Raw genomic sequence first — 57671 nt, 5'->3', positions numbered from 1 at the left:
GTCGTAGGCCGCATCTGGGCCACCGCCACCCACCTCGTGCCGCTCTGGTCGGGGACCCACAGTATGAGGTCGGCGAACGACAGATCGGCGAGCAACTGCCAGTCCGAGACCAGCGAGTGGATCCAGTCGACGCCGGCGGAATCGAGTGCGGTGTGGCGCGACACCAGGTCGCTGAGAGTCGGCACGAGTGCATGATGCGCCGCCGTCCGGGTCGAAAGCGAATCGACCATCGCCACCTGGCAAGATGCACCTCATGACAGGGCCGCTGGACAGACTGCGCGCGGCCGCCGCCGAACGGGAGGCGGCGGGCCTGCGCCGCACCCTCCGCCCGCGCACGCCCGACCACGACGGCCTGCTCGACCTGGCCTCCAACGACTACCTGGGGCTCTCGCGGGACGGGAGGCTCGTCGAGGCGGCCGTACGGGCCACCCGGGAGTGGGGGGCGGGCTCGACGGGCTCACGTCTGGTCACCGGCTCCACCCGGCTCCACGCCGAGCTGGAGAACCGGCTCGCGGCGTTCGCCGGAGCGGCCGGGGCCCTGGTGTTCTCCTCGGGCTACCTCGCCAACCTCGCCGCGGTCGCCGCCCTCGGCCGGGGCGGCCTGATCGTCTCGGACGCGGGCAACCACGCCTCGATCGTGGACGCCTGCCGGCTGTCGCGGTCGCGGGTCGTGGTCACGCCGCACGGGGACGCGGAGGCGGTGGACAAGGCCCTCGCCGAGCGTGCCGAGGAGCACGCCCTCGTCGTCACCGACGCCGTCTTCTCCGTCGACGGCGACCTGGCGCCGCTGCGCGCCCTGCACGAGGCGGCCGTACGGCACGGCGCGCTGCTGGTGGTGGACGAGGCCCACGCGCTCGGCGTGGTGGGCGACCACGGCAGGGGCGCGGTGCACGCGGCGGGCCTCGCCGGATCTGCGGACATTGTGAGAACCGTCACGTTGTCGAAGTCCCTGGGCTCCCAGGGCGGCGCCGTCCTGGGTGCCCCCGAGGTGATCGGCACGCTCGTGGACACCGGCCGGTCCTTCATCTTCGACACCGGCCTCGCACCGGCCTGTGCCGGTGCCGCCCTGGCCGCTCTCGATATCCTGGAAAGCACCGCTGACCTGCCCGGACATGCTCGACTGAGAGCCAGGGAGCTGGCCGCGCTGGCCCGCGGGCTCGGCCTGGAGACGGCCGATCCGGCGGCCGCCGTCGTGCCGGTCGTGCTCGGCTCGCCCAGGCTCGCCCTGTCAGCGGGAGCCCTGTGTGCGGAACTCGGGGTCCGCGTGGGATGCTTCCGCCCACCATCGGTGCCTCGGGGCCGGTCCTGTCTGCGGTTGACCGCGAGGGCCGATCTGAGGTCCGATGATCTCGCGGTGGTCCGGGGTGCGCTCACCGCTGTGGCCGAGTTGACGATGTTGCCTGAGTTGGGCGAGTTGAGGGTGGACAGGTGACGGAGCACAGCGAGGACTCTCCCCGGGTTCCGAAGTACTACGACGTGAAGCGCAGTCTTCTGGAGCTCACCAAGAGCCTGCCCGCGGGCAGCGCGCTCCCGCCCGAGCGCACTTTGGCGGTGCGCTTCGAGACCTCCAGGACGACGGTCCGGCAGGCGCTGTCGGAGCTCGTGGTCGAGGGGAGGCTGCTGCGCATCCAGGGCAAGGGCACGTTCGTCGCCCAGCCCAAGGTCGCCCAGGTCCTCCAGCTCACCTCCTACACGGGTGATCTGCGCACGGTCGGCCTGGAGCCGGACACCAAGATCCTCGACATCAGCTACATCACGGCCGACGAGGCGCTCGGACGGCGGCTGGCCATCAACCCCGGCGGCCGGGTCCTGCGGATCCACCGCCTGCGCCTGGCCAACGGCGAGCCGATGTCCATCGACACCACGCACCTGTCCGCCCGCCGGTTCCCCCGCCTGCGGCGCGAGCTGGAGGTGCACTCCTCGCTGTACGAGACCCTGCACAACGCCTACAACGTGCGGCTGACCGACGCCGAGGAGGTCATCGAGACCGTGCTCGCCACGCCGTACGACGCGCAGGTGCTGGGAGTAGACGTCGGCCTGCCCATGCTGCTGCTGACCCGGCACGCCTTCGACGCCGACGGCAACCCCGTCGAGTACGCCCAGTCGCTCTACCGCGGCGACCGCTACAAGTTCGTCACCCGCCTCCGCCGCCCCTGACGGCCCAAGGCCCCGAGAGCGAAGCGGGAAAACACCGAGCGAGCCGAGGGGCGCGCCGCCAATCTGGACTGAGGAGCGCGCGGGAGCGAAGCGACCAGAGCGCGACGAGGGAAGATGGCGGATATAAGCGCCCCGACAGCGAAGCGGGAAAACACCGAGCGAGCCGAGGGGCGCGCCGCCAATCTGGACTGAGGAGCGCGCGGGAGCGAAGCGACCAAGCGCGACGAGGGAAGACACGGCCTGAAGGCGCCCTGAGCAGCCGAGCGGAGCGAGGCGAAGGAACACAGCGACCAGAGCGCGACGAGGGAAGTGCCCATGGCGCGCCTCCGGCACGACATGGCGGATATAAGCGCCCCGACAGCGAAGCGGGAAACACAGTGAGCATTCTCGTTGTGACCGGGACGGACACCGGGGTCGGCAAGACGGTGGTGACGGCCGCACTCGCCGTTCTGGCCAGGGAGCGGGACGCGACGGTCGCGGTGGTGAAGCCGGCGCAGACCGGGGTGGCGGCGGGGGAGCCCGGAGACCTCGACGAGGTGATCCGCCTGTCGGGGGTGACGACGACCTTCGAGATGACGCGGTATCCCGACCCGCTCTCCCCCGCCGCGGCGGCCCGCGTCTCGGGCATGCCGCCGCTGTCGCTCGCATCGGCGGCGGCGCGGATCGCGGAGCTGGCAGAGTCGCACCGGCTGGTGCTCGTCGAGGGTGCAGGGGGCCTGCTGGTCCGCTACGACGAGGAGGGCGGCACGCTCGCGGACCTGGCGCGGCGGCTGCACGCCCCCGTCCTCGTGGTGGCGCGCGCCGCGCTGGGCACGCTCAACCACACGGCGCTGACGCTCGAGGCCGTGGCGGGCCGGGGCCTCGACCTGGCGGGCGTGGTGATCGGGTCCTGGCCGGCCGATCCGGGGCTCGCCGAGCGGTCGAACGTCGCCGATCTGGAGATGCTCGCCGCCCGGCCGCTGTCGGGCGCGCTGCCGGAGGGCGCGGGCGCGCTCGATCGGGAGGCGTTCGCCCGCGCCGCCCGCGCCGGACTCGCTCCCACCCTCGGCGGCATGTTCGACCCGGCCAGATTCCGCTCGACCCTTAAGCTGCCCCTGTGACAGGAGTGCCGCCGAGGACCGACGGGAGTGCCGCGTGAGGACCGACATCCTGGAGATCGCCCGCGTTCAGGTTCTGGACGAGGGCAGGGGCCTCGACGCGGCCCAGGCGCTCGAGTGCCTGACGCTGCCGGACGAGCGCCTGCCCGACCTGCTCGCGCTGGCGCACGAGGTGCGGATGAAGTGGTGCGGTCCCGAGGTCGAGGTGGAGGGGATCGTCTCGCTCAAGACCGGCGGCTGCCCTGAGGACTGCCACTTCTGCTCGCAGTCCGGCCAGTTCTCCTCTCCGGTGCGCGCGGCCTGGCTCGACATCGCCTCGCTCGTCCGGGCGGCCGTCGAGACGGCCGCGACCGGGGCGACGGAGTTCTGCATCGTCGCGGCCGTACGCGGACCCGACCGGCGGCTGATGGACCAGGTCCGCGAGGGCGTGAAGGCGATCCGCGAGGCGGTCGACATCAACGTGGCCTGCTCGCTCGGCATGCTCACCCAGACACAGGTGGACGAACTGGCCGAGATGGGGGTCCACCGCTACAACCACAACCTGGAGACCGCCCGGTCGCACTTCCCCCACGTGGTCACCACGCACACCTGGGAGGAGCGCTGGGACACCTGCCTCATGATCCGGGAGGCGGGGATGGAGCTGTGCTGCGGCGGCATCGTCGGCATGGGAGAGACCCTGGAGCAGCGGGCCGAGTTCGCCGCCCAGCTGGGCGAGCTGGAGCCCGACGAGGTGCCGCTCAACTTCCTCAACCCCCGCCCGGGCACGCCGTTCGCCGACCAGCCCCTCGTCGAGGGCACCGAGGCGCTGAAGACGATCGGCACGTTCCGCCTCGCCCTGCCGCGCACGATCCTGCGGTACGCCGGGGGCCGCGAGCTGACCCTGGGCGACCTCGGCACGAGGGACGGCATGCTGGGCGGCGTCAACGCCATCATCGTCGGCAACTACCTGACCACCCTGGGCCGCGCGCCCGAGCGCGACCTGGAGCTGCTCGCCGACCTCAAGATGCCCGTCAAGGCGCTCTCCCAGACCCTCTGACGCGGTCGGCGGGCGATCGGATGGAATCCCAGTCCGCGAGGGCGGAGTAGCCGCGGCGACACCGGGCATCAGCGGGAGTGACCGAGGTTCTCCTGTGGCTGGAGGGCATTGGCCGCCCATCTGTTCCGGTTACTGACCGACTGGTAGGTTTCACCCTATGGAGTCCCCCAAACACGCAGGCGACATCGCCGTCGCCGTCTCCCAGGCCTACGGCGTGGACACGATGTTCACGCTGTCCGGTGGGCACGTCTTCCCCTTGTACGACGGGGCCGTCCATCAGAACATGCGCATCCTGGACGTGCGCCACGAGCAGAGCGCGGTGTTCGCGGCCGAGGCGACGGCCCGGCTGACCCGGCAGCCCGGCCTCGCCGTGCTCACGGCCGGCCCCGGCGTCACCAACGGCGTCTCGGGGGTCGCCACCGCCCACTTCAACGGCTCCCCGGTCGTCGTGCTCGGCGGGCGCGCCCCGCGCTCACGGTGGGGCTCCGGGGCCCTGCAGGAGATGGACCATCCGCCGCTGTTCGAGCCCATCACCAAGCTCGCCTTCACCGGGTCGGGCGCGGACTCCATCGGGCAGGACGTCGAGATGGCCTTCCGCACCGCCCTGGCCCCGCATCGCGGCCCGGTGTTCCTGGACTTCCACATGGACGACCTGTTCTCCCCGTCGCCCGAGTACGTCTCCGAGACGCTGACCCCGTCGCCGCTGGAGCCCGACCCCGAGGCCCTCGCCGGCATCGCGAGGCTGCTCGCCGAGGCCGAGCGCCCGGTGCTGGTGCTCGGTTCGGACGTCTGGATGGAGCGCGCCGAGGAGGCCGCGCGGGACTTCGCCGAGGAGTGGCGCCTGCCCGTCGTCCCCAACGGCCAGGGCCGGGGCATCCTGCCCGCCGGGCACGAGCTGCTGGTCACCCGCGCCCGTGGCGCCGCCTTCGGCCAGGCCGACCTCGTCATCGTGGTCGGCACTCCGCTCGACTTCCGCCTCGCGTACGGCTGGTTCGGCGGCAAGGAGGGCGCGCCGCTCGCCAGGGTCGTCCACATCGCCGACGCGCCCTCCCAGCTCGCGACGCACACCGGTCTGTCCGGGTCGGCCGCCGGCGACCTGTCGGTCATCTTCTGGGGGCTGTCCGCGGCCTGCGGGACCGCCGGAGTGAGCCCCAAGGCGTACGAGCCGTGGGTGAGCAGGCTGAGCGAGGCCGCGGCGGCGGCGACCGCCGGGGACGCGGCCCTGCTGGAGTCCGACGCCGACCCGATCCATCCGATGCGCATCTACGGCGAGCTGAACAAGGTGCTCGCCGACGACGCGGTCGTCATCGGCGACGGCGGCGACTTCGTCTCCTACGCCGGCAAGTACGTCGAGCCGCGCCGGCCCGGCAACTGGCTCGACCCCGGCCCGTACGGCTGCCTCGGCACCGGGCTCGGCTACTCCATCGCGGCGCGTCTGGCGAGGCCGTCGTCACAGGTCGTGCTGCTGCTCGGCGACGGCGCGGCGGGCTTTTCGCTGATGGACGTCGACACGCTGGTCCGCCACCGCCTGCCGGTCGTCATGATCTGCGGCAACAACGGCATGTGGGGCCTGGAGAAGCACCCCATGCAGATGCTGTACGGCTACGACGTGGCGGCCGAGCTCCAGCCGCAGTGCCGCTACGACCAGGTCGTCACCGCACTCGGCGGCGGCGGGGAGCTCGTCACGTCGCCGGCGGAGATCGGCCCGGCGCTGCGCCGCGCCTTCGACTCCGGCGTGCCCTATCTGGTGAACATCGCCACCGACCCGGCCATCGCCTACCCGCGCAACACGACCGGCGTGTGACCGCGCGTACGGCTCCGCCCGTGACACCCGGGCGGAGCCCGGCGGTCATCCCGCCGATCCCGTACAACCTGTAGACGGCTTGACGACCGCATCGTGATCACCCTGTCCGCCGACTGTGCTAGGACGGATGAGTGCGATACGTCCGCCTGGGATCTTCAGGCCTGAAGGTGTCGAGAGTCGCGCTGGGCATGATGAGCTACGGCGCCCCCTCGGCACTCTCGTGGAGCCTCGACCGGGACCGCGCCGAGCCGATCGTCCGGCGCGCGGTCGAGGCCGGCGTCACCTTCTTCGACACGGCCGACATGTACGGCGACGGCGCCAGCGAGAAGGTGACCGGCCGCCTGCTGCGCGCACTGTTCGCCAGGCGCGACGACTACGTGCTGGCCACCAAGGTCTACTACCCCATGGGGCCGGGCCCCAACGACGGCGGGCTGTCGCGCAAGCACATCATGTCGGCCGTCGACGCCTCGCTCACCCGTCTCGGCACCGATCATATCGACCTCTACCAGGTCCACCGGTGGGACGCGGAAACCCCGATCGAGGAGACGATGGCGGCCCTCGACGACCTGGTCCGAGCAGGCAAGGTGCGCTATGCCGGCGCCTCCCTGATGTACGCCTGGCAGTTCGCCAAGGCCCAGCACGCCGCCGAACGTCACGGTCTCACCCGGTTCGTGTCCATGCAGACTCGCTTCAACCTCCTGTATCGAGAGGAGGAACGCGAGATGCTGCCGCTGTGCGCGGATCAGCGGGTGGGTGTCCTGCCCTACAGCCCGCTGGCCCGGGGCGTCCTGGCCGCCACCGGCCCCCGCGACACCGACCGGGCGGCGGCGGAGCGCGGCAGGTCCCGCTTGACCGACGGCGACGACGCCGTCATCGGCGCGCTGCGCGCGATCGCCGCCGAGCGTGGCCTGCCACCCGCCCAGATCGCGATGGCGTGGACGCTCGCCCACCCGGCGGTTTCCGCGTCGATGGTGGGAGCCACCAGAATCGGTCATGTGGACGACGCCGTCGCCGCCGTCGACGTGGCGCTCACTCCGGAGGAGAAATCCAGGCTGGAGGAGCACTACCGCCCCCGCGCCCCGTACGGCCACACATGACGAGCCGCCGGACAGCCCGGTGACGTCAACCCGCGAAGGCCCGCCTCGCCTGCCTCAGGACGTCGCGGGAGTGCGGGTCAAGGCCGGGCTGGGCGACGGACTGGGCGAGGGGGACGGGCACGTCTTCTTCACCGTGAACGTGACCGTCGTGCCCTCCTTCACGAGCGTGTTCGCCGCCGGTTTCTGGCTGACGACCACTCCCTTGCACTCCTCCGGGCCCTCGTAGGCGGGTTTCGGGGTGAGACCCAGCATGTTGAGCCGCGCCAGCGCGGAGCTCTCGGGCAGGCCCTTGAGCTGGGGCACCTTGATCATGCCCTCGGTCGAGGTCGGCGAGGGCGTCGGCGATGCGGTGCGGCTCGGCGACGGGCTGGGAGTCGGGCTCGGCGTGGGGCTCGGCTTCCTCTTGGTCGGGCTCGGCCGCGACACCGGCACATCCTGGGAGGGCTTCGTGGAGGGCCGCGAGACGGCCCGCGTCGGCGACGGTGTCGCCGACGGGGTGATCAACGTCAGGGACGGAGCGGGCGACTCTTGGGTTGTGGACCCGGCCGAGGCCATGTTGATGCCGAGGACGGCCAGACCGCCGACGACGGCGAAGCCCGCCACCCCGGCCGCGACCGGCATCCCCCGGCCCCGCTTGGACCGCTGCGCCGCGCGCCGCGCCGTACGGGAGCCCTGCTGCGGGGAGGCGACGGTCGCCGGCGGCACGGCCGGGGCGTCGTTCCAGGACTCTCGCGTGACACGGTAGGTGGCACCGGTGGCCGGGAGGGCCTCCGGCCCGCCCTGGTAGGGGCCTGCCTGGGTGGTCGCGCCCGTGGGCGCGGGCGGGACCCCCATGCCCGTGGCGGCCGGGACCCCGGTGACGCCCTGCGGACCGTACCCCCCTCCGGCGAGGCCCTGCGGGCCGTAGGCGGGCGCGGCGTCCGGGACCACGGTGCCGGGCATCCCGGCAGCGGGAGACAGCACCGACTGCCGGGCAGCCTGGCTCATCGCGGCGGCGGACGGCCAGCGGCGGGCCGGGTCCTTCGACATCGCCCGTTCGACGATGGCCCGGATGGCGGGCGGCACGTCCGGCGGCAGCGGCGGCGGCTCCTCGCGGATGTGCTTGAGCGCGATCGTCACCGGCGAGTCGCCGTCGAAGGGACGCTGCCCGGCCAGGCACTCGTACGCCACCACGCCCAGCGCGTAGATGTCGACGGCGGGCGTGACCGGAGCGCCCTCGGCCTGCTCCGGCGCGCAGTAGGCCGCGGTGCCGAGCACCATGCCGGCGTCGGTGAGGCGGCTGCCCTGGTCGGCGCGGGCGATCCCGAAGTCGGTCAGCACCAGCGTGCCGTCGGACCGCACCAGCAGGTTGCCCGGTTTGACGTCCCGGTGCACGATCCCCCGCTCGTGCACGGCCTGGAGGGCGGAGGCCGCCTGTGCGATGAGTTCCATCGCAGGCTCGGCGCCGATGCGGCCGAGGCGGGTCAGCAGCCGGTCGAGAGGCTCGCCGTCGACGAACCGCATGACCAGGTACGCGGTGGAGCCGTCGCCGGGGACCTCGGTGACCCCGTAGTCGTAGACGTCGACGACGCCGGGGTGGTTGACGGTCGCCATCGCCCGGGCCTCGCCCTGGAAGCGCACGGCGAACCCGGGGTCGTCGAGACGACCGGGGAGAAGCACCTTGACGGCGACGGTGCGCGCGAGGACGGTGTCCTCGCCGCGCCATACCTCGCCCATGCCCCCGGCGCCGAGCCGGGCGTCCAACCGGTAACGCCCAGCCAGGGTCATGCCTTGGGCCACCATTTGCGCCCCGTACCCCCTAAGTGAATCGACCCCCGAAGGTGTCCAACAAAGCAGGTTCGTGTCGCGGGTAGATAACGACAAGTTAACGGAACCCTGTACGCGAAAGGGATCCAGGCTCGGGGATCGAAGGTCGAGCCTACCTGTTATCCGCCCGTACTACCGTGCACCGAGCACCGTGCCGTCCAGTTCCTGGGCGTGACCTGAACGACCATGCGGCGGCGGCAGTGCGGGCAGTAACGCGGTGGCTCCATCGCCCTGGCGGCCAGGCAGGCCGCGTGATCACCGTTTCCGGCCGAACGGCCGCAGTGATCGCAGTAGAGGTCCACAGTGCACCACCCTAACCGCTGCCCGCCTCCGCCGCCTGGAAAGCATCATGGAGTCCCCGCTGCCAATTAAGACGCTTCCCGGCCCCTTTTAGTTGCCTGGCAATCTCCACGGGCGTCGGGGAATGACGACCCAATAGGCTGACCCGCATGAGTGTTGCTCCAGGTCTGCGCGCCGAGGTCCTCATCATGGTGGAGCGCGAGGACACGGCGATCCGGGTCGGCAGCGGCGACGTGCCGGTGCTGGGCACGCCGCGGCTGCTGTCGTTCGCCGAGGGAGCAACGGTCAAGGCCGTCCAGCATCACCTGGAGCCGGGGCAGACCACGGTGGGGACCAGGGTGCTGATCGAGCACCGTCTGCCCAGCCCGGTCGGGATGCACGTCGAGATCGGCGTCGAGCTCACGGAGGTGGACGGCAGGCGGCTCGTCTTCTCCGTCAGGGCCGTCGACAAGACCGGAGCCCTGGTCGCCACGGGCACGATCGAGCGGGTCGTCGTCGACCGGGAACGGTTCCTCTCCCGTCTTTGAACGTCCGGCCCGCTCTACTCGATGACGGCGATGACGTCTCCCTCCTGGACGACGTCGCCCTCCTGCACGTGAAGCTTCGAGATGGTCCCGGCGTCCTCGGCGAGGACGGGGATCTCCATCTTCATCGACTCCAGGATCACAAGGGTGTCGCCCTCCTCGACGACCTCGCCCTCGCTCACGACGATCTTCCAGACGTTCGCCACCATCTCGGCGCGCACCTCGGCCACCCGGGAACTCCCCTCAAATAATCCAGCAGATCAGGCTTTTCTCATCCGGGAGACCAGCCCGGTGTCATAGTTCCCGCTCACGAACTCGGGATGGTCGAGCAACTCGGCGCAGAACGGCAGGTTGTGCTTCGGGCCCTCGATGCGGAACCCGGCGACGGCCTCCCGGCCCCGCTCCAGCGCCTCCTCGCGGGTGGCACCGGTGACGCAGAGCTTGGCCATCAGCGGATCATAGAACGGCGTGACGGTGTTGCCCGCCGCGTACCCCGAATCGATGCGCACCCCCTCGCCCCCCGGCTCCTCCCATACACCGATCTTGCCAGGGCCGGGCAGGAACCTGCGGGGGTCCTCGGCGTAAACGCGGAACTCGATCGCGTGGCCGCTCACCCGCGGCTCGACGGAGTAGACCTCGCCGGCCGCGACACGGATCTGGTGCTCCACGAGGTCGAGGCCGGTGACCAGTTCGGTGACGGGGTGCTCCACCTGGAGCCGGGTGTTCATCTCCAGGAAGACGAAGTCCTGGGCGTCCGCGTCCACCAGGCACTCCACCGTGCCCGCACCGCGATAGGACACGGCCTCCCCCGCCCGTACGGCCGCCGCGAGCATCCGCTCGCGCAGCTCCGGGGTCACGCCGGGGGACGGGCTCTCCTCCACGACCTTCTGGTGGCGCCGCTGGACCGAGCAGTCGCGCTCGCCCAGGGCGACCACGGTGCCGTCGGCGAGGCCGAGGATCTGCACCTCGACGTGCCTGGCCCGCTCGATGTAGCGCTCGAGCAGGATGGCCGGCTCGCCGCCGAAGCGGGCGGCCGCGCGGCAGGCCTGCTCGAACGCCTTGGCCAGCGACTCGTCGTCGCGCGCCACGCCCATGCCGATGCCGCCGCCCCCGCCGGCCGCCTTCACCATCACGGGGAACCCGATCTCCTCGGCGGCCCGCCGGGCCTGCGCGAGGTCGGAGACCGGCTCCCTGGTCCCGGCGGCGACCGGCACGCCCGCGGCCTCCATCAGGTTGCGGGCGTTGATCTTGTCGCCCATCTGCTCGATGGCCTTGCGGTTCGGGCCGATCCAGACGAGCCCGGCCTCGATCACCGCACGGGCGAACCCGGCGTTCTCCGCGAGGAACCCGTATCCGGGGTGGACCGCCCGCGCTCCCGTCGCACGGGCGGCCTGGAGGACCTTGTCGACGTCGAGGTAGCTCTGAGCGGGGTTCGCGGGGCCGAGGAGCACGGCGTCGTCGGCCTCACGTACGAACGGCAGATCGGCGTCCGCCTCGGAGTGGACCGCGACGGCGCGCAGCCCCATGCCCCGCACCGTACGGATGATCCGGCGGGCGATTTCGCCGCGGTTGGCCACGAGAACTGAGTCGAACACGCACCCAACTCTAGGGTGATCCCCCGCTCCGTCCCCCCGCCCGTTCCGACTGAACGCGGGGGCCGAATCTGTAGGGTCGCCACAACACCGACGGACCCGGCGTGCCGTTGAAGGCGTTTCGATGCTACGTCTGCTACAAGCGCGTGACGAGCACGAGCCGGTCGACGACGCGCGCCATCGCCTCCACCACTCCGGGGTCGTAGGCCGACCCGCCGTCGAGGCGCAGCCGCTCCAGAGCCGCCGCCGCGCGGTCCCTGTCGGTCGAGCCGCCCACGAGGTCGTCGTACGCGTTGGCGGCCTTGATGATGCGGCTGGCCATCGGCGGGGACTCGGCGAGCGTGTCGCACTGCCGCCGGACGATCTCCGCGACGCCGTGGAGGACGCCGGTCTTCCTGATCACCTCGGCGCCCAGCTCGGCGATCCGCCGCGCCTGCGCGGGGTCGGCCAGCACGGTCGCGCCGCCGGGGATCGGGTCGCGCAGCGAGAGCTGGCCGATGTCGTGCATGAGCGCGGCGTACTCCAACTCGAGCAGCTGCGGCTCCGCCATGCCCAGCTCCCGGCCGATGCCGACCGACAGCTGGCTGACGCGGCGCGAGTGGCCCGGCTCGACGTACCCCCCGACCTCGGTGACCCGGCTCAGCGCGCGCACGGTCTGCAGGTAGGTCGCCCGGATGCCGGCGTACTTGCGGAACGCCACCTGCGTGACGAGCAGCGGCGCGGCGAACGCGGGCAGCGCGGTCATGTCCATGCTGTGCGAGGCGAGCGCGAGCAGGATGCCCGACGCCGCGACGGCGGCGCCGAGCGGCGCGGCCATCCTGATCTCGTCCCGTACGGCCACGACGAACGCTGTCCTGACCTGGTCGGCCCTGAGCATGGCCGCGATCACCACGTCGGCCGCGAGCATGACCGTGACGAGCACCGCCATCACGCCGAGCGCCGGCCACCAGTTCCCGTGCCGGTCGGCCGTGTCGCGCGCGAGCTCCCCCAGCGGGCCGGCGAGCGGCCGGTAGGCGAAGGCGAGCAGCGACCCGGCGAGCAGCCGCCGGGCCATCGCGTCGAGACGCGGCGGCCGGCCGACCGCCAGGTGCGGCAGCCCGCCCGCGATCATGCCGACCGACATCACCGCCACGACCTGCAGGGCCGAATGGTGCGCCGGCCGTCCGCCCACGTCGAGCAGCAGGGCGTATCCGAGGGAGGCGGCGGTGGAGATCGGGGCGACCTCGCGGTTGCCGGGCATCGTGAGCCGGGCCAGCTCTCCGGCGGCGATGAGCGCGCCGAACCCGATGGCGACCCGCGGATCGGTCAGGCCCTCCGCCGCGGTGTGGGCGATCCCCGCCACGGTCAGCATCCCGGCGGCGCAGATGAGCAGGAGCTGGCCCGAGTCGAGCCCCACCGGCCTGGCCGTCAGCCGACGCTCCCTCACCGCTCCGACACCACCTGGATGGGCGTCGTCGGGTCGTCGTGGTCCTTCACCGTGGTCTCCACGGCGGCGTCGTCCGGCGGGACGGGCACCGGCTGCGCCAGGTCCCAGCCGTGCCGGTCGAGCGCCTTGACGAACGCGCACACCATGTCGGGGTCGAACTGGGTTCCGGCGTTCTTGCGCAGCTCGGTCACCGCGAACTCGATCGACTTGGCCTTGCGGTAGGAGCGGTCGGAGGTCATGGAGTCGAACGCGTCGGCCACCGCGATGATCCGGGCGAACTCGGGGATCTCCGAGCCGGCCAGGCCCATCGGGTAGCCCTTCCCGTCATGTCGTTCATGGTGGTGCATGATCCCGGCGAACGCCTCGTCGAGGAAGTCGATGCCCCGCACGATCTCCAGCCCGCGCATCGGGTGGAGCTGGATCGCGGCGTACTCCTCCTCGGTCAGGCGGCCGTCCTTCTGCAGCACCTTGGTCGGCACGCCGAGTTTGCCCACATCGTGGAGCATGCCCGCGTACCGGATCGCGCGCAGCCGCTCGGTGCCCATCCCGATCTCCTCAGCGATCATGGAGGAGGCCGCGGAGACCCGCGTGCAGTGGCCGCGCGTGTAGTAGTCCTTCGTCTCCACCGCCTGGCACAGCGCCGCGATCGTCGCGTCGTACGCCCGATGCTCGGCGTGGTAGTGCCCCAAGGCCCACCGGGCCACGAACAGCGGCAGCAGCACGAGCACGGCCGAGATCGACTGCACCGTCGACCACAGGGCCGCGATCAGCAGTCCGAAGGTGGCGAAGCCGACGTAGGAGCTCAGGAACTGCACCATCGCGCGGAGCGAGACCTGGTCTTTGTGCACCGCGGACGCCAGCCTCAGGATGACCGCGGTCAGCGCGAAGTTGACGGCCACGAAGACCACCGTCGCCGCGGCGTACGGCACGAGGATGCCCGGGAAGTCGGCCGGCTCGGGCAGCTCGGCCCGTCCGCCCGTGCTCTCGTAGGCCCATCCGGCGGCGTACCCGCACAGGGCGTACTGCGCGCCGTTGAACAGCCGTTTCACCATCGGCAGGCCGGGGCGCACGCTCACGACCGCGGCCAGGCCGACCAGGGCCGCGCCCTCCGGGCCGACGAGCACCACGGCGGCCAGCGCGGCGGAGAAGCTCACCGACACCGCGACGTGCGGCACGTTGAGCAGCGTCGGCACCGACTCGCAGAGCAGGAAGAGCAGCGCCAGGACGAGAAGCGCCGACCAGTCCTCCGCCACGAGCCCGTGATGCGCGAGGAGACCGCGCGTGATCACGAGACCGGCGGTTCCGACGAGTGCGACGAAGTAGACCCTGGCGGGCCACGGAAGTTCCCGCATGGCGGCCACCTTGAATGCGGATCGGACCCGTGGGCCGGCCCTGCCGGACCGGCCCACGGGCAGTGACTACGTCCAGGAGATCCCCGGGGTGCCGGCCGCGAGACCGGCCAGAGCCACCACCGGAGTGAGCAGCGCCAGCGCCACTATCAGCCTGACGACGGTCTTCCCAAGCATTGCGCCGCCTCCACGTCGATGTCGCACTCAGGCTACAGAAGGGCCGACTGCCGGTCCGGGATGTCGCGACCATCGCAGCCAAACCGTAACCAAGCCATCACACGGCGTGCAATTGCACCGGTTTGTCAGTGCCTTCTCACGGGACGAGCCGGGCCATCAGCCGACGAACGTCGTCGTCCACGTCGGCCTGGAGCATGCCGTTGTCGACGCTCGGCGTGCAGCCGTACCGGATGTGCACGCCCGCGGGCGGCCCCTCCTCGTAGCCGAACACGAGCCGATAGTCGTCACCCACCGCCGACGCGCCTCTCCCACGGCACGTGCGATCGCTCGGCACGGTGTCCAGGTCGTTGAGCGCCGCCGCGAGTTCCCGCGCCGCCGCCACGCCGTGCTCGCGCCGGGGCGGCCACTTCACGTTCCCGCCGCGGCACACCAGGACCCACCGCGGATCCCCCGGAATCATGCTGTCCTGCTGTCCACGCCGGTCGCCGCCGCCCCGGCAGGGGTCGTCCGGCCGGGAGATCCGCCACGTCCCCTCCCGGTAGGCGGCGGTCAGGGCCTTCCCGACGTACGAGCGGGTGCGGACCGTGCCGTTCGTCGTCGAGACGCAGGAGTTGACCTCCTCGGCGCTGCCCACCCACAGCGCCGAGCCGTCGGCGTACGCGAACCGCACCAGGTAGTTCGTCATCGGCCCGCCCATCGCCGTACAGAGCCCGTCGGCGTCTTCGGTGGTCACCGGCAGGTACGCGAGGTCGCGGGCCATCGCCGCCGCCTGGTCCGTCAGCGTCCGCGACCCGGCAAGCCGTTCGCCGCCCGGATCCATGTTGACGCCGGGATAGGCGCAGATCAGCGCCCGGACGGGCGAGCCGGGCACCAGCGTCTCGTCCGCGCCGTCCACATCCACGGCGGCCGGCACCCAGCCGCCGATGCCCTCGCCGCCCCAGCGCTGCGGGCACGCGTCCGGCACCGCCCTCGGCTCTGGAGCGCACGCGGCCGGTACGGCTCCCGCGCACACGGCGACGGCGGCGACGAGGACGGCGGTCCGGCGCGAACGCATCACACTGCTGAGACGTCCCGCCATGTGCGGCGGTTCAACCGGCGCACGCGATCAGACGAGCGCCTGGCGGGCCCATTCGACGGTGGCCTTGAGGCCCGTGGGCAGGTCGTGCCGGGGACGCCAGCCGAGGGCCTCGTACGCCGGGGCGGGGTCGACGGCCATCGCGGGGAGGTCGCCCATGCGAGGAGGCTCGAAGCGGGGCTCGTCCGGCGCTCCGGCCGCCGCGGCGATCAGGCTGTGCAGCTCACGGTCGGTGGTCTGGACGCCGGTGCCGAGGTTGACACGGCGGCCGTCGCCGTGGGGCCCGCAGGCGCGGGCGAAGCCGTCCACCACGTCCTCGACGAAGACGTAGTCGCGCGTCTGGGAGCCGTCGCCGTACACGACCGTGGGCTTTCCCGCCAGCAGGGCGTCGGTGAAGATGGCGACCACCCCGGCCTCGCCCTCGGGCGACTGGCGCGGCCCGTAGACGTTCGACAGCACGAGCGTGGTGTATTCGAGCCCGTGCAGCGCCCGGTAGGTGGCGAGGTACAGCTCGCCGCCGAGTTTGGAGGCGGCGTACGGCGAGCGGGGATCGGTGGGGGCGTCGCCCGGGACGGGAATCACGGCCGGCCTGCCGTAGACGGCGACCGAGGACGAGTAGACGACCTTGCGGGCCCCGGCGCGGCGGGCGGCCTCCAGGACGTTCACCGTGCCCTCGACGTTGATCCCGGCGTCGGTCACCGGGTCGGCCACGCTCCTGCGCACGCTGATCTGCGCGGCGAGGTGACAGACGACCTCCGGCCGCCAGCGTTCGGCGAGCTCCGCGAGCGCCGGGTCGCGCACGTCCATGACGTGGAGGGGGGCGTCGGGGTTGCGCACGTGGCCGGACGACAGGTCGTCCACCACCGCGACCTCGTGGCCGTCCCCCAACAGCCGATCGACGAGGGTCGATCCGATGAACCCCGCCCCGCCCGTGACCAGTGCCCGCATGTCCCCGCCCTTCCCGGCCTGTAACGGAAGATCCTAACGAGCATTGCCCCGGCACGGCCCGATCACGCCCCCCACGATGGAGGCGCGCCTCGCGGGGGCAGGATGCGGCGAATGGCCGTGCCACCCGGCCGTCGCCCCCTCGGAACCGCCGAACTAGTCGGCCATCTCGGCGCGTACCTGCTCGATCCGGGTGAGCACCTTGCTGCGCAGATCCTGCGGGACAGGGTCGCACCCGCAGTGTTTGGCCACGAGCCGCTTGACGGCCTCCTCGAGGCCGTACTCCTCCAGGCAGGGAGAGCACTCGTCGAGGTGCTTCCTTATCTCGGAGATGCGGTCGCTGTCCAGCTCACCGTCCAGGTAGGTGTACACCCGGTCGAGCACCTCGCTACACGGGGTGTCGTGGTGGTTCCCGCAGCTCATCGCTCCTCCTCGCCAAGCGTCCCGCCGAGACCCGCACCGCGGGAGTCCGACCGCACGAGGCCGCGATCGCGCGCGTAGTCCTCGAGCTGGTTGCGCAGCTGCCGGCGGCCCCGGTGGAGGCGCGACATCACGGTCCCGATGGGCGTGCCCATGATCTCGGCGATCTCCTTGTACGGGAAGCCCTCAACGTCCGCCAGATAGACGGCGATGCGGAACTCCTCGGGGAGCGCGGCGAGAGCGTCCTTCACGTCGCTGTCGGGAAGGTGCTCGAGCGCCTCGATCTCGGCCGACTTCAGCCCGCTGGACGTGTGCGACTCCGCCCGGGCGAGCTGCCAGTCCTCGATCTCCTCGGTGCCCGCCTGCTTGGGCTCCCGTTGCTTCTTCCGGTAGCTGTTGATGAACGTGTTGGTGAGGATGCGGTAGAGCCAGGCCTTGAGGTTCGTCCCCTCCTGGAACTGGTGGAAGGAGGCGAACGCCTTGGCGAAGGTCTCCTGCAGGAGATCCTCCGCATCCGCTGCGTTTCGGGTCATCCGGAGCGCGGCCGAGTACAGTTGGTCGAGAAACGGCATGACGTCGCGCTCGAACCGCTCGCTGCGCTGCTCCAGAGTCTCCTCGGCTGTCTTGGAGACCGGACCCACCCCCTTAAGGACACCGTACCCAGCCGAGGATACCGGCCCGGCAACGTCCAGCCCGTCGAGGCCTTCTGGCAGCACCAACGTCTTCATGCCCAACTGCAACAGGGCGGGCGTAGAGTCTGTTCCCGGTGCAGATTGAGGTGACGAACGACCCGGTGCGGGGAAAAAAGCAAGCACCGGCTTGGTAGCCCGGAAACCGAGTTTCGCTGCCGCACGCCCAGGCGCGGGGCAGCCAGAGTCCAGGAGCCGCTCGTGCTGCCTATACCGGCCAACGAACTCAACGGCTCGGGCACACTCGGGCCGTACTGGACCTTTTATCACGCGGTCGTCGCCGAACAGCTGCGCCAGTGGCTGCCCGGCCGCCCCTCCCTCCTGCTGGACCTGTCCGGCGGACGGGGGCGCTGGCCGGCCCAGGCGGCGCGCGCCGGTCACCGGGTGATCGAGGTCATGGACTTCCGCAGGCCGGCGGAACCGTGGTTGCGCGACGCCTCCGACCGCATACAGAAGGTGCGCGCCGACGACCTCGGCTTCCTGCCCGACGGCTGCGTGGACGGCGTGATCGCCGAGGAGCGCGTGCTGTCGGTCGAGATCATGGCGGAGTCCGTCATCGAGGACGTGGCCCGGGTGCTGCGGCCCGGCGGGCGCGCGCTGCTGTGCGTCGACTCGCTGGTCCTCGGGATGGCGATCCTGGCCGAGCAGAACTACTGGGCGCACCTGTGCCAGACGGGCGAGGTCATGCTCATCCCCTGGCCCGACGGCAGCATCACCCGCTGCTTCACCAGTCAGCAGATACGCGAGCTGATCACCGGCGCCGGCCTCGAGGTGGAGTGGGTGCGCCCGCGCACCGTGCTGTCCCCCTCCACCGTCGACCACGTGCTGAGCTCGGAGAGCAAGTCGCTGTCCTGGCTGGTCCGCACCGAGCTCGAGACCCAGGCCGACGGCGACGACACGGTCGGCATCCACCTGGTGGCCAGCGCCCGCAAGCCGATGTGAACGCTCTCCAGAACGGCGCTCGGGCAGGCGCTCGCGCGGGTCACCGGCGGCGCTCGGCCCGTGACTGGCACTGCACGCAGCGGGCCGCCTCGGGGCGGGCCTCCAGCCTGCCCTCCGGCACGAGCGTGCCGCAGTCGACGCAGCGGCCGTAACCGCCGTCGTCCAGCCGCCGCAGCGCGGCCAGCACGGCCGTACGCTGCCGGGACGCGGCGTCGAGCATGGCCCGGGTCCGGTCGGCGTCGGTGAGGTCGGCTCCCGCGTCGGCGAGGGACCTGTCACGCCCGGCCGGATCCCCACGCAGCACGCTGATCGACCGGTCGAGCTCGGCGAGCATGCTTTCCAGGCGCATACGCGCGGTCGCGACGTCCACGGATCCGCACCTCCGGGAGTGGGGGAATCACCCGTCCAGGAGCCCCCGGTCCCCTGGACGGTCAGCGGCCGGTCACCTGCCGTGCGACCGCTTTCTCGAACGGATGCCCACTTCGCGCGCCGCTTACACCCCTGACCTGCTCGGCAGCCGCCCCGGGTGCGGGCTCACAGGTGTGGGTTCACAGGCGCGTGGGCAGGCCGATGAGGTGCGTCGCGCCGAGGAAGAAGGCCGCGCGGACGTTGTCGTCGCCCACGAGGTCACGGATCGCCGCCGCTGAGGCCCCTGCCTCGCCGTAGCCGACCTTCAGGAACGACGGGTCCGGCTCCTTGGTCACGTCGAGACCCTTGAGCAGGACCTGCGCACCCCTGCCCGACCTGGACACCGCGTCCCAGAGCTGGGTGTAGACGTCCACGGTCAGCAGGTCGACGAAGCCCTCGCTGATGATCTGGCTGTGCCGGATCCCGTCCGCCGTCTCCCTGAAGCGGGGGTGGGTGAGCCGGTGCATCAACTCGTGCACGAGCGTTCTGATCACCCGCCAGCGCCAGTCGGACTTCGTCCCCCACACAGGACTCGGGAAGATCGGCTGCACGGAGATGTTGCCCTCGCCTCCGCTGTGCGCCGCGGTCAGCTTGATCATGGCGCCGACCCTCCTGCTCAGGGTCGCGTCGGTCGACAGGCGCTCCTCTAGCAGGGCGCGCAGCGTCTCCCGGTCGCCGGAACGGGTGGCGTCGTAGTTCGCCTTGGCGAGCAGCGCCCCTCGTTGCTTGTCCCAGCCGACCGCCTGCGCCCTGTTCATCATCCAGTTCAGCCGCTCGGCGGGCCCGGCGGGCAGCTCCCAGGTGCTCTGCAGGCGTTCGCCGTAACGGAAGCCGTCGAAGTACGGCCCGGCCTCCCAGGCGTCCGCGTACGGCCGGAGTCCGACGGTGACGAACATCTGGAGGAATTCGGCGATGCGCCTGAGGTGATCGAGTGACTCCGGCTCGGCCTGCGTGCCCGTGGGCGGCGCCCAGTGCCGGAGCTGCTCGTCGACCACCTTCGCCAGCAGGTCGGCCAGCTCCTTGAGCACGTTCGCCTGCAGCGGCCCGACCTTCGTCCTCCCCTCGCCGTCCCGTTCGGAGCCCGGGGGGTTGTAGATGAGGTTCAGCTTCGCTGCCAACGCGCTGTCGGGCGGGGCGAGTTTCCGGACGACCGCCGCCGACACCCATCCGCTCGCCCGCAGCACCTCCCGTTCGAACGCGTCGTTCTCGGCGCCCGGCATGGCCGTACGCAGCGTCGCCCGGCCTATCAGGCGGCTCACCGCGGCGGTGTGGTCGAAGTCCTCGGGGAGCACGTCCAGGTTGGTGCCGTACACGTGGAGGGCGTGGGCCAGCCAGAGCTTGTCCTCGCCCTGGTACTGCGCGATCTGGGGCCAGACGTCGATCTCCAGCCCGGTGAACAGGCGGTAGACACGGTTGAAGTATTCGGGGTACTTGCTCTCGGGGAGGAGACGTAGCTTCGTGTAGTCGACCGTCGCCTTCAGCGGTCCGAAGCCGACCGTTCTCGGCTCGGCCGGTGTGCGCGTGAGGTCGTTCGTCAGGGACATGTAACGCTCCAAATGACTGAGAGTGGCGGGTTACGTACATGTCGTGCAAGCGCCACCGGAGCGTACGTCCGGCCCTGACTCCGATCAACAGGTTGTCCGCCTTAGGACAACGAGAACGGCTCCGCCCGCGTCCGGGCCGGGAACGTCCCGTTCGGGGACCGTTCAGAGCAGGCGCGGGACGTCGTCACCTTCCAGGGGCTCGAGAAGCTCGGGGCCGTTGTGGCGGACGCTGTTGACGGCGTCCGCCACGGCGTACGCCTCCAGCCGGTCCGGGCCGGCCGGGACGAGCAGGCCGGTGGGGTCGGTCACGCGCGGGTCGAGCCACTCCGTCCAGCGGTCGCGCTCGACCATCATCGGCATCCGGTCGTGGATGCGGCCCAGCTTGTCCGTCGCCGTGGTGGTGATCACCGTGCAGGTGCACAGCCACTTCAGCGGGTCGTCGTCCGGGCGGGTGGGGTCCTTCCAGAACTCGTACAGGCCGGCCATCGCCAGCACGCCGCCGTCGGCGGGGTGGATGAAGAACGGCTGCTTCTTCTTGCCCTCCAGCGGCATCCACTCGTAGTAGCCGTCCGCCGGGATCAGGCAGCGGCGCGACTTCAGCGCCCTGCGGTAGGACGGCTTCTCCGCCACGGTCTCCACCCTGGCGTTGATCATCCGCGAGCCCACCGACGGGTCCTTGGCCCAGCTCGGCACGAGCCCCCACCGGACCACCCGCAGCTGCCTGACGGGCTCGTCGCCCGGGCTCTCGCCGCCGTCGTCCTTCGGCACGCGGCACATGACCGCGTAGACGTTCTTCGTGGGCGCGACGTTGTAGTCGGGCCGGAGCTCGCCACCGGGCACCTGGTCGGGCACCCCGTCCAGCTCGACCTGGAACTCCTCCAGCAACTCCTGCTTCTTGCGCGCAGACGCGTACCTCCCGCACATGCCACAAGACTGCCACTCGCGCGGGCCGCACGCGCTCTCACGACGGTGCGGACGAGCGTGCGCGCACTAAGCTTGCGGCATGGCCTCTCCGCAGTCCGCGTCCGGCGGCGCCGTACCGCACGGCATCGATCAGAACGGCGTCGAGAAGAACGCCGCCGCACCGCTCTGGCCCGCCCCGGTGGCCGCCGAGCCGGTCCGTGCGACGGTGCGCCTGCCCGGCTCGAAGTCGGTGACCAACCGCGCGCTGCTGCTCGCCGCGCTGGCCGACGCCCCCGGCACCGTACGGCTCGCGCTGCGCAGCCGCGACGCCGACCTGATGACGGCCGCGCTGCGCTCGCTCGGCGCCGAGATGACGCCGTCCAACGAGAGCGCCGACAGCGTGGACTGGTCGGTGACCCCTCATCCCGTACGCGGCGGGGCGTCGGTCGACGTCGGGCTGGCCGGGACCGTCATGCGGTTCGTGCCCCCGGTCGCCGCGCTGGCCGACGGACCGGTCTTCTTCGACGGCGACCCGCACGCGCGTAAACGGCCGATGGGCCCGATCCTGGGCGCGCTGCGCGCGCTCGGCGCGTCGGTGGACAACGACGCGCTGCCGTTCACGATCCGCGGGCCGATCCCGGGCGGCGAGGTCACCCTCGACGCGTCGGTCTCCTCCCAGATGATCTCCGGCCTGCTGCTGGCCGCCCCGCGCTTCGAGAAGGGCGTGACGGTGCGGCACAGCGGCCCGCCCGTCCCGTCGATGCCGCACATCGAGATGACCGTGCAGATGCTGCGCCAGGCGGGAGTCGAGGTGGACGACTCCGAGCGCGACGTGTGGCGGGTGCAGCCCGGCCCGATCCGGGCCAGGGACGTCACGGTCGAGCCCGACCTGTCCAACGCCGCTCCCTTCCTCGCGGCGGCCCTGGTGACCGGAGGCTCCGTCGTCGTGCCGGACTGGCCGGAGGAGACGACGCAGGGCGGCGACGCGCTTCGCGGGCTGCTCGCCGAGATGGGCGCGCGGGTCGAGCGGGTGCCGGAGGGCCTGCGGGTGACCGGCGAGGGGCGGGTGCGGGGCATCGACGCCGACCTGCGCGACGTCAGCGAGCTCACCCCCACGATCGCCGCGCTGGCCGCGCTGGCCGACGGACCGTCCCGCATCCGGGGCGTGGCGCACATCCGGGGGCACGAGACCGACCGGATCACCGCCCTGGCCAAGGAGATCAACCGGCTGGGCGGCGACGCCCGGGAGACCGACGACGGCCTGGACATCCACCCCCGGCCGCTGGCCGGCGGCGTCTTCCACTCGTACGCCGACCACCGCATGGCCACGGCGGGCGCGGTCATCGGCCTGGCCGTGCCGGGCGTCGAGGTCGAGGACATCGCGACGACCGCCAAGACGCTGCCCGAGTTCCCGCGCATGTGGGCCGCGATGCTGGGCAGCGAGGAGACGGCATGAGCGAGCGGAGCGAGCGAATCAGTAAGCACAGCGCGATTCGGGAAGTATCGACCTGCGTGCCTCCGGCACGACCGAACTCCGAGCCGCCAGGCGAGGAGACGGCATGAGCGGCGGGTTGGTTCCCGCCGGGCGATCGGGGCGCGGACACTGAGAAAGCGGCATTACGACGAGGACGACGTCAGGGTCAGGCCGGGCAAGGGCTCACGGCCCCGGACCCGGATCCGGCCTGCCCACAGCGAGGCCGTCGAGGGCTTCGTGGTGGCCGTCGACCGCGGGCGTTACACCTGCCTGGTCGGCGAGGGCGTCCCCCGCTCCACGACGCCGAAGAAGCGGAGGGGCGAGCGGACGCTCGTCGTGGCGATGAAGGCCCGCGAGCTCGGCCGCAAGGGCATCGTCGTGGGCGACCGCGTGGCGCTGGTCGGCGACGTGACCGGGCAGCCCGACACGCTGGCGCGCATCGTCCGCGTGGAGGAGCGCACCGCGATGCTGCGCCGCAGCGCCGACGACGTGGACGACATCGAGCGCCCCATCGTCGCCAACGCCGACCAGTTGGTCATCGTCACCGCGCTCGCCGATCCCCCGCCACGTCCCCGGATGATCGACCGGATGCTCGTCGCGGCCTTCGACGCCGACATCGAGCCGCTGCTGTGTCTCACCAAGGCCGACCTGGCCCCCGCCGAGGACCTCGTGGCGCTGTACGAGCCCCTCGGCGTGCCGTACGTGGTCGTCCGCAAGGGCGGTCCGCTCGACGACCTGGGCGAGGCGCTCGCGGACCGCATCAGCGTGCTCGTCGGCCACTCGGGGGTCGGCAAGTCGACCCTGGTCAACGCGCTGGTGCCGCACGCCCGCCGGGCCGTGTCCCACGTAAACGCCGTGACCGGCCGGGGCAGGCACACCTCCACCTCCGCGGTCGCCCTGGAACTGCCGGAGGGCGGCTGGATCATCGACACCCCCGGCGTACGCAGCTTCGGGCTCGCCCACATCTCGGTGGAGACCGTGCTCGCCGCCTTTCCCGACCTGGTGGACGCCACCGCCGAATGCCCCAAGGGCTGCACCCACCTCGGCGACGACTGCGCCCTCGACCGCTACGTCGCGGAGGGGCACGCGGATCCGGCGCGCCTGGAGTCCCTGCGGCGGCTGCTCGCCAGCCGCGAGGGCTCTGCCGACGAAGACTAGGCCGACGAGGATCAGAACGACGCGCTCCGGCTGAAGGCGAGCATTACGGCGAGCGCTCCGAGCATGCTCCCCATGGCGATCCGCTGGGCTCGCAGCCACGCCGGCCGGTGCGCCAGGAAACCGGCGACGCTTCCGGCGGCCAGCACGATCGACAGGTTCACCGTCGCGGCCACCGCGATCTGGAAAAGGCCGAGAACGACGCCCTGGAAAAGCACGTTCCCCGCTCGGATATCGACGAACTGCGGAATGACGGAGATATACAGAATGGCGATCTTCGGGTTGAGCAGGTTCGTCATCAGTCCCATGGCGAAAAGCCGGGGCGGCGGGTCGTGCGGCACGTCCCGCACGGTGAACACCGATGCGCCGCCGGGCCTGATCGTCTTCCAGGCGAGCCATATCAGGTAAGCCGCTCCGGCCAGCCGTATCGCGGTGAGAACCTGGGGAAACGCGGCGAACAGCGCCGCCAGGCCGAGATTCGTCGCCGTCAGATAGACGAGGAATCCCGCGACGACTCCGCTCAGCGAGATGATTCCGGCCCGGCGTCCCTGACTGATGCTGCGCGACACGAGATACATCATGTTCGGGCCGGGCGAAAGCACCATTCCGAGCGCCACGGACACGACCCCCAGCACCGCGTTCGTCTCGACCATGACGCCGCCCTCTCCTCGCAGTTCATCAGTGCCGGTCCGGACGGCTTTTCTCAGGCTATTGCACCGCTCACAAAGAATGCAATATTCACTATTGCTCTCGGAGCAATAGTGTGTTTGGATGCGTTCACCGTTGGCGCGGAGAGGAGGCGGCGGTGGAGGACTACCGGGAGCTGGCCGACGAGGTGGCCGCGGACATCGCGGCCGGGCGGCTCAGGCCGGGAGACCGGCTGCCTCCGCAGCGGGACTTCGCGCGGCGGCGCGGCATCGCCGGCTCCACGGCGGCGCGCGTCTACGCGGAGCTGACCCGCCGCGGCCTGACGGTCGGCGAGGTCGGCCGCGGCACCTTCGTACGCGCCTCCGCCCGGCGTCCCGGGACCGCCCTGGCCGAACCGAGCGGCACCAGGATCGACCTCGAACTCAACTATCCCGTCATCCCCGAGCAGGTCCGCCTGCTCGGGGACGGCATCAGGCCGCTGCTGCGCCCCGATGTGCTGGAGGCGTCCATGCGGCCGGTGGGCGCGGCCGGCACTCCCGACGCTCGCGAGGCCGTCGCGGACCTGCTCGCCCGCGCCGGCTGGCGCCCCGACCCGGCGCGGCTGCTCTTCGCCGGCAACGGACGCCAGGCGATCGCGGCCGTCATCGCCGCGCTGGTCCCGCCGGGTGGGCGACTGGGCGTCGAGGAGCTCACCTATCCCGTCGTGAAGACGATCGCCACCCGGCTCGGGGTCACCCTCGTGCCCCTGCCGGTCGACGAGGCGGGCCTGGTGCCCGAGGCGGTGGAGGCCGCCGCCCGCAAGGCACCGCTGAGAGCGGTCTACCTCCAGCCGACGCTGCACAACCCGTTGTCGCTCACCATGCCGGTCGGGCGCCGCGCCGAGCTCGCGGCCGTGCTCGCGCGGCTGGACGTGCCCGCGATCGAGGACGGCATCTGGTCGTTCCTCCGGGACGAGCTGCCCCCGCTGGCCGCCGTGGCCCCCGAGCGCACGATCCTCGTCGACAGCCTCTCCAAGCGGCTCGCGCCGGGGCTGACCGTCGGATTCGCCGTCGTGCCCGAGGCCGTCGTCCCCAACGTGACCGCGGCGCTGCATTCGGGAGGCTCCGCGCCGCCGCGGTTCGCGCTGGAGGCGGCGGCCCGGCTGGCCGGCGACGGCGTCGTGGAATCGCTGAGCCGGGGCAAGCGGCGGGACGCCGAGGCCCGGCAGGAGATCGCGACGCGCCACCTGGGCGACTTCGCCGTCCGCGGCGATCCCCGGTCCTACTACTGCTGGTGGGAGCTGCCGCCTCCGTGGCGGGCCGACACGTTCGTGGCCGCCGCCGCGCGGCACGGCATCGCCGTCACTCCGGCGGCGGCCTTCGCCGTCGGCGACAACCGCACGCCGAACGCCGTCCGCCTCGGCCTTGCCTCACCTCCGGCCGAGACGCTGTCACGCGCCCTGGCCACCCTCGCCGGTCTCGCCCGTTCCTCACCGGACGACCTGCTGGCCGAGTGAGGGGTCACCCCTTGCGGTTGGGGCGCAGGGTCCAGGAGACGGTCATCTCCGAGACGACGACGTCTTCGGCGTTGCGGATCTCGACGGCGACCTCGAACTCGGGCCGCTCCCCCGCGTCCAGCCGGGCGACGACCGCCTCCCGCTCGGCCCGGAGGGTGGCGGCGGCCGTGACCTCGCCCATGGCGAGCTTGCGGTAGCCGATCCTCGCCTCGGTCGCCAGCGGCACGGCCCGGGACAACTGGTCGCCGAAGGCCGACAGCATGGCCGCGCCCGAGGCGGTCTCGGCCAGCGTGAACAGGGCGCCGGCGTGCGGGCCGCCCACGTGGTTGTGCAGGTCTCCCCGGTCGGCCAGGCGGGCGACCGCCGCACCGCCGCCGATCGAGTCGAACGTGATGCCCAGCAGCCGCGCGAACGGGACGCTGTCGAGCATGAAGGCGCCGATGTCCATGGCCGGGATGTTACCGGCTGGTACGGTATGGAGCGATCCTTCCTCTGATGTGAGCAGGTCGCGGCACGATACGTTGGGCCTGTGACGGAGTACCGCGACGACCTGCACCTCGCGCATCTGCTGGCGGACGCCGCCGACGACATCACGATGCGCCGTTTCAAGGCCGTGGACCTCAAGGTCGACACCAAGCCCGACCTCACCCCGGTCAGCGACGCCGACCGGGCCGTGGAGGAGGCGATCCGCGGCACGCTGCGCCGCGCCCGGCCCCGCGACGCCGTCGTGGGCGAGGAGTTCGGGATGACCGGCTACGGCATGCGCTCCTGGATCGTCGACCCGATCGACGGCACCAAGAACTACGTACGCGGAGTCCCCGTGTGGGCCACGCTGATCGCGCTGATGGAGCACGGCAAGGTCGTCGTGGGCGTGGTCTCGGCCCCGGCGCTCGGCCGCCGCTGGTGGGCCGCCAAGGAGAGCGGCGCGTGGACCGGGCGGAGTCTGAGCAAGGCCACGCGCTGCGAGGTGTCCTCGGTCGGCCGCCTCGACGACGCCTCCTTCTCCTTCTCCGACCTAGAGGAATGGGAGAAGGCCGGACGGCTCGACCCGTTCCTCGACCTCACGAGGGACTGCTGGCGCACCCGCGGCTACGGCGACTTCTGGTCGCACATGATGGTCGCCGAGGGCGCGGCGGACATCTCCGCCGAGCCCGAGCTGTCCCCCTGGGACATGGCCGCGCTCACGATCATCGTGGAGGAGGCCGGCGGCTCCTGCACCTCGCTCGACGGCACCCCGCCCCTCGACGGCGGCAACCTCGTCTGCACCAACGGCCTGCTCCACGACGAGGTGCTCAAGCGCCTGTCCCCCCGCTGAATCTCAGGGGCCGGCGTACGGCAGGAACGACAGCCGGACGTGATCGTCGTACGGGACGACGAGCGTGCCGCCGCCCCGCCAGATGAGGGGCCAACGGGGGCCGGTCGGCCATTCGGCTGAGATCAGGAACAGGTGGCCGCCAGACTCGGTGAGCAGGCGAAGGCGGCGGTAGCGGTAGGCGAACCTGCGGCCCTTGGCCTCGGGGAGTCTCGACTCCGTGACGCCGGCGAACTCGGGCCCCAGATCGAGCGGCTCGGTGGTGTCGAGCACGACCTCGGGCCGGCGGTCGAGGCCGGTGACGAAGTCGGCCGCGCGGCTCCTGCCGTACGCGATCGCGTAGCTGGCGCTGGCCCAGAACAGGCTCGCGACCGCCAGCGAGACGACGGCCGCGGCCGCGGCTCGTTCGAGCAACCGCTGCCGATGGACGCGGCGCCACGTGACCAGCCAGCGGCCGTAGGCGCCGAGCAGGGTCCCGGCGCCGAGGCAGAGCGCGCTGGTCCCGGGCGTCTCGCCGGCGGCGACGTCGGGGGCGAGCGTCCCCGCCGCACCCCTGGCGATCAGGAGGACGGCCACCACGAGTAACGCCGATCCCGTTAGCGTCAGCGCGGGCGACCGCATGGCGGGGTCGTCGATCGACGCGCGGCGACGACGCCGTACGAGGCGGTTGATCTCGACGTGGCCCCACAGGGCCAGGAGTGCGGCGAGGAACAGCGCGGCCAGGGGGAACCACAGTGCCTCCGAGCCGTACAGCAGCACCGCCTGCGTCGACAGATCGAGCATGTCGAGGTCAAGGCCGAACAGGGCGAAGCGGCGGCGGCTGGAGACGTACCCGAAGTAGAAGAGCAGACCGACTGCGATGCTCGGCGGCAGCGCGCCGATGCCCACGGCCTGCGCGAACGCGGCGAACCTGCGTTCGAGCGCGCTCGGCTGCGCCGTCTCCTCTTCCTTCTCCTCCGTCATGGCCTCACCCCTGTGTCGGCTCGTCCGTGGGCACCTGATCGGTGGGCGCCTGATCGGTGGGGACCGGCGTGGTGGGCTCGTCGGTGGGGATCGGCGTGGTGGGCGCGAGCTGGTCGGGCGGCCCCGACGGCGGGGGGCAGGGGGTGCTGCGGATGCCGGAGAAGCCTTCGGACGGATCGGAACAGTAGTAGTACGTGAGGGCGTATTTCCAGGTCACGACGGCCGGATGGGCGGGCGAGGGGGACGCGGGAATGCCGTCGCAGACGGGGGCGTCGTGGTCGACGCATGTCCGCTCCAGCGTCAAGACCAGCCGGGCCTTCGAGTCGGCGTCTCCTTCTCCGTCGAGCCCGAACCGGCAGACGGATCCCCCCGGTGAGAGCACAGTCCCCTCACAGGAAGCGGACGAGCCGTTCAACGCGTACGCACACGGGTAACCCCCGGGCTCGGCGACCATCCGCCCCGGGCCGTCCTGCGCCAGACTCACCCGGACGACCCGCACCTCGCCGGGGACGGGGCTGGACAGCGTCACGCAGACGCTGCCGCCGCCCGCCGTACCCTGGGGGCCGCTGAAGTCGCCGTCCAGCGTCGGGCCGGACGTGAGGGTGAAGTGCCCGGTTCTGCGCCCGTTTCCCCCGCCGCCTCCGGAACCCGCTCCGGAACCCGCTCCGTTCACGCCGTTCACGCCGTTCACGCCGTTTACGCCGTTTACGCCGCCGGTCACCGCGGCCCCGGACGCGTCCGGGGCCGCGCCCTCGTCCGCCTGCGGATCGCAGCCGGCCAGCGCGATCACGACGAGCACCACCGGCAGAGCCCAGATCCGCCGGCGTCGCGTCCACCGAAGTGCTCTCATGCGGCGATGGTGAGGGGCCCCGGGCAAGCCGTTCAAGAGTAGGCACCTACTCACGACGAGGGCTGTATCAGGCGGCCGTCCTGAGGCTCATGAGGACATGAACGATCCACGAGACCGATGGCCGTTCTGCGGCCGTGCGGAGGAGCTCGAAACGGTGCGCACGGCCGTACGCGGTGTCAGGCGCGGCGTCGTCGTCGCCGGTGAGGCGGGCGTGGGGAGGAGCCGCCTGGCCGCGGAGGCCGTCGCGGGTCTGGCGCATGTCTGGGTGACGGGCACCCGCGGGGGCGCGACCCTCCGTTTCGGCGCGTTCGCACACCTGCTGCCGGGATCGGCCGCCGACTCGCTCAGCCGGGCCGTGGAGGCGTTGCGCTGGGTGCGGGTCCTCGTGGTCGACGACGCCCACCTGCTCGATGACGCGTCCGCGGCCCTCGTCCATCACCTGGCCGCGCACGACCGCGTCCGGCTGCTCGTCACGGTCCGCGCGGGCGATCCGGCGCCCGAGGCCGTGACGGCGCTATGGCGGCGGCAGGTGCTGCCCCGCCTCGACCTCACACCGCTGTCCGGACACAGGACGGGCGAGCTCCTCGCCTCCGTGCTCGGGGCCCACGTCGAAGAGCTCACCGTACGGCGGTTCCACCGGATCTGCGGAGGCGACCTGCGGCTGCTGCGCGAGCTTGTCGCCGCCACCCGCGAGGCGTCGGCGCTGGACCGGGTCCACGGGGTGTGGCGGTGGCGGGGTGAGGTGCCGGTCACGGCGACCGTGCGCGAGCTGGTGTCGGCGGCGGTCGGAGAGGTCGACGACGCGGAGCGGGAGACCTTGGAGCTCGTCGCCTTCGCCGAACCGCTGGCGGCCGGGGCCGCCGCCGTTCCCGTACTGGAGCGGCTGGAAGCCAGGGGCCTGGTCGTGATCGACGACGACTTACGGGTGCGGCTGGCCCACCCCCTGTTCGGCGCGACTTTGCGCGCCGGTGTCGGCCGCCTGCGCGCACGGCGGCTCAGCGGTACGGCCAGGCCGCCGCGGGACGTGGGCCAGGCCCTGGCGGCGCAGGTCGCGGAGCTGACGGCGGGCGGCTACGCCGGAAACGTCACCGCGCTCGCCCCCGGCGTGGGCGAGCGCCTCGCGGAAGACGACGCGGGCTGGGAACAGCCCGGGATGGCCGATTTCTGCGCCGGCAGGGCGTGGCTGGCCCGGCTGCGAGGAGAGGTCCGCGAGGCGGTGGCCTGGAGTGCCGAGGGGATGCGCCGCGTCCCCGGGCACCGCGTCTGCTCCGCAGAGCTTTCCCGGGCGGCCGCCCACATGGGTGATCTGCGGACCGCCGAGGAGGCGCTGGGCCGGTGCGGGGACGACCCGTCCGCCCGCGCGTGGGTCCTGGCCGCGCGGGGCGACCTGGACGGGGCGCTGCGATGCGCGCTGGCGGCCGCGGAGGGCGACGCGGGGCGCGCTGCGGGCGACGGGGACGACGACCTGTTCGTGCTGCACGACGTGGCCCGGCTCGGCGCGCCCGAGCTGGTGACGAGGCGGCTGGACCGCCTGGCCGAGACGATGAGCGGCGACCTCGCGGCCGTGCTCGCCGACCACGCGGCGGCGCTGGCCGTACGGGACGCGGCGGCCCTGGACAAGGCGGCGCGCAGGCTGGCCGACCTCGGCCTGCTGCTGCACGCGGCCGAGGCCGCCGCGCACGCCGCGGACGCCCACCGGGACGGCCGCGCCGCGGCGGCGTCCCGCGCGTACGCGTCGGCGCTGGCCCGAGCCTGCCAGGGGGCCCGCACCCCGGCGCTGATCGGCCTCGCCACCCCCAGGCTCACCCCCCGGCAGCGGCAGATCGCCGGGCTGGCGGCGGCCGGCCTGACCAACCGGGAGATCGCACAGCGACTCGGTCTGTCCATCCGCACCGTCGCCAACCAGTTGTGCCGCGTCTATGAGAGCCTCGGCAGCAGCGACAGGAGCTCTCTCGGCCGGCTGATCGGCTTGGCATAGGACCGTTCCCGTCAGGCGGCGCCGATGGCCGTGAAGGACCAGGCGGTCGCCTTGTGGAGCGGATCGTCCGGGACCTCCCGCCTGGCGTCCCGCAGGGCCTCCGCGGTGGACTGGCCCGCGCTCAGCCCGGCGTGGAGCGCCAGCATCAGGGGGATCACGGCCTCGTCGTGCACCGGGACGAGACCCGCCACGATGCCGGCCGTTCCCAGCGGGAGCAGCGCGGTCGCGAGGCCGAGCAGCTCGTCCGCGCCCACGGGCTGCAGGCCGCCGGAGTCACAGCTCGGCAGGACGATCCGGTACGGCGCCCGGCCCAGCCCCTCGAACTCGTACACGGTCAGCGGGCCGTCGGCCATCCGAAGGCTGGAGAACATCGGGCTGTCGGCTCTGAAGACGCCATGGGCGGCGATGTGCGCGAGCCGTGCGCCGTCGATCGCCTTGAGGACGGCCGACGCCGTCGCGCCGCCGTCCTCCAGGATCGTGGCGCCGCCGTACAGCCGGGCGAGCGGCGGCACCTCTCCCCCGCCGCTGCCCAGGCCGGGTCCCCGGACGAGCACGATCCCGGACCCCGGGCCCTTGGCGGGCGGGGGAACGAGATCGGCCGCCCGCAGCCAGGCGCGGGCGGACGGCGACACGCTCACGACGCGGTCGCGCAGGGCAGGGAGCACGGCCCACGGCACCCCGTGCAGGCGGCCCGGCGGAACGATCACGACCAGTCCCTCGCCGAGATGCCGGGCGGCCGGCCCGAGGAGCATGTCCTGGAGGCGCCGGCCGGCCTCCTCGACCAGCGCGAGCCGATGGGCCGCCCCCTCGTAGGCCAGCCGCCGCAGCCCCGCGCGCAGATGCTCCACCTCGGCCGCCGCGTCGGCGATCCGCCCCGCGCCGAATCTGCGGACCCGCCCTCCGCCGCACAGCAGCACGTGCAGGACGCCGTCCACCTCGGCGATCTCGGCCAGCCTGGCGTCGCCGAGCCTGCCGAGCAACGCCCCGGCGTCGAATCGGTCACCGCCCTGCTCTCCCCGCGCGCGCATGGTCAGCGTCCGGCCGCGGACCTCTCGCTCCAGCCGCGCCCGTTCCCGGTCGAGCGAGGCGACGGGGGCGCCGGCGGAGCGGGCCGCGTCGGCCCGGCTGGCGATCTCGCGGAAGGCCGTGACGTCGCGCAGCAGGTCCGGGTCGCCGGGCGAGCGCGCGGAGGGCACCGCCAGGGTGGTCGCCCGCCAGCGCTCGCTCCAGGCGAGGAGCCGCCGCGCGTCCCCGGAACGGAGGCCGGCCCGCTGCGCGAGCGTGGCCAGCTCCGCTCCCTGGGCCGTCGCGCGGGCCCGCAACTCGGACGCGCCCAGCGTGAGCCTGTGCTCGTCGAGCACGCCGAGCCCTCGGCGGCACGCGTCGAGCACGCCCCGGGGCCGCCCCTCCGACTCGGCCCGCAGCGCCTGGGCGAGCCAGCCGCTCGCCCGCGCGAAGGCCGGTCCCCTGAACCGCCCGCGCGCGGCCTTAGCCAGGTAGGGCGCCGACTCCGCGGCCCGGCCCAGCGCGAGGGCGGCACGGCCGGCGAGCAGGTACGCCTGGACGTCCTCGGGCGAGCGCAACCGCGACAACGTCGCGGCGAGCACCGCGGCGTCCTGGACCAGACGCGGGGAGATCCGCCCCGAGGCGAAGCGGGCCTGGCACAGCGTCAGCCGGGCGTGCGTCTCCCACCATTCCCGTTTCTGGCCCGCGAACAGCCGGATCGCCGGCCGTACCCGCGCGATCGCCGTCTCGGGGTCGCCCGCCGCGAGCGCCGCGCCGGCGGCGGTGAGCAGTAGCTGCGCCCGCCTCGTCGGCTGCCCGCCGGTCCGGTCCAGCAGGTCGATCAAGGCGTCCGCGCGTTCGAGCGCCTCACGCGGCAGCCCCGCGGCCATGAGCGCGGCGCAGCGTTCCATTTCCATGACGAAGGCGGGCGTGCCGAGGGCTAGGTAGCGCCTGGCCGCCTCGTCGAAGTGGCCGAGGGCGGTAGGGAGGTCTCCCGAGCGGAAGGCGGCGCGACCGCGATTCTCCAGCGCCACGACCTTGTCGTGCTCCTGGTCCGTGGTCGCCCACAACCGCTCGGCGGCGAGGAAGTCCTGGTCCGCGCGCTCCACGGAGCCGAGCGCGAGCAGCAGGGTGGCGCGGAGGGTGAGCGCACGGGCCGTCCAGATCGTGTCGTCCGCCCTGCGCAGCTCCGGAAGCGCCCGCCGCAGGTCGTCGAGGGCCTCCTGGTGCCGGCCGAGGATCCACAGCGCCCCCGCCCGCCGGAAGAGGACCTTGGCCGCGGGCGCGCCCGCCGACTGCGCGAGGGCCTGCTCAAGCGCGGCCAGACCCGGCCTCGTACGGCCGGAGTGGACGAGGGCGATGCCCAGCGTCGCCAGGACGTCGGCCTCCCGGGTGGCCGAGCCTGCCCTGCGGGCCAGCGCGCGAGCCCGCCGCAGATGCCCGAGGGCGGTCGTGAGGTCGCCGAAGTCCCGCTCGAAGATGCCGAGGACGTGGTGGGCCACCGACGCCTCGAACGGGCCGGGCCGGCCGGCGAGCAGGGCACGCGCGGCCGCGATGGCCTTCTTCGGCTGGGAGAAGACCAGGGGCAGCAGGTCGAGCGGATCTCGGGGGTCCCCGGTCACGGAAGGGATGCTAGACGCGGGCCCGCCGGGCCGTCCACACTGCTCCCCATCGGGGCCCTCCTGGCGGCCGTTCTCGCCGACGCTGTATCAGCGCCGCAGGACGCCGCTCTGCATAGAAGATCCAGGCGATTGAAGGAGAGGGACCGTGATGGAGACGACACCGGAGCCGCCCGCCCAGGACGCCCTCCGCCGCCGGTTCTGGCGGCAGTTCGGGCTGGTCCTCGCGGAGCTGCCGCCAGGCATGTGGCTGGAGGTGGCCGAGGCGTCCGCCACGCGCGATCCCGAGGGACCCGTCGCCCGATGCCACGTGGTCCAGGCACCGGAGGCCGGCGAATATCGGAGCGCGCTCGCCGAGGGGTCCGCGACGCTCGAACCGCCGCCCCTGGACGACTTCGAGCCCGGGTACGTCTACGAGAAGGACGTCCTGGTCTGCCACGACGAGAGGGGCCGGGACGCGCTGGCGCGGTTGGTGCCCGGTGCGGCGGAGGACGTCGAGCGGAGCCGCGAGTCGTCCGAGGGGACCGTCATGCGGCTGACCGCGGAGCCCAGGACGGGCGGGTCGCGCGTGCTGGACGCCCTGCGCGGCCTTCCGGACGGCGCACCGGTGAGCCCCAACTACCTCGTCTCCATCTGCAACGTGAACCTCTGCCCGGCCGACGAGCCCCGCGTGCCGTCCCGCAGGCTTCCCGTCCCTCCGGTGAACACGGACGCGGATGCCGGGCTCGGCACGTCGGTCGTCGTGATCGACACCGGCCTGGTGGTGGACTGGGACCTGAAAGACCGTCTTGAGGTCTACCCCTGGCTGCGGGACGAGGACGGCCACGTGACCGGCAGGCTGGAGCGGCGGGACGGTTCGGACCTCTGGGACGGCGTGGCCCCGCACGTGCTGGGCAGCGAGCCCTGGGGCTCGCCGTCACTCCCCACCGGGCAGGTCGCGGGCGAGCCCAGGAGCCAGGCGGCGAGCGGCGTCATCCACGAGTACGTCGGCCACGGCACGTTCATCACGGGCGTGGTGCGGTGCGTGGCGCCCAGGGCCAGGGTGCGGACCTACAACAGGCTCCAGTGGGCGGGGACCATGGACGCGCGCGGGTTCGGGCGCCACCTGCTCGACGCCCTCGCGGACTACGAAGAGCGGAACGGCGCCTGGCCCGACGTCATCAGCCTCTCCGCGGGGGTGCGTCCCCTGCGCGGCGAGTCCCTCGGCAACCTCGACGCGTTCATGGAGAAGTTGCACGGGCACGAGAACACGGTGCTGGTGGCCGCGGCCGGGAACGACTCGAGCAGCCAGCCCTTCTACCCCGCGGCGTACGCGGAGCACGATCCGAGCGTGATCTCGGTGGGGGCGCTCGACGCCACGCAGAACCGCCGGGCGGTGTACAGCGATCACGGCCCCTGGGTCAGCGTCTACGCCCGCGGCTCCTACCTGGTGAACGCCTTCGCGTTCGGCGTCTACACCCCGATGCACCCTGACAACGAGCTCTACGTGGAGGAGCAGGAGGACGAGGAGTACGCCGACCCCGGTGACGGGCCGTCCGGGCTGTTTCAGGGCCTGGCCCGGTGGAGCGGCACGTCGTTCGCCACGCCACTCGTCGCCGGCCTGATCGTCGCCCGCATGTCGGCCGCCGGGGAGTCGAGCAGGGACGCCGCCCGGTGGCTGCTCGACCGGGCCCGTCAGCAGGCGGTCCACGACCAGGACGGAAGCCCGCTGCCGAGGCTGCTGATCGGCCAGTCCGTCTCCTAGCACCAGGCGGGCGATCTTCCGTACCATGACCACCCCGGGCATGTCCCGGGTGAGAGCTCACCGGATGTGAGGGACGGGCCGCGTGGACAGCGACTCAACGGAACACCTCTTCCGGGCCGCGGCCGACGGCGACGGCACGGCCTGGGAGGCGCTCGTCAGGCGGCTCAGCCCGCTCGTCTGGTCGGTGATCCGTTCCTACCGGCTCGCCGACGCCGACGCCCACGAGGTGTACCAGACCTGCTGGTTCCGTCTCGCGGACAACCTCGGGCGGATCAAGGAGCCCGACCGGGTCGGCTCGTGGCTGGCCACCACCGCCAGGCACGAGTGCCTCAAGGTCATCCGCGGGTCCCGCCGGGTCATCCCGACGAGCGACCTGGACGTCCTGTCCCCCGGCATGGACGACCGGTCGCCGGAGCGGGTCGTCCTGGACGCCGAGGAGGCCGACGACGAGACGGCGCTGCTCCGGCGCGTCTGGGAGGCGTACGAGCGGCTGTCGGAGAACTGCCGCCGCCTGCTGCGGGTGCTCATGGCCTCCCCCCCTCCGTCGTACGCCGAGGTCGCGGCCGGCCTCAGCATCGCGATCGGGAGCATCGGGCCGACCCGGGGCCGCTGTCTGGCACATCTGCGGAAGCTGCTCGCCGAGTGAGCCGGCGGATCGAAGGAGGCGGGGCATGAACGAGGACGCGGAGCTGGAAGGGCGGCTGCGCCAGGCGGCCGAGCTCTTCGACCCGGTGCCGGAGAGCCTCCTGCGCGTCGCCACTGGGGCCTACTCCTTCCGCACGATCGACGCCGAGCTCGCCGATCTGACCTTCGACTCCCTGGCCGGGCCGGCGCCGGTGCGCGGCGGCGAACAGCCCCGGCTGCTGACCTTCGGCGGCCCCGGGGTGTCGATCGACCTGGAGATCACCCTGGCAGGCCGTGTCGTCGGCCAGGTGATGCCGGCGCGGCAGGCGACAGTGGAGGTGCGGGGGGCCGCGCCGCGCACCGTGACCACGGACGGCCTCGGCCGCTTCACCATCGACGGCGTGCCGCCCGGGCCGTTCAGCGTACGCTGCCGGGTCGGCGACACCGTGTTCACGACCGAGTGGGTCACCGTCTGATCTCCGCCGGAGACACGTCACGCCCTCCCCCGCGATTTCTGGGGGAGGGCGACGACCTCGACCGCGTACGGCTCAGACGGCGACGCTCGTGGCACCGCACGCACGTCCGTGCCGCGGCGACATGCCCGGCGAGATCCCGACAGTCGTCCTGAGGCCGCGGCCCTCCGGGTCCAGGCCGAGCGTGACGAGACCCACGCGCCATGTCCCGCCGTCCCCCAGGCCACGCACCAGAGCGGCGAGCATCGCGGGCTCGGCGGGGAAGAGCGTGCGCGCCGACGCGAACAGCGCGAGCTCAGTCGCGCCGTCGCTCTCCCGGGCGACGCTCAGCCCGAGCCGGCGGCCCCTCAGCCGCCCCAAACCGTCCGCGAGGCCGCGCTCGACGCCGCCGAGGGCGGCGCCGTGCCCGGTGGCGTACATGAACGGCAGAAGGGCGAGCGGATCAACCGCGGGCAGGCGCACGTAGACCTCGGTCCGGCCGCGCGCCGGCTCGACGCCCAGCATGCGCGCGCGGGCGCCATACGGCAGAAGCCTCCACGGGAACGACGACGGAGCCGAGAGGCCGGGCGGGGGGAACGCCGGGGGGATCTCGGCATAGAGCTTCAGCCGGAAGGCCCCGGCGCGGGCCGGGGACTCGCGCCCGCCGATCCACGCACCGAAGCGCAGGTCGGCCCCTGCCTGCGCGTGCCGCAGAGCGTCGGCGAGCGCCGGGTCGGGCGCCTGGCCGTGCGCCGCCAGAATCGCGACCGCCAGGTCCAGCCGGGCGGAGTCCGCCACCTCCGGAGGGGCCGCCTCCGCCGTCCAGCGGAGCGCGTCGCCACCGATGGTCAGCTCCACGGGGAACCCGGACGGGGTGAGGCGGCTCCAGCGGGTGACCGCCTCCGGCCAGGTGCTCTGCTCCAGCCGGGAGACGGCGGCGTCAAGCAGCGGCGGCAGGACGTGCAGGCCGGTCGCCTCACGAACCAGCCGCTCGATCGCCGATCTCATGACGCCGGCCCGATGGGGATCAGCGTCTCCTCCCCGTCCACCGGGGGTTCCTGGACCAGGTGGCCCTCGGCCGTCACGATCGTGACGCGGCGCCGGAAGGTCCGCAGCGCCGGGTCCAGCAGCGCGATGCGCAGTTGCAGAGGCACCCGGGCGGTCGCCGGGATCTCCAGCCGCTCACTGCGGTGGTAGCCGTTGCCGGGATCGTCGTACTCGACGTCCAGGAAGGCCGTCCGGATCGTGCCGGGCTCGAAGACGGGGACGGCGCGGATGTCGAGGGCGTCGACGAACGGGTCGTCGACGGGGAGGAACGACGCGTCGCCGGCGATCGGTCCCGAGGTGCGGACCGTGCCGTTCCTGAGGTGGTGGGTGAAGCGGGCCGTCCAGTCGCGCCGGTCCGGGCGGGTGAGGCGCAGCCTCCACGTCTGGGCGGCGCTTTCCGGCCGCACCCGGAAGACGTCGCGCCGCTGGAACGTCGCCCCGTCGTCGTACGACACCTCGACGTCGACGGCGTCGACGATGCCGGCGTCGATCCTGTTGGGGAAGATCTGTAGTTCCAGGAAGCCCAGGTCGTCGTTCGGGTCGGCCTTCAGCGTGCGGTCCGTGCTCCGCCTGGGGGCGATGTCGTAGCTGAGCTTCTCCCCGGCCCAGCCGGAGTCGGCGCGGAAATGGTGCTGGAAGCCGACCTGAAACCCGAGGTCGCGCGCCTCGTCGAGGAACGTGGTGAACCGTTTCGGCCCGGGATCGAGCGCGGTGAGCCGGAAGTCGGCGTCGCGATGGTTGTGCGGATCGCCGTATTCGATGCGCACGTCGGTGGCGAAGAGCCCGATGCGCTCGAAGTCCACCGGCGTGACCACGTCGACCTGCAACTCCTCGAAGAACGGGTCGCGCAGGTCCACATTGAGGAAGTGGGCGGACTTGTCGGATATCTGGTCCAGCAGGAGCCCGATGAACCCCTGCGGGGCGTAGAGGCGCTTCACCGCCTTCCTGCGGTCGTACAGGATGGTGAGCCGCTTGCGCTCCTCCTGCCGTACGAACCTGAGCCGGAAGGACATGAGCGCCGGGATCCCCCCACCGCCGCTGGAAGGCGCAGGAGTGGGAGTGGGCGTCGGAGTCGGCGTGGGAGTGGGCGTCGGAGTCGGCGTGGGAGTGGGCGTGGGAGTGGGCGGCGTCACCGGGGCCGCCGGCCGCGCCAGGACGGCCTCGATGGAGACCGCAGGGTCAGGGCCGGGCACCTTGCCCGTGATCTCGACGACCCGGTCCTCGTCGCGGCCCACGCGTCCGGCGGCCTGGGCACGCGAGAAACCCTTGGCCTCGCTCGCCACGATCGTGGCCCGGTTGGCGATGACACCGCGGGCGAGGGCCAGCCGACGCTCAGAGAGACGCTGGTTGAGCGCGGCCATCGCCGGCGACGAGTCGCCCTCGAAGCTGGCGTGGGCGACGACGGTCACGTTCTTGGGCGGGACGAGCCGGTGGTCCAGCCAGTCGCGCAGGGCGGCCGCGCCGGACGGCGGAGCCGTACGGCCGGGGGCCACGCTCTGCGTGAAACGGGCGTCCGGGGGCACCGGGGCGTCGAGCAGGTAGGAGGTGTAGACCGGGTTGCCCGGGGCGGCGGAGAAGCCCTGTTCGCGGGGCTGGTCGAAGGTGAAGCCCAGCGTGAACGTCTCGTCGGCGGGCGGCGAGGCGGGCCAGTCCACGGTCACCGGGAGGCTCATACCGGCGGGGACGTCGACGCTGACCGTCCTCGCCCCGTCGAGGACGCGGGCCCGGCCGCCGACGGTGACGGTCGCGCCGGGAGGCCCCTCGACGCGCAGGGTCTCCGTCTGCCCGTGGGAGCCCGGCACGAGCGACAGTCCATACCCGGAGGGAAGGGGCGAGGGGGTCGCCCGGGTGACGGTCAAGGTGGCGGCGGGCGGCACCTCCGCCCCAGCCTCCGCGCCTGCCGGTCCCGCCGTGCCGACGCCGGCGCCCGGACCAGGGCTCGTGCCGGGTGCGCCCGCCGCGCCCGGCGAGCCTGCGGTACCCGTGGGCGACGGCGTGGACTGGCCCAGCTTCTTGAGGCGTTCCAGCACCGCGTCGAGCCCCTCGGGTTGGTCCGCGCCCTGCAGCCGCCCCAGGTCGAGGGACGGTTCGAACCACTTGGCCAGCAGGTCGTTCTTGAAGAAGTCGAGGGCCCACTTCTCCTTGGCCTCGCGGTCGGCCGCCCCGTCGAAGTCGATGACCTTTATCTGGATCGCCCCGTCCTGGACCAGCTTCTCGAATCCGGCGTCGATGCCCGCCCGGACCCAGTAGATCTGCGCTTCCAGATTCGCCGAGAAGTGGGTGTAGACGCGTTCGAGGTCGGCGGTGATCTCGACCTTGAGGTCCGGGGTCAGACCCGAATACTCCAGCTCGTACACGACCCCGATCGGAGTGAGGCCGTGGGCGAAGGCCTGTTCCAGGATGATCGCGCCCTCCCGGTCGAGCACGAGGGAGAACGCCGCGGTCTCCTCCCCCGTGAGGGACGGCGTGGTCGCGCCCAGGATCTTGGTGACGGCGGTGAAGCCGCCCGGGGGCGCCTCGGCGGCCGTGGTGCCGCCCGGGCCCTCCAGGTTGAGCGCCACGACGCGTACGGTGCCCCGCTCGACGGGGGCGGGGGCCAGCTTCGCCTCGCCGCCCGGGACGAGCCCGGCGAGCCGCCCCATGATGGTGTCCCGGGTCCGCCGGGGCAACTGGACGACGGCCTCGAACATCAGGAATCCGCCGCCCTCGATCCCCGCGTCCGCGACCTCGGGGCGGAACTTGACGAAGCTGAACGCCGGCTGCCCGTCCGGCCGCCGGCCGAGGGCGACCTGGGTCGCGAGGTACCAGAACTGGGTCGGGTCGGCGTGGTCGCGGAACACCGTCACGCCGTCGACCTCGAACGTGTCGGAGCCGAGCTGAAGCAATGGTCCGTCCCTTCTCGCTCAGGGCCTGGCCGGGATCGTGACGTCGTCCTGGTCGAAGCGCCTCCAGTCCTGCTCCGAGCTGAGCCCGTTGCGGAAGAACCGGCGGATCTTTAGTTCGTACGCGTCGGCGGTGGCGAAGTCGAACTCGAATACGGCGGTCGCGTCCGGAGCGGTGAGGTCGACGGCGTCCTCGAAGGAGAGCCCGGCCGGCTCGTCCTTCGCGCGGGCCTCGACGTGGATCCGTTTGAGGCCCTGGGTCGCGAAGTCCGCCGGGGCCCGCAGCGTCACCGCCCGATGGCCGCGCACGTCGGCCCGGACGAAGATCCTCGTGCCCACCGTGGTGGACCACGGCCCCTCGATGAGCGTGGTGTCCTTCATCAGCACGGTGGCGCGGTAGCGGGTGTGGCCAGCGCCGGGGTCGGCCCGCTCGGCGACGAAGGTCCGCGGCGACTGGCCCGAGACGATCTCGATCGAGTCCTCGGCGCGGATCCCGTTCGCCGGATCCTCGTAGACGAGGTCGACCCAGGCCCGGTCCACCACGGCGAAGTCGAGCACGGGCACGATGCTCACCTTGAGCCGCCGGGGGAAGGGATCAGGCACGTCGAGCTGCGGCCCGCCGAGCGGCGCGAACGGCGTGACGTGATCGCGGTTGTCGGCCGCGCGGTAGGTGAGCCGCGCCACGACCGGCCCGGCGGGCGGCCCGACGAGAAACCGGAGCCACTCCGTCTGCGGCGCCTCCGCCGTGAGGTGCACCACGTCGTCCTGCCGGATCCCGTGCGCCGGATCGTCGTACCGAAGCTGCACGTCGACCCGCGGATAGCGGTCGAACGGGAAGCTCGGCAGGGTGAGGACCGGGATGGTCTCCAGGGAGAACAGGTCGCGCGGCTCGATCCCCTGGATCTCGCCCAGCACCTGGGTGGCCGCCTCCGAGACGAGCCTGGCCGGCCGCTCCCCCGCCTCGGCCGGCTCCAGGTCCACCGCGAACGTGAGGTCCACCGGCTGGATCATCTGTCCGTCGGCGACGACGGACGGCCACTCCACCACGGCGGACGGCGTGCCGGCGTCCAGCCGTACGGTTCTGGGCTGGCCCTGGTAGGTCAGGGTCGCGGTGATGGAGCGGACCGGGTCGTGGGCGAAGTCGGCGTGGGAGACGACCTGGACCTTCCGCCTCTTGAACCAGGGGTCGTCGGCGTCGATCTTCCGTACCAGCCGGTCGCGGTCGAGCCCCGCCCCGAACACGCGGAACAGGCCGTCGAGGTGCCCCTGCGGATAGATCGTGCGCCGCGCCGTCGTCCGTTCCGAGAAGTTCACGTCGAGCCGCTTGGCGTCGATCCGCGTGTAGTGGAGCTTCTTGTACGTGAAGACGCCGATCGGCGATGTGCGTTGCGGGGCGAACGATTTGATCACCTCACGCGCCCGGTCCCAGCCGTCGGGCGGCCGCCGCAAGGGGTCCAGCGAGCTCTCGAAGAAGGCGTCGATGATCATGTCGCGGACCCGCGCGGCCGCGGCGTTCCTGCGGTCGAGGACGCCTCCGGTGTCGTCGTCCTCGGGGACGGTGGTGTCCACCTCGTACGTGACGGCCCGCTCGTCCTCCAGGCGCTCCACGACGTCCTGGATCTGGATGTCGGTGAACTGGCCCTCGTGGCCGAACGTCTCGTCCAGGATGTCCTGCGTGCGGTCCCAGTCGATCGACAGGCGCACGTGGTACGCGGGGCGCAACGCCAGGTAGTCGAGGGAGTAGACGACGCCGATGGGCGCCAGATCCCCCGCCATCGCCTGGTCGAGGACCGTGACCCCGCGCTCGTCGAGCTCGACGGAGAACGCGGCGCGGTTGTCGCCGAACAGCGCGGGCTTGGCGGCGTGCCGGATGGCCCGGACGAACCCGGCGCTCCCCGTGTCCCCGTCCGTGGCCCCGAAGATCATGAGCTGCACGGAACCGTCGACGACGGGCACCGGGGCGAGCCTGGGCGGCTCGGCCAGACCGGCCAGCCGCTGGAGCTCCCGCCGTACGGTCTCCATCTCGCCCGGGGCCATGCCGAGATCGACGTCGAACTCGGCGAAGCCCCCGTTGAGGGACTGCGAACGGATCTTGAGCAGGAGGAATGCGGGGACCTCCACCCCGTCCTCGGTCCGGGTCGGGAACCGGGGAGCCAGGGGCAGGTAGTAGAACTGCAGCGGATCCGCGTGGTCCCGCATGATCGACACGCCGTCGATCAGGTAGTACGGCGGTGCCTCGATCAGCATGAGTGACCCCTTCCGCTCATGTCGCCTCCTCGCCTGACGGCTCGGAGTTCGGTCGTGCCGGAGGCGCGCAGGTCGGTCGTGCCGGAGGCGCGCAGGTCGACACCTCGCGAATCGCGCCGTGTCTGTCGATTCGCTCGCTCCGCTCGCTCATGCCGGGAGCTCGACGACGAGCGTCTCGTCGGTCACCGGTTCGGGCGTCCCGGCCTCTTTGCGGCTTCCGTCGACCATGAAGAACTTGGCCTTCCAGGTGTAGCTCTTGTGCGTGCGGTCCTGGATCGCCAGCTCGAACTTCTGCTCCGCGCCCGGCTTGCGGAAGGTGAAGGTCTCGCTCTCGTCGATGCCGTGGGCGGGGTCGGTGTAGTGGATCTCGACGGTGGCCAGCTTCACCAGGGTCCAGTCGATGAGGTCGGGCACCACCGTGACCGTCAGCGTGACGGACTCCTCGCCGAGCAGCAGGGTGCGCCCGGTGACGGCGAGCTCGCCGCTGTCGGTGGACGTGCCGTCGCGGTAGGTGGTGATGGCGCGGTAGGTGACCTCGCCCTGCCCCTCGTCGATCACCGGGAACGACCAGTCGCCGAAACGGTTGTCCTTGCCCAGGGCCATGGAGGTGGTCTGGCGGTAGTCGTTGCGAGCGTCGACGTAGGTGAGGTCGACGAAGATGCTGTCGATCCGCCGCTCGAAGTCCCCGCGGGTGCGCAGCTGCACGGTCCGGGTCCCCGAGAACGGGTCGTCGACGTAGAACCGTCGGCCCTTGAGGCCGCTCAGCTCCTTGACGTACTCGCGCCCGTCCTTCATGAAGTACTTGATCGAGCCGCCGTACGACTGGACTGGCTGGAGCAGCAGCTCCCGCACGCTGGCCTTCTTGGTGTTCTGGTCGATCTGGAAGCGCTGCACGGCCGGGACCCCGGGCGCGACCTCGGGGTGCTCCAGCGTGAGCACTGCCCTGCCGACCTGCTCGAAGTTCATGTCGCCGATCTCGACGTCGACCAGCCACAGGCCCAACTCGTCCACGTTGATCTTCAGGTCGGTGGTGTCGTCCTCCTTCCACTCGGAGGTGAAGACCCGGCTCTCCCCCTTGTAGTTGACGACGTACTGGTACTTGAACTTGGTGGGGCCGCCCTCGGTGAAGGCCGTGAACTTCCCGATGTCGTCCGCCTTGCGGAAGCTGAAGGTCTGGACGCCGTGCGCCGCGGTGTGCGGCGGATAGTCGATCTTCACGTCGACGCTGAAGATGGGCAGCTCGGAGAAGTCGGCGTTCACCTGGATCGCCAGGTTGAGCTGCCGGAAGAACGGGTCGTCGAGGTCGACCTCGATGACGAAGTCGTCCCAGGCGAACCCCTGGCTGACCAGCGACGGCATGTTCGCCTGCGGGTGGACCCCGACCGAGGTGACCTGGTTCTCCCTGAACTCGATGCGGACGTCCGACCGCTTGTCCACCATGACGCTGCGCCGGATGTTCTCGAAGTCGTCGTCGCGAATCTTGGAGAAGTCGCGGTTCTCCGGCGGGATGGCCTCGAGCAGGTTTCGCTTGACCGCCTCGTCCAACTGCTGGGTGACCGCGCTGCGCATCGTGTCCAGCACCTTGGCGGTCGCGGGGTCGTTGCCGGGCAGCGCTCCGGAGTCGATCTCGATCGTACGCGACTCCGAGTTGAGGAAGATCTCGCTGACCCGCTCGCTGAAGTCGTCCTCCGACCAGAAGTTCTCCTCGAAGTCGACCTCCTGGACGAAGCTGTAGAACTTGCTCGCCGTCCAGGTGCCGACGGCGCGCACCGGCGGCAGCCGGGCGGCGAACGTCAGGTCGTACACGACCCGGACGCCGCCGGCCCCCTTGCTGCTCATGACGGCCTCGAAGACGGGCGCGCCGAACTGGTTGAGCTCCGCGGAGACCGCGACGACGTTGTTCCCGTACATCGACGGCACGCCCGCGTGGTTGACCTTCTGGACCAGGTTGCCGCTGTCGCCGAGCACGTCCACCGTGACGGCGGCGGTGAGGACCTGCGGCTTGACCAGGATGATCGCGGCCGGGTCCACCGGCTGGGCGCCCGGTCCCCTGCGGGCGGAGACCATCTGGGCCAGGCGGCCGCGCACCGACTGCTCCTGCCGCTCGTCGAGCCCGAGCTCGATGTCCATGAAGGCCAGCGCGGCCCCCACGTCTCCGTTCGGCAGCGGCTTGAGCGTGCGGTACTTGACGAACTTGAAGACCGGAAGGCCTCCGTCGCGCCGCAGCATGGGCACCTTGGGCAGGACGTGGAACCGCAGTTCGCTCTCGTCGTCGAGATAGGCGGTCGCCTCGGGCAGGTCGACGGCGCCGTAGAGCAGAAGCATGGGATCTCCTTCTGGACAGTTCTGATCACTGATCGGAAAGGGGTGCGAGCAGATCGGCGACGTCGCGGACGCGAACTTCCGCGCCTCCCGGAGCGTCCAGTTCACCGACCAGGCGCAGGCGGCCCCTGGTCCCCGACAGGGCGGCCCTGACGGCGGCGGCCTGCTCGGGGTCGAGCGTCGCCGCCAGCGCCGTGGTCCACGGTGGAAGGCCGGAACTGGTCCCCTCCGCGACGGGAGCCCACGCGCCGTCCGGCGGCCTCGACTCCAGGGCGACCCGCCGTACGGTGACAGGTGTGGGGCGCATCCGCTCCGCCTCGCCGGACGCCCTGCGGCGCAGCTCGCCCAGCAGGGCGGCCCGCGCCGCCTCGGGCAGGTCGAGCCGGCTGGTGACCTGCAGGAAGGCGGTCGCGCCCGCCTCGATGAGGCCGATCGCCGGACGGCCGTCCTGGCCGAGTTCGAGGAACGGACCCGGCGGCAGGTAGGTCCACACGCCCGGCTCGGCGTCGTCCGGCCGCATCTCGACGCCGCTCACCACGATCGGCTTCGCCTCGTCCACGACGATCACGAGCCGCTCCGCGGGAGCGACCGGTGCGGACCAGTCACCCGGCTGACCGGCCACCCGCCACACCAGGCCCGGCTGGAAGGGGGAGGTGGCGATCCAGCGGATCTCGGCCTCCGGCCGGTCCCGGTCGAGCCGCACCATCCGGGGCGGGTCGTCGGCACCCTCGGGCCGCCACTCGACCTGGACCGGGGGTGTGCGGCTGATGAGGGTGGCCCGCTGCGCGCCGTATCCGGGCAGGGTCACGAGATCGAGGTCGAGGCGGTCCCGCCCGTCGAGCGGGAGCTCGATCACCCGCCCGGGGCCGATCGGCCGGATCACCACCCGGGCGGGCCGGTCCTCCGGCCGGAGCGGGACGGCGGTCATCGGGGTGGCGCCGTCCAGGCGGGCCGCCACCCGCCCGTCCGCCGTCACCACCTCCGCCGTGGCGAGGCGGGTCAGCTCGGCCGGAGCCCGCACGACCGTGAGCGGCAGCGGGAAATCCGCCGGCCCGAGCAGCACGTGCCGGTCCGAGGCAGGCCGCCACGGACCGGCGACCTCCGCCGGTCCGCCGGGCAGGTCGAGCAGCGCCCGTAGCCGCGCCTGCCCGCTCGGCTCCTCCCCGGCCGCGAGCACGACGCCCGCGGTCCCCGTACGGCCGGGCCCGTCGAGTGCGGCCCCGGCCGTGACGGGCTGCGGGCGCAGCGGCGGCGCGGGCGGGATCCGCAGATCGGCGAGGAGCGCGAGCAGCCCGGCCACCGGCTCGGGCAGGTTGGCGGCGAACTCGACGACGACGTGGCCCTCGGGCAACGGCGGCGTCGTCACCCGGCGCACATGCCGGTCCAGCGTGCCGCCGGACAGCGCCCGGGCCGCGGCGAACGGATCGAGGGTGACCACCCGGTCGACGAGCACGGCGGCGGGCACGGCCAGGTCCACCCGCTCCTGGCCCGGGAGCACCTCGTCGGGGTGGCGGAGCAGGTAGCGGCCCTGTGCCGAGACCTGTGCCGAGATCTCCGGGCGGGCCAGGATCTCCTTCAGGCGCAGCGCGAGCGCCTGCCCGCGGGCCTCGTCCATCACCGGCCCGCCGGCCTCCTCCCCAGGGCCGGGGGCCGATCGCGTCAGCGAGCCCGCCAGCAGGTCGTCGAGGCCGCCAGCGAGATCATCCACGGTCAGCGCGGCCTGCGCGCCGAAGCGCGCGGCCAGCCGTACCGCGATCTCGTGGGGGTCGACGGTGGTGGCCAGGGGCAGCCGTGGCGCCACCGCCCGCAGCGTGAGCCGCAGCGTCGCGGTCACCGGCAGCGTGGCGTCCTCGACCAGCCGGGAGGCGGCCACGGCGGCGCGCGGGTCGAGGGCCACGGAAACCCGGGCGCGGGTCAGCAGGCCGGGCGCGAGCTCCACCGGGGGCGTCAGCGCCTCCTCCGCCAACGGTCCCAGGCGGGCCGTGACCTCCAGCACGCCTCCCCGGAGGTCAGCGGCCGCCACGCGCAGGAGCTCCCCCTGCTTCTCGGCCTGGTGTGCCGCCGCCTCCCCGATCTCGCTCAGCCGCGTGTCGATCGCGAAGCCCGCCTCGATCCGGCCGTACGGCTCCTGCTCGCCTCTGACCAGGGTCACGAGCAGGACGGGCGTGCCGTCCGCCGCGCGTTCGAGGTCGAGCCGGTCCGGCAGGGCGACCGCCAGACCGGGGTCCTCGTATCCGCGGAAGACCACGCCGGGCAGGGAGGCCAGTGGCGCCCCGAGGTCGGGCAGCCCGCGCAGGCTCGTCATCGTTCGTCACCACCCTGTGCTGACGGGGTGGGGGTTGTCGGTGTGGGAGCCGTGCGCACCGGCAGCAGGATCGTGGCCTCCGTCTCCCGCCAGTCGCTCACGCCGATCCCGCCGGACTGCCACCACGTCTCGGTGCGGTAGCGCAACGGAGGCGGCGGAGCCCCGGTGAGCAGCGGCTGCACCGGAACGCGCACGCTCGTGACGCCGGTCGGCGCGTCCTCGGTGAGACGCACCGTGCCGCCCCTCTCGACCGTCACGACGAACGCGGCGACGCGGTCTCCTTGAGGGCCGGCGAAGAGCGCGGGAACGGCCTCGACGGAGACCTCGCGGACGAGCTGCGGCTGGGCGGTTCGGTCGAACACCCGCGCCCAGATCGCCTCCCGGTCCGGATCGACGACGACCCCGCTCTGGTCGAGCACGACGCTCTGCGCACCGGTCTCCGGCAGCGGGGTCCGCGGGACCAGCCGGACGTCCAGCCCTTCGCCCGGGGGCAGGACCAGATCGTCCGCGAGCCCCTCGATGCTCAGCGGGATCTGCCGGTCGGCGCAGACGGCCAGGGCGGCCGGCCTCCCCGGGCGGACGCGGCTTTCGATCCCGTTCGTCAGACGGGCCTCGATGTGGGCCGCCGACGCGGCGGTGACGGTCAGGGTGAGAACGTCGCCCGCCGTGCAGTCGAAGCGCAGCTCAAGCGGCACGTCCTCGGACGCCCCGCCGGCGCCGACCCGCACCTCCCCGCGCAGCAGGCTCAGCGAGGCGCCGAAGAGCGCGTCGTACACGAGGCGGAAGTCCTCCAGCGCGAGGGTCTCCGCGTGGGTCACGCCCAGTTCGAGGTCGATGTCGGCCTCCGGCCGCTCGACGAGGCCGATCGAGGGGGCGCCTCCCTGTGGCAGCGCCAGCCGGAGGACGGGCTGCGGGTCCGGGAGCACCTCCAGACGCACGGGGGCGACGACCCCTCTCACCCTGGTCTCCTCTTCCAGGACCGGGCGGGCCGCCTCGAGGCGCTCCCGCACCAGGACCGGCTGGGCGTAGAACTCCAGGGTCACCCGCACGTCGTTCACCGAGGCGGCGCTCGTCGCCCGCACCTTCAGAGCGGGCGGGCGTCCGGTGCCGGGGAGCCGCGCCAGCAGGAACCGGTCGGGCAGAAAGTAGAAGCGCTCGGGCCGCGCGGGATCCTGCCAGTAGGGGTGACTGCGCCCGTCGAAGGGGATCCGTACGCACCCCATCGGCTGGATCCCGCCCGTCACCCCGCCGAGCCGGTTCCGGTGGGCCTCCGAGATCACCAGCGGGGCCGGTGGAGCGGTCCATTCCAGCAGCAGCCGCTCCTTGCGGTAGCCGGGGAGGCCGTCCTCCATCGTCTCCCCCGTCGGGACGCCCACCGTCACCGCGCGGCCGACGACGAGCGAGACGCCCGCCTCCAACGAGGAGAGGGCCGCGAGCAACTGCTGCCGCAGCCCCGGAGTGGTCAGCGGCATCTCCGCGACGACGGAGGTCCCGTCGATCCGCACGCTGGGGAACGGCAGGTCGAGCACCATCGTCCCGCCGGTGATGACCGGCACGCGGTACTTCAGCGACACGGTCACGAGGTGGGGCAGCTTCGCCACACCCGGTGCCGCCGCCGGGGAGGGCGTCTCGGCGAACGCCATGATGAGGATCGCCGTTCCGTCCCGCTCGACGATCGAGACGCGGGGATCACCGGTCGTCTCGAAGGCCAGGGAGTATCGCGGCAGCGCGTAGCGGGTGCCTCCGTCGGGGCTCTCGAACAGGTCACCGTCCGTGGGCGACGCGCTCGGCGCGACGGGTACGTCCAGGTCGCCCCTGTGCACCGAGTTCCGCGGCGGCGTGGGCACCCACGTCCAGGGGATGGGCGAGTCCTCGCCCAGCAGCGACCGGTCGATGATGATCGGATCCCGCCAGACGAACGGCAGCCTCCGAGTCGGGTCCACGAAGACGGGAGGGTCGGTGGCGAGGCCCGGCTTACCGGGCGGCTCCCGCCCGTCGGGGCCGGGATGAAGCCCCAGCTCGTCGGTGCCCGCGCCGAGGTGGCCCAGATCCAGGTCGCCCGGGTTCTCCCGGCCCAGACCCAAGCGGCCCAGATCCAGGTTGCCGAGGTCCGTGCCGACCTGGTCGAGCTCGCCGAGGGAGACGCCGACGCCCAGCCGGTCGACACCGGCCAGTCTCTCCGGAGCCTGGAAGAGATCCCCTATACGCGCGCCGCGGATCTGGTCGAGCCCGTGCAGCTCGGGCACCATTCCGGCCAGGTCGATGTCCCCGTCGCCGGCGTTGAACGCGAAGGACAACCCTCCGATGTCGGTCGTCACAGCAAGGCTCCCGCCGTTCGTCAACGTTCGTCCGCAGACGAGCGTGCGCGCGGGGAGCCGGGCTCCGCATGAGTAGGGCCGTACTCAATCCGCCGTGATCAGATCGCTGTACTCAAATCGCAATAATTCACATCGCCGTGCTCGTGTCACAGGGCGAGCACGTCACCGGCGGCGGTGAGAAGGCTGCCGCGGTACGCCTCGCCGAACAGGCAGACGTGGACGGCGAGCGGGTGGAGCTGGTGCAGCGGCACGCGCTCGCGCCAGCCGTCCGCGAGGGGCGCCGCCTCACGGTAGGCGGCGAGGATCGTGTTGAGGTGCGGCGCCCCGAACAGCGCCAGCATCGCGAGGTCGGTCTCCCTGTGGCCGCCGTGGGCGGCGGGATCGACCAGCACGACCCCGTCCGCCGACCACAGCAGGTTCCCGCTCCACAGGTCGCCGTGGATCCGGCTCGGCGGCTCGGCCGGCCCGGCGACCTCCGCCACCCGGTCGCACGCCTCCTCGACCAGCTCCGCGTCCGCGGCCGACAGCGCGCCGCGGTCGCGCGCGAGCCGTACGAACGGGAGCACGCGGCGGGACACGTAGAACGACGGCCAGTCCGGCGCGGGCTCGTTGCTCATCGGAAGCTCGGCGATGTAGCCGGGCCAGGGGGCGCCGAACTCCGCGGCCCCTGCGGCGTGCAGGGCGGCCAGCTCACGCCCGAACCGCTCGGCGGCCCCGGCCGTCGCGGGGACAGTGTCGATCCACTCCAGCACCAGCGCGCCGCCGTCCGCGGCGAACACCTCGGGGACGGCGACCGCTCCCGGCTCGGCCAGCCAGCGCAGCCCCGCCGCCTCGCTGCCGAGGACGGCGGACGCGTCCGCGCCCTTCTTGCCGGCGCCTTTCTTGACGAACACCCTGCGGCCGTCGTCGAGCACGCCCTCGTGCAGCGTCCAGGCGTGTCCGCCGCCGAGATCCCTAGTGATCCTCAAGGTACTTCGCCACCCCCTCGCAGGCGGCCTCGACCATCCGCAGCACCTCGACGAAACCCTCGCGTCCGCCGTAGTAGGGGTCGGGCACCTCGGCGCCCTCGGGAGCCGCAGGGTCGAACGACCGCAGCAGCCGGACGTCCGCGTCCGGCGGGGCGATCCGCCGTACTGCGCGCAGGTTGTCCCGGTCCATCACGAGGACGAGGTCACGCTCGGCGAACCATGCCCGGTCGAACTGGCGGGCCCGGTGGGACGAGCCGTCGTAGCCGTGCTCGGCCAGCGTCGCCAGGGCCCGATCGTCCATCGGCTCCCCCGCGTGCCAGCCCCCGGTGCCGGCGCTGTCCACCTCGGCGTCGAGCCCGCGTTCGGCCAGCGTACGGCGCAGCACGACCTCGGCCATCGGCGATCGGCAGATGTTCCCCATGCAGACCAGACATACCCGCTTCATGAACTCGATCCTCTCCTATAACGCCCGTGACCTGCTCGTTATCTCTTCCGGGGCCGCACAAGAGCGACTGGGCGCGTTCATTACCCGTTCACCTTTACCAAGGTTTTAGGTCACCTTGGCTCCCTACCGTCCCTGATGTTGAGAAGACATGGGGAGGAACAACCGTGAAGTATGCAGGCCGGCTCGCCGCCGCCACCATCGCCGGCGTGCTCTCGCTCGCCGCATGCGGGACCGATGACAACACGAGCACCGCGGGGGGCACCTCCAGCGCCGCCGCTCCCGTGCAGGGCGACGACACCGCGAAGGGCACCATCAACGCCGCCGGCTCCTCGGCCCAGGCGAACGCCATCGCGGAGTGGAAGAAGAACTTCCAGTCGTCGAACCCCGGCGTCAGCATCAACTACAACCCGAGCGGCTCCGGCGCCGGCGTCCAGGCGTTCATCCAGGGCACCGTGGCCTTCGCCGGCTCCGACTCGGCCCTGAAGGAGGACAAGGGCGAGCCCGCCCAGGCCGACGCCCGCTGCAAGACCGGCAAGGCCATCAACCTGCCGATGGTGACCGGCCCGGTGGCCGTCGTCTACAACCTGCCGGGCGTGGACGGCCTGCAGCTCTCGCCGAAGACCATCGGCGGCATCTTCAACAGCAAGATCACCAAGTGGGACGACCCGGCCATCAAGGCCGACAACCCCGACGCCAAGCTGCCCTCGACCGCCATCCAGGCGTTCCACCGCTCGGACGAGTCGGGCACCAGCGACAACTTCACCAAGTTCCTCAAGGCCACCGCCGACTGGCCGTACGAGCCCGCGAAGGCGTGGCCGGCCGAGGCGCAGGGCCAGGGTTCGAAGGGCTCGGACGGCATCGCCTCCAGCATCAAGAGCACCGAGGGCGCGATCAGCTACGTCGAGCTGTCCTTCGCCGAGAACTCCCAGCTCCAGAAGGCCAAGGTCGCCAACGGCTCCGGTGAGTTCGTCGAGCTCACCCCGGAGAGCGCCGCCAAGACCGTCGAGGCCGCCCAGATCGAGGGCACCGGCAACGACCTCAAGCTCTCGATCGACTACGCCACCAAGGCGGCGGGCGCCTACCCGATCGTGCTCGTGACGTACGAGATCACCTGTGAGAAGGGCCTGGCGGCCGAGGACGCGGAGCTGGTCAAGTCGTTCCTCACCTACACCGCCAGCGACGAGGGCCAGCAGGCGCTGACCAGCCTCGGCTACGCCCCGCTGCCGTCGAGCCTGCTCACCAAGGTCCGCACCGCGGTCGAGGCGATCGCCTAACCAGATGGCGACACCAACCAGAACCAGGGAGAGCGGGCCGGCCATGCGCCGGTCCGCCTTCCGGCGCAGCCGCGGCGACGGCCCGTTCCGCTTCGCCTCGACCGGGGCCGGTATCGTCCTTCTGGCGATCATGGCCGCGATCGGGGTGTTCCTGGTCGTCAAGGCCGTCCCCGCCCTCCAGGCGAACACGTCCCACTTCCTGACCGAACTGACCTGGCAGCCGAACGCCACCAAGCCCGTCTTCGGCATCGGGGCACTCGCGTTCGGCACCGTGCTGAGCTCGCTGCTCGCGCTGGTCATCGCCACCCCGGTGGCGGTCGGGGTCGCGCTGTTCATCTCGCACTACGCGCCCCGGCGGCTCGCCTCCGTCCTGGGGTACGTGGTGGACCTCCTCGCGGCGGTCCCCAGCGTGGTGTACGGCCTGTGGGGCGTCACCTTCCTCGTGCCGTTCATGCTCGGCCCGTCGAAGTTCCTCAACGACTACCTCGGCTGGATCCCGCTGTTCGGCGGTGACACCGTGGTCGGCAAGAGCATGCTCACCGCGTCGCTCGTGCTCGCGATCATGATCCTGCCGATCATCGCCGCGATCTCCCGCGAGATCTTCCTGCAGGCCCCCAAGATGCAGGAAGAGGCCGCGCTCGCGCTCGGCGCGACCCGCTGGGAGATGATCAGGATGTCGGTCCTGCCGTTCGGCCGGCCCGGCGTCATCAGCGCCGCCATGCTCGGCCTCGGCCGCGCGATGGGCGAGACGATCGCGGTCGCGCTCATCTTCCCGGCGACGTTCAATATCTCGTTCCAGATCCTCGGCCCCAACGGCAACAGCATCGCCGCCAACATCGCCAACGGCTTCGGCGAGGCGACCGAGGTGGGCCGCGGCGCGCTGATCGCCTCGGGTCTCGTCCTGTTCCTCATCACCCTGCTGGTGAACATGGCCGCCCGCTTCGTCATCGCCCGCCGCAAGGAGTACGCGAGGGCCGCAGCGTGACCGTACAGACCGGAATCCAGCCCATCTCCGCGGCCCGGCGGGCCAAGGACCGCCTCGTCCAGGTGCTCGTCTACCTGGCGTTCGCGCTCGCGGTCATCCCGCTGCTGTCGGTGCTGTGGCTCGTCGTCAAGAACGGCCTCGGCCGATTCGACATGGAGTTCCTCACCCACTCCATGCGCAACATCGGGGCGCGCGACGCGGGCGGCGGCGCCTACCACGCCATCATCGGCACGCTCGAACAGGTCCTGCTCGCCTCGCTCATCGCGGTCCCGATCGGCCTGCTCACCGCCGTCTACCTCGTCGAGTACGGCGAGGGCGGACGGCTGTCGCGCACAATCAGCTTCTTCGTGGACGTCATGACCGGCGTCCCTTCCGTGGTTTCCGGGCTCTTCGTCCTGGCCTTCTGGATCCTCGTGCTCGGCATGCCGTTCTCCGGCTTCGCCGGCGCGCTCGCCCTGTCGATCCTGATGATGCCGGTCGTGGTCAGGTCAGCCGAGGAGATGCTCCGCCTGGTCCCCCGGGAGCTGCGCGAGGCGTCGTACGCGCTGGGCGTGCCCAAGTGGCGCACCATCGTCAAGGTCGTGCTGCCCACGGCCTTCACCGGGATCGTGACCGGCGTCATGCTGGCCGTGGCGCGCGTCGCCGGCGAGACGGCACCGCTGCTGCTGACCGTCTTCATCACCGACTCCATCAACAACGACCCGTTCAACGGGCCACAGATGGGGCTTCCGCTGTACGTCTTCGATCAGGCCGGCCGTCCCACGGACACCGCGATCAACCGGGCCTGGACCGGCGCGCTCACGCTGATCCTGATCGTCATGCTGCTCAACCTGGTCGCACGCCTCATCACCTGGTGGCGTTCGCCCGCGAGGAGGAGGTAAGGAATGGCCAAGCAGATCGAGGTCGCGGGCCTCGACGCCTACTACGGCTCGCACAAGGCGATCGAGGGCATCTCGATGATGATCGAGCCCCGGTCGGTGACGGCCTTCATCGGCCCCTCCGGCTGCGGCAAGTCCACGTTCCTGCGGACCCTCAACCGGATGCACGAGGTCATCCCCGGCGCCCGGGTCGTGGGCAAGGTCCGCCTCGAGGAGCAGGACCTGTACGGCGCGGACGTCGACCCGGTGTCGGTCCGCCGGACCATCGGCATGGTGTTCCAGCGCCCGAACCCCTTCCCCACGATGTCCATCTTCGACAACGTGGCCGCGGGCCTGCGGCTCAACGGCCGTTACTCCCGTTCGCAGCTGGACGCCGTCGTCGAGGAGTCGCTCAAGGGCGCCAACCTCTGGAATGAGGTCAAGGACCGGCTCAACAAGCCGGGCGCGGGCCTGTCCGGCGGTCAGCAGCAGCGCCTGTGCATCGCCCGCGCCATCGCCGTACGCCCGCAGGTGCTGCTCATGGACGAGCCCTGCTCGGCGCTCGACCCCATCTCGACGCTGGCGATCGAGGACCTGATCTCCCAGCTCAAGCAGGACTACACGATCGTGATCGTGACGCACAACATGCAGCAGGCCGCCCGGGTCAGCGACAAGACCGCGTTCTTCAACCTGGCCGCGCAGGGGCAGCCCGGCAAGCTCGTCGAAATGGACGAGACCTCGAAGATCTTCACCAATCCGGCTGAGAAGGCGACCGAGGACTACATCACGGGCCGCTTCGGCTGACGACCGCTTCCGGCTGACAGCATTGGAGGGACCTGGGTGACGGCACCCGCAGTGGAGGGGGACACTCGGACGGCGCCCATGCTCCTGGTGGCCGATCCGGACGCGGGTCTGGTGCGGCAGCTCTCGGCGGCCATGCAGGCCGCGGGCGTCGACGTGACCGGCGTACCGGACGGCGCCCAGGCGCTGCTGCAGGCCGGGGCGCTCCGGCCCGACGCCGTGCTGATCTGCGCCTCCCTCCCGATCGTCGGCCCCGTCGACTTCGTCCGCGCCGTACGGCTCATGCGAGCCGTGCCCGTCCTGCTCGGCATCGACTTCGGGAGCGACGCCGAGCAGGCCCTGCAGGCGCTGGAGGCGGGTGCCACGGCCTGCGTGGCCAGGCCATACCGCGTGCCCGAACTTCTCCCCCTCGTCCAGGCGGCCTTCCGCCGGAATGACGGCCACCGGACTGTGCTGACGATCGGCGACGTGGAGCTCGACGTGACGGCATACCAGGTGAGGGTCGGCGGGCGCGTCGTGCACCTGCCGCTGCGCGAGTTCGAGCTGCTGCACTATCTGATGCGCAACGCGGACAGAACGGTCACCCGCGAGCAGATCATGCGCAACGTCTGGCACTCGAACGACGGGATGTCCACCAACACCATCGCCGTCCACGTCAAGCGCCTGCGCGCGCGGCTCGGCGACGTGGAGGACACGATGATCCAGACCGTCCGAGGAGTGGGCTACCGTTTGGTCAGCGGCTGACCGCAGCTCTCGGCCCGGGACTCCGGACTGGGGCGGTCCGCCTGGCCGCCCGGGCTCAGCGGTCGCACATCGCGGCGACGAAGGCGTCGATCAGGTGCTGCCGATTGCCGGGCACGCCGGTGACGTAGACGGTGGCGGCGCGCCCGGCCCGGTCGCGGCCGCTGTCCCGTCTGTTGGGGCGGGGTCTTCCCTACCATCAAGGCAGGAAACGACGCGAGGTGTCGCCCGGGTCATGCTTTGCGAGCCGGATCACCGTCAAGGGTGCTCTGAGAAGGTGCGGCCGAGGTGGGCCAGACCGGCGTCCGCGTACGACCGGACGCCCGAGCACAGGCCGTACGCGACGTCCTCCAGCAGCGCGCACCGGGCGTAGAAAAGCACCCGCTCGTGGTCCGCGTCGTCGTGGCGGCCCTGGTAATGCGCCAGCGTCCCCCCGTAGACCTCGGGTCCGAGGTCCCGGTAGACGAGCGCGAGGTCGTACGCGGGATCGGCGATGGCCGCGTCCGTCCAGTCGATGACTCCCGTCACGGCACTGGCCTCGACGTCCACCAGCAGGTGCTCGCTGCCCAGATCGTTGTGGCAGAACGTCAGCACGCCGGGCCCTGCGGGGGCCGCGGTGCCGAGAAAGTCCTCGACCATCCGCCGGGCGGTCGGCGGCACGTGGGCCACGATGTCCCGGTAGTGTCCTTCGGCCTCCTCCAGGAGCTCGCTCATCGGATAGGTGTCACGCGGCACGAACGCCTCCATCCGCTCCACCGGCGCCGCGTGGAGCCGGCTCAGGAAATCGCTCAGGGGACCCGCCAGACGCGCGGGCTCCCTGACCGGGTGAAGGTTCAGCGGACGGCCGGGCAGCTTACGGTACGCGAGGACGCCCGCCTCCTCATCCACGAAAATCAGCTGCGGCACCGGCAACGGCGACAACTCGCTCACGGCGGCAAGCAACGCCGCCTCTCGCCTCACCGCTTCGGCGCGCAAAGCCGTATCACCGGGGCGAGCCGAGTCCCCGCGGAGCGCGGGATCGCCATGGAGAGCCGGGTCCTCTTGGAGAGCCAAGTCCTCGCGGAAAGCCGCGTCGCCGTGGAAAACCGAGTCGCCGTGGAGAACCGAATCACCGATCTTGCTCTGCCGTATGACCAACTCACCGTTGACCTCATACGCCGCGTTGTCCTGTCCCTCGCCCAGCCGCTCGACGGTTCTGACCGCGTAGCCGGGCAGGTGGCGAGCCAGCAAACGGATGATTCGCTCGGTCACCTCCGTAACCCTAGCCATTAGCGGGGACGCCATCACATCGCCCGGTGGCGGTATGGCGTGTGGTGGGGCGTGGTGGTCGGTGGGGTTGGGGTCGGTGGGGTTGGGGACGGTGGGGTTGGGACGTCACTGCGCCGGTCGGAAGGTCCGGTCCTCGCGAAGCCCGCTCCGCTGGGCCTTCGCTGCGGTCCTCCCTCCCGCCCGCTCCGCTCCTCCCGGGCCGCTGCTCGCGCCCCCGGCCAAGTCGGCTCCCCCCGGCTGTTTGCGCTACCGGAATACCTCCCCGCACCACAATCCCCATGGCATTCCGACGGCATTCCGGATCGGCGCCGGCCGGGCAACCCCCCGCGGTCGGCCCCTGGACATGCGAAAGCCCCGGCCAACCACAGCCGGGGCACCCCCACACCACCAACACACCACACACACCTGCACACGCGCCGTCCGTGGCACCCGCACAAGCCGACGAGCCGGCGCGGGGCACCGGGGGGGAAAATCCCTCCGGAAATGCGGAAGGGCCACCCCATAGGGGTGGCCCTCCACAAAGATTGTCCGGCGGTGTCCTACTCTCCCACACCGTCCCCGGTGCAGTACCATCGGCGCTGACAGGCTTAACTTCCGGGT

General features: G+C 72.0%; 49 protein-coding genes and 1 rRNA gene (1 of these 50 running past the window's edge). 21 read left to right on the top strand and 29 right to left on the bottom strand.

Translation table 11 applies throughout. The features are described 5' to 3' along the window. Nucleotides 1-185 carry the beginning of a sensor histidine kinase gene (locus QSK36_RS37935; RefSeq protein WP_285785709.1) on the bottom strand. 1279 nt of this gene lie to the left of the window's left edge, so 185 of the gene's 1464 nt are visible here — the first part of the coding sequence; it begins with the start codon at nucleotides 183-185; the stop codon falls past the left edge of the window. A 68-nt stretch (nucleotides 186-253) separates the two neighbouring features. Here QSK36_RS37935 and QSK36_RS37930 point away from each other — a divergent pair, with 68 nt between their 5' ends. The 6 genes from QSK36_RS37930 (at nucleotide 254) to QSK36_RS37905 (ending at nucleotide 7191) form a co-directional block, all read left to right on the top strand. After that, nucleotides 254-1432: an 8-amino-7-oxononanoate synthase gene (locus QSK36_RS37930; protein WP_285785708.1), complete on the top strand. Its 1179-nt coding sequence runs from the start codon at nucleotides 254-256 to the stop codon at nucleotides 1430-1432. Continuing rightward, the gene (locus QSK36_RS37925; protein WP_079316286.1) at nucleotides 1429-2157 is read left to right on the top strand and encodes a GntR family transcriptional regulator; all 729 of its coding nucleotides are present in this window, start codon (nucleotides 1429-1431) and stop codon (nucleotides 2155-2157) included. The genes QSK36_RS37930 and QSK36_RS37925 overlap by 4 nt, the downstream gene beginning before the upstream one ends. A gap of 377 nt (nucleotides 2158-2534) precedes the next feature. Further along, nucleotides 2535-3257 carry a dethiobiotin synthase gene (gene bioD / locus QSK36_RS37920; RefSeq protein ID WP_285785707.1) on the top strand — a complete coding sequence of 241 codons (723 nt, stop codon included), beginning with the start codon at nucleotides 2535-2537 and terminating at the stop codon, nucleotides 3255-3257. Between the two features lie 34 nt (nucleotides 3258-3291). Beyond that, a complete protein-coding gene (bioB, locus tag QSK36_RS37915; RefSeq protein WP_285785706.1) occupies nucleotides 3292-4290 on the top strand; it encodes a biotin synthase BioB in 999 nt (332 codons plus the stop codon). 157 nt (nucleotides 4291-4447) lie between these two features. Further along, nucleotides 4448-6094 carry an acetolactate synthase gene (locus tag QSK36_RS37910; protein WP_183540839.1) on the top strand — a complete coding sequence of 549 codons (1647 nt, stop codon included), beginning with the start codon at nucleotides 4448-4450 and terminating at the stop codon, nucleotides 6092-6094. Between the two features lie 131 nt (nucleotides 6095-6225). Further along, nucleotides 6226-7191 (top strand): aldo/keto reductase, encoded by a 966-nt coding sequence (locus QSK36_RS37905; RefSeq protein WP_285785705.1) that lies wholly within the window; start codon nucleotides 6226-6228, stop codon nucleotides 7189-7191. A gap of 54 nt (nucleotides 7192-7245) precedes the next feature. On the opposite strand, the gene QSK36_RS37900 is transcribed toward QSK36_RS37905, so the two are convergent. Next, a complete protein-coding gene (locus tag QSK36_RS37900; protein WP_285785704.1) occupies nucleotides 7246-8958 on the bottom strand; it encodes a serine/threonine-protein kinase in 1713 nt (570 codons plus the stop codon). 158 nt (nucleotides 8959-9116) lie between these two features. Beyond that, entirely contained in the window at nucleotides 9117-9299 is a 183-nt protein-coding gene (gene bsaP / locus QSK36_RS43790) for a biotin synthase auxiliary protein BsaP (RefSeq protein ID WP_502883426.1), read from the bottom strand. Nucleotides 9300-9446: 147 nt separating this feature from the next. Between bsaP and QSK36_RS37895 the strand changes: the two genes are divergently transcribed. Continuing rightward, nucleotides 9447-9824: a thioesterase family protein gene (locus QSK36_RS37895; protein ID WP_079316282.1), complete on the top strand. Its 378-nt coding sequence runs from the start codon at nucleotides 9447-9449 to the stop codon at nucleotides 9822-9824. Nucleotides 9825-9838: 14 nt separating this feature from the next. Here the strand turns inward: QSK36_RS37895 and QSK36_RS37890 are convergent, their stop codons facing one another. The 8 genes from QSK36_RS37890 to QSK36_RS37855 form a co-directional block, all read right to left on the bottom strand. Then, nucleotides 9839-10051, bottom strand: coding sequence for a biotin/lipoyl-binding carrier protein (locus QSK36_RS37890; protein WP_139580382.1), 213 nt, complete (start codon nucleotides 10049-10051; stop codon nucleotides 9839-9841). Nucleotides 10052-10081: 30 nt separating this feature from the next. Next, nucleotides 10082-11416 (bottom strand): acetyl-CoA carboxylase biotin carboxylase subunit, encoded by a 1335-nt coding sequence (locus QSK36_RS37885; protein ID WP_285785703.1) that lies wholly within the window; start codon nucleotides 11414-11416, stop codon nucleotides 10082-10084. Nucleotides 11417-11549: 133 nt separating this feature from the next. Further along, nucleotides 11550-12839: an HD-GYP domain-containing protein gene (locus QSK36_RS37880; protein WP_285785702.1), complete on the bottom strand. Its 1290-nt coding sequence runs from the start codon at nucleotides 12837-12839 to the stop codon at nucleotides 11550-11552. Continuing rightward, the gene (locus QSK36_RS37875; RefSeq protein WP_183540847.1) at nucleotides 12836-14191 is read right to left on the bottom strand and encodes an HD-GYP domain-containing protein; all 1356 of its coding nucleotides are present in this window, start codon (nucleotides 14189-14191) and stop codon (nucleotides 12836-12838) included. The genes QSK36_RS37880 and QSK36_RS37875 overlap by 4 nt, the downstream gene beginning before the upstream one ends. Before the next feature lie 310 nt (nucleotides 14192-14501). Next, nucleotides 14502-15419: a hypothetical protein gene (locus QSK36_RS37870; protein ID WP_285785701.1), complete on the bottom strand. Its 918-nt coding sequence runs from the start codon at nucleotides 15417-15419 to the stop codon at nucleotides 14502-14504. 51 nt (nucleotides 15420-15470) lie between these two features. Further along, nucleotides 15471-16388, bottom strand: coding sequence for an NAD-dependent epimerase/dehydratase family protein (locus tag QSK36_RS37865; protein ID WP_183540851.1), 918 nt, complete (start codon nucleotides 16386-16388; stop codon nucleotides 15471-15473). A 153-nt stretch (nucleotides 16389-16541) separates the two neighbouring features. After that, the gene (gene rsrA / locus QSK36_RS37860; RefSeq protein WP_139580387.1) at nucleotides 16542-16808 is read right to left on the bottom strand and encodes a mycothiol system anti-sigma-R factor; all 267 of its coding nucleotides are present in this window, start codon (nucleotides 16806-16808) and stop codon (nucleotides 16542-16544) included. Then, entirely contained in the window at nucleotides 16805-17446 is a 642-nt protein-coding gene (locus QSK36_RS37855) for a sigma-70 family RNA polymerase sigma factor (RefSeq protein ID WP_142565707.1), read from the bottom strand. The genes rsrA and QSK36_RS37855 overlap by 4 nt, the downstream gene beginning before the upstream one ends. Before the next feature lie 249 nt (nucleotides 17447-17695). Between QSK36_RS37855 and QSK36_RS37850 the strand changes: the two genes are divergently transcribed. Next, entirely contained in the window at nucleotides 17696-18436 is a 741-nt protein-coding gene (locus tag QSK36_RS37850) for a class I SAM-dependent methyltransferase (RefSeq protein WP_183540854.1), read from the top strand. A 40-nt stretch (nucleotides 18437-18476) separates the two neighbouring features. Here QSK36_RS37850 and QSK36_RS37845 read toward each other — a convergent pair whose 3' ends face one another. The 3 genes from QSK36_RS37845 to QSK36_RS37835 form a co-directional block, all read right to left on the bottom strand. Further along, nucleotides 18477-18806: a TraR/DksA family transcriptional regulator gene (locus QSK36_RS37845; protein ID WP_183540856.1), complete on the bottom strand. Its 330-nt coding sequence runs from the start codon at nucleotides 18804-18806 to the stop codon at nucleotides 18477-18479. A gap of 178 nt (nucleotides 18807-18984) precedes the next feature. Continuing rightward, entirely contained in the window at nucleotides 18985-20388 is a 1404-nt protein-coding gene (locus QSK36_RS37840) for a hypothetical protein (RefSeq protein WP_285785700.1), read from the bottom strand. A 162-nt stretch (nucleotides 20389-20550) separates the two neighbouring features. Then, complete coding sequence (locus QSK36_RS37835) at nucleotides 20551-21312, bottom strand: SOS response-associated peptidase (RefSeq protein ID WP_285785699.1); 762 nt, start codon at nucleotides 21310-21312, stop codon at nucleotides 20551-20553. 79 nt (nucleotides 21313-21391) lie between these two features. Here QSK36_RS37835 and aroA point away from each other — a divergent pair, with 79 nt between their 5' ends. Both aroA and rsgA read left to right on the top strand, forming a co-directional pair. Beyond that, nucleotides 21392-22747, top strand: a complete 1356-nt coding sequence (gene aroA / locus QSK36_RS37830; protein WP_285785698.1) for a 3-phosphoshikimate 1-carboxyvinyltransferase — start codon at nucleotides 21392-21394, stop codon at nucleotides 22745-22747. A 147-nt stretch (nucleotides 22748-22894) separates the two neighbouring features. Continuing rightward, on the top strand, nucleotides 22895-23923 hold the full coding sequence (gene rsgA / locus QSK36_RS37825) for a ribosome small subunit-dependent GTPase A (protein WP_285785745.1): 1029 nt from the start codon (nucleotides 22895-22897) through the stop codon (nucleotides 23921-23923). 11 nt (nucleotides 23924-23934) lie between these two features. Here rsgA and QSK36_RS37820 read toward each other — a convergent pair whose 3' ends face one another. Next, a complete protein-coding gene (locus QSK36_RS37820) occupies nucleotides 23935-24543 on the bottom strand; it encodes a LysE family translocator (RefSeq protein WP_285785697.1) in 609 nt (202 codons plus the stop codon). A gap of 182 nt (nucleotides 24544-24725) precedes the next feature. Here QSK36_RS37820 and QSK36_RS37815 point away from each other — a divergent pair, with 182 nt between their 5' ends. Next, nucleotides 24726-26063: an aminotransferase-like domain-containing protein gene (locus QSK36_RS37815; protein WP_183540866.1), complete on the top strand. Its 1338-nt coding sequence runs from the start codon at nucleotides 24726-24728 to the stop codon at nucleotides 26061-26063. Nucleotides 26064-26067: 4 nt separating this feature from the next. Here the strand turns inward: QSK36_RS37815 and QSK36_RS37810 are convergent, their stop codons facing one another. Next, nucleotides 26068-26511, bottom strand: a complete 444-nt coding sequence (locus tag QSK36_RS37810) for a DUF4442 domain-containing protein (RefSeq protein WP_183540868.1) — start codon at nucleotides 26509-26511, stop codon at nucleotides 26068-26070. Nucleotides 26512-26592: 81 nt separating this feature from the next. Between QSK36_RS37810 and hisN the strand changes: the two genes are divergently transcribed. Continuing rightward, nucleotides 26593-27378, top strand: coding sequence for a histidinol-phosphatase (gene hisN, locus QSK36_RS37805; RefSeq protein ID WP_183540870.1), 786 nt, complete (start codon nucleotides 26593-26595; stop codon nucleotides 27376-27378). A gap of 3 nt (nucleotides 27379-27381) precedes the next feature. On the opposite strand, the gene QSK36_RS37800 is transcribed toward hisN, so the two are convergent. After that, nucleotides 27382-28338, bottom strand: a complete 957-nt coding sequence (locus tag QSK36_RS37800; RefSeq protein WP_285785696.1) for a hypothetical protein — start codon at nucleotides 28336-28338, stop codon at nucleotides 27382-27384. 4 nt (nucleotides 28339-28342) lie between these two features. Beyond that, nucleotides 28343-29188 (bottom strand): hypothetical protein, encoded by an 846-nt coding sequence (locus tag QSK36_RS37795; RefSeq protein WP_285785695.1) that lies wholly within the window; start codon nucleotides 29186-29188, stop codon nucleotides 28343-28345. 97 nt (nucleotides 29189-29285) lie between these two features. Here QSK36_RS37795 and QSK36_RS37790 point away from each other — a divergent pair, with 97 nt between their 5' ends. Further along, a complete protein-coding gene (locus tag QSK36_RS37790; RefSeq protein ID WP_285785694.1) occupies nucleotides 29286-31166 on the top strand; it encodes a helix-turn-helix domain-containing protein in 1881 nt (626 codons plus the stop codon). Nucleotides 31167-31177: 11 nt separating this feature from the next. Here QSK36_RS37790 and QSK36_RS37785 read toward each other — a convergent pair whose 3' ends face one another. Further along, entirely contained in the window at nucleotides 31178-33793 is a 2616-nt protein-coding gene (locus QSK36_RS37785; protein WP_285785693.1) for a CHAT domain-containing protein, read from the bottom strand. Between the two features lie 148 nt (nucleotides 33794-33941). Here QSK36_RS37785 and QSK36_RS37780 point away from each other — a divergent pair, with 148 nt between their 5' ends. The 3 genes from QSK36_RS37780 to QSK36_RS37770 all read left to right on the top strand — a co-directional run bounded on the left by QSK36_RS37780 (nucleotide 33942) and on the right by QSK36_RS37770 (nucleotide 36634). After that, nucleotides 33942-35534, top strand: a complete 1593-nt coding sequence (locus tag QSK36_RS37780; RefSeq protein ID WP_285785744.1) for a S8/S53 family peptidase — start codon at nucleotides 33942-33944, stop codon at nucleotides 35532-35534. Nucleotides 35535-35616: 82 nt separating this feature from the next. Beyond that, the gene (locus QSK36_RS37775; protein WP_183540880.1) at nucleotides 35617-36180 is read left to right on the top strand and encodes an RNA polymerase sigma factor; all 564 of its coding nucleotides are present in this window, start codon (nucleotides 35617-35619) and stop codon (nucleotides 36178-36180) included. A 25-nt stretch (nucleotides 36181-36205) separates the two neighbouring features. After that, nucleotides 36206-36634, top strand: coding sequence for a carboxypeptidase-like regulatory domain-containing protein (locus tag QSK36_RS37770; protein ID WP_285785692.1), 429 nt, complete (start codon nucleotides 36206-36208; stop codon nucleotides 36632-36634). A 72-nt stretch (nucleotides 36635-36706) separates the two neighbouring features. On the opposite strand, the gene QSK36_RS37765 is transcribed toward QSK36_RS37770, so the two are convergent. The 8 genes from QSK36_RS37765 to QSK36_RS37730 all read right to left on the bottom strand — a co-directional run bounded on the left by QSK36_RS37765 (nucleotide 36707) and on the right by QSK36_RS37730 (nucleotide 51144). Beyond that, entirely contained in the window at nucleotides 36707-37618 is a 912-nt protein-coding gene (locus tag QSK36_RS37765) for a hypothetical protein (protein WP_285785691.1), read from the bottom strand. Next, a complete protein-coding gene (locus tag QSK36_RS37760) occupies nucleotides 37615-40542 on the bottom strand; it encodes an OmpA family protein (RefSeq protein ID WP_285785690.1) in 2928 nt (975 codons plus the stop codon). Before QSK36_RS37760 ends, QSK36_RS37765 begins: the two co-directional genes overlap by 4 nt. Before the next feature lie 18 nt (nucleotides 40543-40560). Next, nucleotides 40561-42786 carry a hypothetical protein gene (locus QSK36_RS37755; RefSeq protein ID WP_285785689.1) on the bottom strand — a complete coding sequence of 742 codons (2226 nt, stop codon included), beginning with the start codon at nucleotides 42784-42786 and terminating at the stop codon, nucleotides 40561-40563. A 147-nt stretch (nucleotides 42787-42933) separates the two neighbouring features. Next, complete coding sequence (locus QSK36_RS37750) at nucleotides 42934-45111, bottom strand: hypothetical protein (protein WP_285785688.1); 2178 nt, start codon at nucleotides 45109-45111, stop codon at nucleotides 42934-42936. A gap of 25 nt (nucleotides 45112-45136) precedes the next feature. After that, nucleotides 45137-47413 (bottom strand): hypothetical protein, encoded by a 2277-nt coding sequence (locus QSK36_RS37745; RefSeq protein WP_285785687.1) that lies wholly within the window; start codon nucleotides 47411-47413, stop codon nucleotides 45137-45139. Next, nucleotides 47410-49731, bottom strand: a complete 2322-nt coding sequence (locus QSK36_RS37740; protein WP_285785686.1) for a hypothetical protein — start codon at nucleotides 49729-49731, stop codon at nucleotides 47410-47412. The genes QSK36_RS37745 and QSK36_RS37740 overlap by 4 nt, the downstream gene beginning before the upstream one ends. 146 nt (nucleotides 49732-49877) lie before the next feature. Continuing rightward, on the bottom strand, nucleotides 49878-50699 hold the full coding sequence (locus tag QSK36_RS37735) for a fructosamine kinase family protein (RefSeq protein ID WP_285785685.1): 822 nt from the start codon (nucleotides 50697-50699) through the stop codon (nucleotides 49878-49880). After that, complete coding sequence (locus QSK36_RS37730; protein ID WP_285785684.1) at nucleotides 50686-51144, bottom strand: low molecular weight protein-tyrosine-phosphatase; 459 nt, start codon at nucleotides 51142-51144, stop codon at nucleotides 50686-50688. The genes QSK36_RS37735 and QSK36_RS37730 overlap by 14 nt, the downstream gene beginning before the upstream one ends. Before the next feature lie 164 nt (nucleotides 51145-51308). Here QSK36_RS37730 and pstS point away from each other — a divergent pair, with 164 nt between their 5' ends. The 5 genes from pstS to QSK36_RS37705 are packed head-to-tail and all read left to right on the top strand — an operon-like array spanning nucleotide 51309 to nucleotide 55805. Then, nucleotides 51309-52418 carry a phosphate ABC transporter substrate-binding protein PstS gene (gene pstS / locus QSK36_RS37725; RefSeq protein ID WP_285785683.1) on the top strand — a complete coding sequence of 370 codons (1110 nt, stop codon included), beginning with the start codon at nucleotides 51309-51311 and terminating at the stop codon, nucleotides 52416-52418. Nucleotides 52419-52422: 4 nt separating this feature from the next. After that, nucleotides 52423-53403, top strand: a complete 981-nt coding sequence (gene pstC, locus QSK36_RS37720; RefSeq protein WP_183540900.1) for a phosphate ABC transporter permease subunit PstC — start codon at nucleotides 52423-52425, stop codon at nucleotides 53401-53403. After that, on the top strand, nucleotides 53400-54284 hold the full coding sequence (gene pstA / locus QSK36_RS37715; RefSeq protein WP_139580853.1) for a phosphate ABC transporter permease PstA: 885 nt from the start codon (nucleotides 53400-53402) through the stop codon (nucleotides 54282-54284). Before pstC ends, pstA begins: the two co-directional genes overlap by 4 nt. 3 nt (nucleotides 54285-54287) lie before the next feature. Continuing rightward, a complete protein-coding gene (gene pstB / locus QSK36_RS37710) occupies nucleotides 54288-55064 on the top strand; it encodes a phosphate ABC transporter ATP-binding protein PstB (RefSeq protein ID WP_183540902.1) in 777 nt (258 codons plus the stop codon). A 36-nt stretch (nucleotides 55065-55100) separates the two neighbouring features. Next, nucleotides 55101-55805, top strand: coding sequence for a response regulator transcription factor (locus QSK36_RS37705; RefSeq protein WP_285785682.1), 705 nt, complete (start codon nucleotides 55101-55103; stop codon nucleotides 55803-55805). A gap of 255 nt (nucleotides 55806-56060) precedes the next feature. On the opposite strand, the gene QSK36_RS37700 is transcribed toward QSK36_RS37705, so the two are convergent. Next, entirely contained in the window at nucleotides 56061-57053 is a 993-nt protein-coding gene (locus QSK36_RS37700; protein WP_285785681.1) for a phosphotransferase family protein, read from the bottom strand. A gap of 544 nt (nucleotides 57054-57597) precedes the next feature. Then, nucleotides 57598-57671, bottom strand: a 5S ribosomal RNA gene (gene rrf / locus QSK36_RS43785); the annotation flags it as partial.

The organism is Microbispora sp. NBRC 16548 (assembly GCF_030268985.1).
Taxonomy (GTDB): Bacteria; Actinomycetota; Actinomycetes; order Streptosporangiales; family Streptosporangiaceae; genus Microbispora; species Microbispora catharanthi.
The sequence above is the reverse complement of the archived record's forward strand: the minus strand, read 5'-3'. Positions and strand labels throughout refer to the sequence as shown.

Excerpts from the sequence above, each read along its gene's own strand:
- QSK36_RS37755 (WP_285785689.1), bottom strand. The coding sequence starts at position 42,786 with ATGCTGATCGAGGCACCGCCGTACTACCTGATCGACGGCGTGTCGATC.
- QSK36_RS37900 (WP_285785704.1), bottom strand. The coding sequence starts at position 8,958 with ATGACCCTGGCTGGGCGTTACCGGTTGGACGCCCGGCTCGGCGCCGGG.
- QSK36_RS37800 (WP_285785696.1), bottom strand. The coding sequence starts at position 28,338 with ATGACGGAGGAGAAGGAAGAGGAGACGGCGCAGCCGAGCGCGCTCGAA.
- QSK36_RS37770 (WP_285785692.1), top strand. The coding sequence starts at position 36,206 with ATGAACGAGGACGCGGAGCTGGAAGGGCGGCTGCGCCAGGCGGCCGAG.
- QSK36_RS37780 (WP_285785744.1), top strand. The coding sequence starts at position 33,942 with ATGGAGACGACACCGGAGCCGCCCGCCCAGGACGCCCTCCGCCGCCGG.
- QSK36_RS37930 (WP_285785708.1), top strand. The coding sequence starts at position 254 with ATGACAGGGCCGCTGGACAGACTGCGCGCGGCCGCCGCCGAACGGGAG.
- aroA (WP_285785698.1), top strand. The coding sequence starts at position 21,392 with ATGGCCTCTCCGCAGTCCGCGTCCGGCGGCGCCGTACCGCACGGCATC.
- pstC (WP_183540900.1), top strand. The coding sequence starts at position 52,423 with ATGGCGACACCAACCAGAACCAGGGAGAGCGGGCCGGCCATGCGCCGG.
- QSK36_RS37765 (WP_285785691.1), bottom strand. The coding sequence starts at position 37,618 with ATGAGATCGGCGATCGAGCGGCTGGTTCGTGAGGCGACCGGCCTGCAC.
- rsrA (WP_139580387.1), bottom strand. The coding sequence starts at position 16,808 with ATGAGCTGCGGGAACCACCACGACACCCCGTGTAGCGAGGTGCTCGAC.
- QSK36_RS37730 (WP_285785684.1), bottom strand. The coding sequence starts at position 51,144 with ATGAAGCGGGTATGTCTGGTCTGCATGGGGAACATCTGCCGATCGCCG.
- QSK36_RS37750 (WP_285785688.1), bottom strand. The coding sequence starts at position 45,111 with ATGCTTCTGCTCTACGGCGCCGTCGACCTGCCCGAGGCGACCGCCTAT.
- QSK36_RS37835 (WP_285785699.1), bottom strand. The coding sequence starts at position 21,312 with ATGTGCGGGAGGTACGCGTCTGCGCGCAAGAAGCAGGAGTTGCTGGAG.
- QSK36_RS37865 (WP_183540851.1), bottom strand. The coding sequence starts at position 16,388 with ATGCGGGCACTGGTCACGGGCGGGGCGGGGTTCATCGGATCGACCCTC.
- QSK36_RS37745 (WP_285785687.1), bottom strand. The coding sequence starts at position 47,413 with ATGACGAGCCTGCGCGGGCTGCCCGACCTCGGGGCGCCACTGGCCTCC.
- QSK36_RS37875 (WP_183540847.1), bottom strand. The coding sequence starts at position 14,191 with ATGCGGGAACTTCCGTGGCCCGCCAGGGTCTACTTCGTCGCACTCGTC.
- QSK36_RS37810 (WP_183540868.1), bottom strand. The coding sequence starts at position 26,511 with ATGGACATCGGCGCCTTCATGCTCGACAGCGTCCCGTTCGCGCGGCTG.
- QSK36_RS37895 (WP_079316282.1), top strand. The coding sequence starts at position 9,447 with ATGAGTGTTGCTCCAGGTCTGCGCGCCGAGGTCCTCATCATGGTGGAG.
- QSK36_RS37795 (WP_285785695.1), bottom strand. The coding sequence starts at position 29,188 with ATGAGAGCACTTCGGTGGACGCGACGCCGGCGGATCTGGGCTCTGCCG.
- QSK36_RS37910 (WP_183540839.1), top strand. The coding sequence starts at position 4,448 with ATGGAGTCCCCCAAACACGCAGGCGACATCGCCGTCGCCGTCTCCCAG.
- QSK36_RS37790 (WP_285785694.1), top strand. The coding sequence starts at position 29,286 with ATGAACGATCCACGAGACCGATGGCCGTTCTGCGGCCGTGCGGAGGAG.
- QSK36_RS37870 (WP_285785701.1), bottom strand. The coding sequence starts at position 15,419 with ATGCGTTCGCGCCGGACCGCCGTCCTCGTCGCCGCCGTCGCCGTGTGC.
- QSK36_RS37840 (WP_285785700.1), bottom strand. The coding sequence starts at position 20,388 with ATGTCCCTGACGAACGACCTCACGCGCACACCGGCCGAGCCGAGAACG.
- pstB (WP_183540902.1), top strand. The coding sequence starts at position 54,288 with ATGGCCAAGCAGATCGAGGTCGCGGGCCTCGACGCCTACTACGGCTCG.